This window comes from uncultured Chitinophaga sp., from assembly GCF_902168175.1.
Classification (GTDB): Bacteria; Bacteroidota; Bacteroidia; order Chitinophagales; family Chitinophagaceae; genus Chitinophaga.
Map to the genome: position 1 here is coordinate 1 of NZ_CABHOU010000038.1, position 57,671 is coordinate 57,671.

General features: G+C 48.2%; 45 protein-coding genes and 1 riboswitch (1 of these 46 running past the window's edge). Of the genes, 27 read left to right on the forward strand and 18 right to left on the reverse strand.

Annotated features, from left to right (window positions below; translation table 11 throughout):
• Positions 1–716: 716 nt before the first annotated feature.
• Positions 717–2,054 carry an ROK family protein gene (locus QZT80_RS07680; protein ID WP_295120060.1) on the forward strand — a complete coding sequence of 446 codons (1,338 nt, stop codon included), beginning with the start codon at positions 717–719 and terminating at the stop codon, positions 2,052–2,054.
• 218 nt (positions 2,055–2,272) lie between these two features.
• Here the strand turns inward: QZT80_RS07680 and QZT80_RS07685 are convergent, their stop codons facing one another.
• The gene (locus tag QZT80_RS07685) at positions 2,273–4,024 is read right to left on the reverse strand and encodes an ABC transporter ATP-binding protein (protein ID WP_295120063.1); all 1,752 of its coding nucleotides are present in this window, start codon (positions 4,022–4,024) and stop codon (positions 2,273–2,275) included.
• A gap of 120 nt (positions 4,025–4,144) precedes the next feature.
• On the opposite strand from QZT80_RS07685, the gene QZT80_RS07690 reads away from it, so the two are divergent.
• A complete protein-coding gene (locus QZT80_RS07690; RefSeq protein ID WP_295120066.1) occupies positions 4,145–4,867 on the forward strand; it encodes a TVP38/TMEM64 family protein in 723 nt (240 codons plus the stop codon).
• Positions 4,868–5,300: 433 nt separating this feature from the next.
• Here QZT80_RS07690 and QZT80_RS07695 read toward each other — a convergent pair whose 3' ends face one another.
• Complete coding sequence (locus QZT80_RS07695) at positions 5,301–6,104, reverse strand: lipopolysaccharide kinase InaA family protein (protein ID WP_295120069.1); 804 nt, start codon at positions 6,102–6,104, stop codon at positions 5,301–5,303.
• 265 nt (positions 6,105–6,369) lie between these two features.
• On the opposite strand from QZT80_RS07695, the gene QZT80_RS07700 reads away from it, so the two are divergent.
• On the forward strand, positions 6,370–6,501 hold the full coding sequence (locus QZT80_RS07700) for a hypothetical protein (RefSeq protein ID WP_295120072.1): 132 nt from the start codon (positions 6,370–6,372) through the stop codon (positions 6,499–6,501).
• A gap of 57 nt (positions 6,502–6,558) precedes the next feature.
• On the opposite strand, the gene QZT80_RS07705 is transcribed toward QZT80_RS07700, so the two are convergent.
• Positions 6,559–9,054: a phosphocholine-specific phospholipase C gene (locus tag QZT80_RS07705; RefSeq protein ID WP_295120075.1), complete on the reverse strand. Its 2,496-nt coding sequence runs from the start codon at positions 9,052–9,054 to the stop codon at positions 6,559–6,561.
• A gap of 465 nt (positions 9,055–9,519) precedes the next feature.
• On the opposite strand from QZT80_RS07705, the gene QZT80_RS07710 reads away from it, so the two are divergent.
• The 4 genes from QZT80_RS07710 (at position 9,520) to QZT80_RS07725 (ending at position 12,861) form a co-directional block, all read left to right on the forward strand.
• On the forward strand, positions 9,520–10,455 hold the full coding sequence (locus QZT80_RS07710; protein WP_295120078.1) for a winged helix-turn-helix domain-containing protein: 936 nt from the start codon (positions 9,520–9,522) through the stop codon (positions 10,453–10,455).
• Positions 10,456–10,722: 267 nt separating this feature from the next.
• Positions 10,723–11,151 carry a DoxX family protein gene (locus QZT80_RS07715; protein ID WP_295120080.1) on the forward strand — a complete coding sequence of 143 codons (429 nt, stop codon included), beginning with the start codon at positions 10,723–10,725 and terminating at the stop codon, positions 11,149–11,151.
• An 86-nt stretch (positions 11,152–11,237) separates the two neighbouring features.
• On the forward strand, positions 11,238–12,260 hold the full coding sequence (locus tag QZT80_RS07720; protein ID WP_295120084.1) for an LLM class flavin-dependent oxidoreductase: 1,023 nt from the start codon (positions 11,238–11,240) through the stop codon (positions 12,258–12,260).
• Positions 12,261–12,450: 190 nt separating this feature from the next.
• Positions 12,451–12,861 (forward strand): hypothetical protein, encoded by a 411-nt coding sequence (locus tag QZT80_RS07725; RefSeq protein WP_295120087.1) that lies wholly within the window; start codon positions 12,451–12,453, stop codon positions 12,859–12,861.
• 171 nt (positions 12,862–13,032) lie between these two features.
• On the opposite strand, the gene QZT80_RS07730 is transcribed toward QZT80_RS07725, so the two are convergent.
• The 4 genes from QZT80_RS07730 to QZT80_RS07745 are packed head-to-tail and all read right to left on the reverse strand — an operon-like array spanning position 13,033 to position 16,454.
• Entirely contained in the window at positions 13,033–13,827 is a 795-nt protein-coding gene (locus QZT80_RS07730) for an SDR family NAD(P)-dependent oxidoreductase (RefSeq protein ID WP_295120090.1), read from the reverse strand.
• A 52-nt stretch (positions 13,828–13,879) separates the two neighbouring features.
• Complete coding sequence (locus QZT80_RS07735) at positions 13,880–14,461, reverse strand: TetR/AcrR family transcriptional regulator (RefSeq protein ID WP_295120092.1); 582 nt, start codon at positions 14,459–14,461, stop codon at positions 13,880–13,882.
• 40 nt (positions 14,462–14,501) lie between these two features.
• On the reverse strand, positions 14,502–15,413 hold the full coding sequence (locus QZT80_RS07740; protein WP_295120095.1) for a helix-turn-helix transcriptional regulator: 912 nt from the start codon (positions 15,411–15,413) through the stop codon (positions 14,502–14,504).
• 27 nt (positions 15,414–15,440) lie between these two features.
• Positions 15,441–16,454 (reverse strand): aldo/keto reductase, encoded by a 1,014-nt coding sequence (locus QZT80_RS07745; RefSeq protein WP_295120098.1) that lies wholly within the window; start codon positions 16,452–16,454, stop codon positions 15,441–15,443.
• 469 nt (positions 16,455–16,923) lie between these two features.
• On the opposite strand from QZT80_RS07745, the gene QZT80_RS07750 reads away from it, so the two are divergent.
• The 8 genes from QZT80_RS07750 to QZT80_RS07785 all read left to right on the forward strand — a co-directional run bounded on the left by QZT80_RS07750 (position 16,924) and on the right by QZT80_RS07785 (position 30,237).
• Positions 16,924–17,139, forward strand: a complete 216-nt coding sequence (locus QZT80_RS07750) for a hypothetical protein (protein ID WP_295120100.1) — start codon at positions 16,924–16,926, stop codon at positions 17,137–17,139.
• A 122-nt stretch (positions 17,140–17,261) separates the two neighbouring features.
• The gene (locus tag QZT80_RS07755) at positions 17,262–17,822 is read left to right on the forward strand and encodes an RNA polymerase sigma factor (protein ID WP_295120102.1); all 561 of its coding nucleotides are present in this window, start codon (positions 17,262–17,264) and stop codon (positions 17,820–17,822) included.
• A gap of 82 nt (positions 17,823–17,904) precedes the next feature.
• Positions 17,905–19,086, forward strand: a complete 1,182-nt coding sequence (locus tag QZT80_RS07760; protein ID WP_295120105.1) for a FecR family protein — start codon at positions 17,905–17,907, stop codon at positions 19,084–19,086.
• Positions 19,087–19,380: 294 nt separating this feature from the next.
• Positions 19,381–22,728, forward strand: coding sequence for a TonB-dependent receptor (locus QZT80_RS07765; protein WP_295120108.1), 3,348 nt, complete (start codon positions 19,381–19,383; stop codon positions 22,726–22,728).
• A 17-nt stretch (positions 22,729–22,745) separates the two neighbouring features.
• Entirely contained in the window at positions 22,746–24,425 is a 1,680-nt protein-coding gene (locus QZT80_RS07770; protein WP_295120111.1) for a RagB/SusD family nutrient uptake outer membrane protein, read from the forward strand.
• 34 nt (positions 24,426–24,459) lie between these two features.
• Complete coding sequence (locus QZT80_RS07775; RefSeq protein WP_295120114.1) at positions 24,460–27,285, forward strand: SusC/RagA family TonB-linked outer membrane protein; 2,826 nt, start codon at positions 24,460–24,462, stop codon at positions 27,283–27,285.
• A gap of 11 nt (positions 27,286–27,296) precedes the next feature.
• On the forward strand, positions 27,297–28,958 hold the full coding sequence (locus QZT80_RS07780) for a RagB/SusD family nutrient uptake outer membrane protein (RefSeq protein WP_295120117.1): 1,662 nt from the start codon (positions 27,297–27,299) through the stop codon (positions 28,956–28,958).
• 58 nt (positions 28,959–29,016) lie between these two features.
• Entirely contained in the window at positions 29,017–30,237 is a 1,221-nt protein-coding gene (locus tag QZT80_RS07785) for an alpha/beta hydrolase-fold protein (RefSeq protein WP_295120119.1), read from the forward strand.
• On the opposite strand, the gene QZT80_RS07790 is transcribed toward QZT80_RS07785, so the two are convergent.
• From QZT80_RS07790 to QZT80_RS07800, 3 genes are all read right to left on the reverse strand, one after another.
• Positions 30,238–30,816, reverse strand: coding sequence for a YdeI family protein (locus QZT80_RS07790; protein WP_295120122.1), 579 nt, complete (start codon positions 30,814–30,816; stop codon positions 30,238–30,240).
• A 20-nt stretch (positions 30,817–30,836) separates the two neighbouring features.
• Positions 30,837–31,262 (reverse strand): VOC family protein, encoded by a 426-nt coding sequence (locus QZT80_RS07795; protein ID WP_295120125.1) that lies wholly within the window; start codon positions 31,260–31,262, stop codon positions 30,837–30,839.
• Positions 31,263–31,338: 76 nt separating this feature from the next.
• Positions 31,339–32,037, reverse strand: a complete 699-nt coding sequence (locus tag QZT80_RS07800) for a YafY family protein (protein ID WP_295120128.1) — start codon at positions 32,035–32,037, stop codon at positions 31,339–31,341.
• Positions 32,038–32,128: 91 nt separating this feature from the next.
• Positions 32,129–32,338: riboswitch (cobalamin riboswitch) on the forward strand.
• 114 nt (positions 32,339–32,452) lie between these two features.
• Between QZT80_RS07800 and QZT80_RS07805 the strand changes: the two genes are divergently transcribed.
• From QZT80_RS07805 to QZT80_RS07830, 6 genes are all read left to right on the forward strand, one after another.
• Complete coding sequence (locus tag QZT80_RS07805; RefSeq protein ID WP_295120131.1) at positions 32,453–34,522, forward strand: TonB-dependent receptor; 2,070 nt, start codon at positions 32,453–32,455, stop codon at positions 34,520–34,522.
• Positions 34,519–35,661 (forward strand): YncE family protein, encoded by a 1,143-nt coding sequence (locus QZT80_RS07810; protein WP_295120134.1) that lies wholly within the window; start codon positions 34,519–34,521, stop codon positions 35,659–35,661. The genes QZT80_RS07805 and QZT80_RS07810 overlap by 4 nt, the downstream gene beginning before the upstream one ends.
• A gap of 33 nt (positions 35,662–35,694) precedes the next feature.
• Complete coding sequence (locus QZT80_RS07815) at positions 35,695–37,164, forward strand: PKD-like domain-containing protein (RefSeq protein WP_295120137.1); 1,470 nt, start codon at positions 35,695–35,697, stop codon at positions 37,162–37,164.
• A gap of 49 nt (positions 37,165–37,213) precedes the next feature.
• Positions 37,214–38,143: a DUF4465 domain-containing protein gene (locus QZT80_RS07820; protein ID WP_295120140.1), complete on the forward strand. Its 930-nt coding sequence runs from the start codon at positions 37,214–37,216 to the stop codon at positions 38,141–38,143.
• Between the two features lie 51 nt (positions 38,144–38,194).
• On the forward strand, positions 38,195–39,721 hold the full coding sequence (locus QZT80_RS07825; RefSeq protein WP_295120143.1) for a hypothetical protein: 1,527 nt from the start codon (positions 38,195–38,197) through the stop codon (positions 39,719–39,721).
• A gap of 141 nt (positions 39,722–39,862) precedes the next feature.
• Entirely contained in the window at positions 39,863–41,206 is a 1,344-nt protein-coding gene (locus QZT80_RS07830; RefSeq protein WP_295120146.1) for a DUF5074 domain-containing protein, read from the forward strand.
• A 449-nt stretch (positions 41,207–41,655) separates the two neighbouring features.
• On the opposite strand, the gene QZT80_RS07835 is transcribed toward QZT80_RS07830, so the two are convergent.
• The 7 genes from QZT80_RS07835 to QZT80_RS07865 all read right to left on the reverse strand — a co-directional run bounded on the left by QZT80_RS07835 (position 41,656) and on the right by QZT80_RS07865 (position 47,976).
• Positions 41,656–42,162 carry a MepB family protein gene (locus QZT80_RS07835; protein ID WP_295120149.1) on the reverse strand — a complete coding sequence of 169 codons (507 nt, stop codon included), beginning with the start codon at positions 42,160–42,162 and terminating at the stop codon, positions 41,656–41,658.
• Positions 42,163–42,198: 36 nt separating this feature from the next.
• Positions 42,199–42,717, reverse strand: coding sequence for a DinB family protein (locus tag QZT80_RS07840; protein ID WP_295120153.1), 519 nt, complete (start codon positions 42,715–42,717; stop codon positions 42,199–42,201).
• 9 nt (positions 42,718–42,726) lie between these two features.
• Positions 42,727–43,113 carry a VOC family protein gene (locus QZT80_RS07845; protein ID WP_295120155.1) on the reverse strand — a complete coding sequence of 129 codons (387 nt, stop codon included), beginning with the start codon at positions 43,111–43,113 and terminating at the stop codon, positions 42,727–42,729.
• A 291-nt stretch (positions 43,114–43,404) separates the two neighbouring features.
• Positions 43,405–44,319 (reverse strand): helix-turn-helix transcriptional regulator, encoded by a 915-nt coding sequence (locus tag QZT80_RS07850; protein WP_295120158.1) that lies wholly within the window; start codon positions 44,317–44,319, stop codon positions 43,405–43,407.
• A 59-nt stretch (positions 44,320–44,378) separates the two neighbouring features.
• Positions 44,379–45,203: an SDR family NAD(P)-dependent oxidoreductase gene (locus QZT80_RS07855; protein WP_295120161.1), complete on the reverse strand. Its 825-nt coding sequence runs from the start codon at positions 45,201–45,203 to the stop codon at positions 44,379–44,381.
• A 195-nt stretch (positions 45,204–45,398) separates the two neighbouring features.
• Complete coding sequence (locus tag QZT80_RS07860) at positions 45,399–46,916, reverse strand: sulfatase (RefSeq protein ID WP_295120164.1); 1,518 nt, start codon at positions 46,914–46,916, stop codon at positions 45,399–45,401.
• 43 nt (positions 46,917–46,959) lie between these two features.
• Positions 46,960–47,976, reverse strand: a complete 1,017-nt coding sequence (locus QZT80_RS07865; protein ID WP_295120167.1) for a metallophosphoesterase — start codon at positions 47,974–47,976, stop codon at positions 46,960–46,962.
• A 299-nt stretch (positions 47,977–48,275) separates the two neighbouring features.
• Here QZT80_RS07865 and QZT80_RS07870 point away from each other — a divergent pair, with 299 nt between their 5' ends.
• The 5 genes from QZT80_RS07870 to QZT80_RS07890 are packed head-to-tail and all read left to right on the forward strand — an operon-like array spanning position 48,276 to position 56,014.
• Positions 48,276–51,470 (forward strand): TonB-dependent receptor, encoded by a 3,195-nt coding sequence (locus tag QZT80_RS07870; protein WP_295120170.1) that lies wholly within the window; start codon positions 48,276–48,278, stop codon positions 51,468–51,470.
• Positions 51,471–51,490: 20 nt separating this feature from the next.
• Positions 51,491–53,257 carry a RagB/SusD family nutrient uptake outer membrane protein gene (locus QZT80_RS07875; RefSeq protein WP_295120173.1) on the forward strand — a complete coding sequence of 589 codons (1,767 nt, stop codon included), beginning with the start codon at positions 51,491–51,493 and terminating at the stop codon, positions 53,255–53,257.
• A 6-nt stretch (positions 53,258–53,263) separates the two neighbouring features.
• Positions 53,264–54,418 carry a zinc-binding dehydrogenase gene (locus QZT80_RS07880; RefSeq protein WP_295120176.1) on the forward strand — a complete coding sequence of 385 codons (1,155 nt, stop codon included), beginning with the start codon at positions 53,264–53,266 and terminating at the stop codon, positions 54,416–54,418.
• 2 nt (positions 54,419–54,420) lie between these two features.
• Positions 54,421–55,326, forward strand: coding sequence for a metallophosphoesterase (locus QZT80_RS07885; RefSeq protein WP_295120179.1), 906 nt, complete (start codon positions 54,421–54,423; stop codon positions 55,324–55,326).
• 13 nt (positions 55,327–55,339) lie between these two features.
• Positions 55,340–56,014 carry a phosphonatase-like hydrolase gene (locus QZT80_RS07890; protein ID WP_295120182.1) on the forward strand — a complete coding sequence of 225 codons (675 nt, stop codon included), beginning with the start codon at positions 55,340–55,342 and terminating at the stop codon, positions 56,012–56,014.
• Between the two features lie 68 nt (positions 56,015–56,082).
• On the opposite strand, the gene QZT80_RS07895 is transcribed toward QZT80_RS07890, so the two are convergent.
• Entirely contained in the window at positions 56,083–56,688 is a 606-nt protein-coding gene (locus tag QZT80_RS07895) for an XRE family transcriptional regulator (protein ID WP_295120185.1), read from the reverse strand.
• 165 nt (positions 56,689–56,853) lie between these two features.
• Here QZT80_RS07895 and QZT80_RS07900 point away from each other — a divergent pair, with 165 nt between their 5' ends.
• Positions 56,854–57,671, forward strand: the 5' portion of a protein-coding gene (locus QZT80_RS07900) for an MFS transporter (RefSeq protein WP_295120188.1). 451 nt of this gene lie beyond the right edge of the window; 818 of the gene's 1,269 nt are visible here — the first part of the coding sequence; it begins with the start codon at positions 56,854–56,856; the stop codon falls past the right edge of the window.

Sequence of the window (57,671 nt, forward strand, 5' to 3'; positions counted from 1 at the left end):
AGAGCTGTCAACCCACAACAGGACAATCAGCAACAACTGTAAACCGCTTCCAGAACAACTAGAGATCTTTGTAAACCAAATTCAGTATTTTCTAACAATGGGTGTAAACCTAGAGCAGGACAAGACCGTTCAGCCCGTTGGGTCAGATCCTTTGACGATCCTTTATAGATGTCCCATATATGAGCCATATATGAGTCATATATAAGCCATAGATGTCCCATATCTTAAAAGGGTTGGGATATCTATGACTTAATCTCGGATCTGATATTGCTAACCGGGCAAGTATCCTTAAAGGATGTAGCCAGTATGCAGGGAGTATGGTGAGCGTATGGAGAAGCGGAACGTAAGCGGAGGGTTAAACATGTTCTAGTACTTGCGGGTGTGATTGCGACAGGTTTTTGTCCAAGGTTGTTACTGCCGCTGAAGGGTGTGACACAACGGCGGCCGGATAGAACTACCGCTGTTCGCCCCCAAATCCTATTCCTGGCAGAAAGAAAGTTAAGGGAAAGTTAAGTCGCCTATAATGCTATTTATAAGGGTACTGATGTAAAATTGCCACAAATGCATGACTTCTACGCGAAAATGTGCTAATTATAGCTATCTATTTAAATTTCTTTTAGACTTCTTGTATAATTTAAAGAAGTTTTTCTATTTTAGATCCAGCTTACAGGCCTAACCTGGTTTATGAGAAATGTGTTGCGATAACTGATACTTAGGTGTACGAACACCAACCGGTTGCTCCGGTAAGAGATAAACATAACTTGTTAGCGAACTTTGTAGATAACGTGATTGCATTTGATGAGAGCCCGGTTTTGCGGGCAGGCCAAACAACTTCTAAATCCAGTATTACTTTGTCCGACAGGCAGATACTATATAAAAAATCTCTGATCAAACACCTGTACTTCAGTAAGGAACTGTCGTGCGCGGATTTGAGCCTGCTTACGGACAAAAGTCTTCCGCATACTTCGAAGGCTTTGTACGAACTGGTAGAGCGGGGCGATGTGCTGGAATCGGGGTATGCAAGTTCCACCGGTGGCCGCCGTCCGCAAATGTATTCGCTGAAGGCGGATATCATGTATATTATTTCAGTGGCCATGGACCAATACGTTACCCGTATCGGTATTGTGGATATGCACAACCAGTTTATTGGCGGGCAGCAACAGTTTGCGCTGGATCTTTCTGCTAACCCGAACGCTTTGCAGGATTTGGGAGAGTACCTGGTGGCTTTTATACGCGAATCGGGTATTTCTAAAGATAAGATAGCAGGGATCGGTATTGGTATGCCGGGTTTTGTGGATGTAACGAAAGGTGTGAACTACTCGTTCCTCGATTCAGGAAAGGCCAGCATTACAGAGTACCTGGAAATGCTAACGGGCGTGCCGGTGTTGATAGATAACGACTCGAGCCTGATTGCGCTGGCGGAACTGAAGCTCGGCGCGGCCAGGAACAGGCAAAACGCGATGGTCATTAATATCGGCTGGGGCATTGGTCTTGGTATGGTGTTAAACGGCAGCCTGTTCAGGGGCGAAAGCGGTTTTGCAGGTGAGTTTAGTCACATTCCACTGTTCACTAATAATAAGATGTGTGGTTGTGGAAAGATGGGCTGCCTGGAAACAGAAACCTCCCTGTCGGTAATTGCCGAAAAAGCAGTGGCAGGTATGCAGGAAGGCCGTACCACGATGATAAAAGATTTATCGCTGAACAATCTCGAGGAAGCATTTATAAAGATCATGAACGCTGCGGTAAAGGGTGATAAGTATGCGGTAGAGTTGTTGTCGCAGGCGGCGTACCATATTGGTCGCGGGGTAGCGATACTTATACATATCATGAACCCGGGTTTAATAGTGCTGAGCGGTCGCGGGGCTTTAGCTGGCCGACTGTGGATGGCGCCCATACAACAGGCCCTTAACGAACACTGTATACCACGGATAGCCGAGAATATTGAGATCACTATTTCCCCGCTTGGCTATGAAGCGGAAAGGTTAGGCGCCGCCGCCCTGGTTATGGAACATTTTGATGAGAAAAAATTTTTGAGGAAAACACAACATCACTAGGATTATACTCGTATAAAAAACTCAGGAGGCCGGAGGGAGCGCACCCTGACAGGCATTTCTTTTACTACACCATATCAGGAAAAGCAATAGTCGAAGATTAACACTTCTATAGATCGACTTGGAAAACAGTGAGGGCTGCCTATGGGCGGCCCATTTTTTTGCACGAGGGGCAGGTATTGTATCGCAAAAGGCCTGCAGCGATGCAGGCCTTTCTTCTTTTAAACCATTTCTCGCCGTTCGCCCACCTGCTGCCGCCACATGGCATAGTACAATCCCTTTTGTTCCAGTAATGCATCATGATGCCCCGTTTCCGATATACGTCCTTTTTCGAGTACGTAAATCACATCGGCGTGCATAATGGTGGAAAGCCGGTGTGCGATCAGGATGGTAATCCGTTCGCGGCTGGCCGACACTTCGCGGATGGTGGCGGTAATGTCTTCTTCCGTTAGAGAGTCGAGGGCCGAAGTGGCTTCGTCGAATATGAGCAGCCTGGGATTACGGAGTAATGCCCTGGCGATGGAAATACGTTGTTTTTCGCCGCCGGAGAGTTTCATGCCGCCTTCGCCCAGTATCGTGTCAAGGCCTTTGGCTGAGCGGGAGAGAAGTCCGGCACAGGATGCCTTGTTCAGGGCGTCCATAATTTCCGCTTCAGTGGCATCAGCTTTTACGAATAACATGTTCTCTTTGATAGTTCCGGCGAACAGTTGTGTATCCTGCGTAACAAACCCTATTTGCCTGCGCAGTTCATTGTATCGTATATCGGTAGCCGGTACATCATTGAACAGTATGTGGCCCGATACCGGTGGGTACAGTCCGACCAGCAATTTTACCAGTGTGGATTTACCTGAGCCCGAAGGCCCCACAAAAGCGATTGTTTGTCCGGAGTTGACGTTGAACGATACCCCGTCGATCGCATTGATATGTGCCGTTTTGTGCCGGAACAGTACGTCCTCAAAACGGATGCTTCTCAATGGTCCTGTTTCTACCGGGGTGTCCGGCCTTTGTTCTATCGGCTTTTGCATCAGCTGGTCGAAGTTGTGAATAGAAGCTTCTACCTCGCGGTAACTGAGGATAATATTACCCAAATCCTGGAGGGGACCGAAGATAGCGGTAGAGATGAATTGCATGGCAATCAGTTCACCCGTGGTAAGCACATGGCGGAAAATAAGCCATAACAGGATGAAGAGGATCGACTGGCGAAGCAGGTTAAGCGTGGTGCCCTGTAAAAATGAGAGTGTTCGTACCCGTTTGGTCTTCATCATCTCCAGGTCGTATATCCGCTGGGTTTGTATCTTTAAACGGCGTATTTCGGGGAAGGTGAGGCCCAGGCTTTTTACGAGTTCTATATTACGGAGCGACTCCGTTATCACCCCCGACATCTTATTTGTTTCTTTATTGATCGTGCGCTGTACGGTCTTTATCTTTTTACTTAATAAACCGGTGAGAGAGCCCAGTACCAGTATACCCACCACGAATACCGGCACCAGTAACCAGTTTTTAGTGATCGAATACCATATCAGAAAGCCCATGCCTACTACAGACGAAAACAATACGTTAATGAAAGAGTTGATGAAACGTTCTGTGTCTATTTTCACTTTTTGCAGGATAGATAAAGTTTCCCCGCTGCGCTGCTCCTCAAATTCCTGGAACGAGAGGCGAAGGGTTTGTTTTAGGCCATCGTTAAATATCTGCATGCCGAAGGTTTGTACTGCCTGCCGCGTCACGAAATCCTGGAACGCCCGTGCTATACGGGCCAGTATGGCAACGCCTACCGCAATGCCCAGCCAGTACAGTACACCGTTCACCATTTCCTGCTGATTAGTGCTAACAGGTTTAGTGGCATAATCGTCGATGATCTTTCCGAAAATGATGGGGTCTACAAGACTTAACAGCTGCGCAGTGCCTGCCAGCAATAGCGCCAGTATTACCCGCCATCTTTGTTCTTTGAAATATTTCCACAGTGTATTCATACGGGGCTTCGTTTTTTTATCCTTTACCGGCGGGCTGTACTGCACAACTTTCGGGCCGGGGCGTGTATAAAAGTAAGAAATGCGCCGGGCTCATGGTATATAAATTGTTATAGCAAAAGGATGAGTAAGGAAATGACCAAAGTAACCGATCAACCGCAAAGCAGGCTACCGTTCTTTATTGCAGCTGGTGTGTTAGGCACGCTGGCCGGTTTATATTTCCTGATCCCAGCTTTCCAGGACTGGGTAAAGGAGGCTTTTGACGTACTTACAAGCCGGGATAAAGAGCGTATACAGGACTGGGTGGCGGAATTTGGCATCGGTGGCCCCATTGTACTGGTGATGGTGATGGTGGTGCAAATGTTCCTGATCGTCATACCCAATATACTGGTCATGATAATCGCTATTACGGCTTACGGTCCTGTGTGGGGTTCTTTGATCTCTTTAACAGGCGTTTTCTGTTCTTCTTCTCTGGGGTATGTAATGGGCCGTTACCTTGGTCCCGGGGTAATTCGTAAACTGATCAGTGCAAAGGCACAGGAAAAAATAGCGCTTTACCTCAAACTTTACGGTATACCAGCTATTATTATTACCCGCCTTGCCTCTATCTCTAACGATGCGCTGGGTATTGTGGCGGGTTTCCTGCGGATGCAGTACAAGCGATTTATACTGGCCACCATGGCCGGCATAACGCCGCTGGTGATACTGCTGGCCATTTTTGGTAATGGTGGCCGTATAGAGCGGGCGCTGTTATGGATAGCCGGCATTTCGGTGGTACTACTGGTGGTGTATATCATCTTCAAAAATAAACTGGAGAAGAAGAAAGCTGCAGCTGCGTTAAAGTAGTCCTGATACCCCCTGAGATAAAATAAGATGGGTTGCCTGCTCCCCGAAAATCCAACGTATTAACTATGAAGACTCTGCCGTAGTATACTGACTAATTTTTTTCCGCGATATGGTCCCCGGGTAATAAATTTGCCGTTATATGTGTTTGAGAATTGTTCGTATACACATCCTTTCAAAGAGTTAGTGCCCGGCGTTGCAGTAGCCCGTCCTCTTTTTTTAAGGAACCGTTATCATGTGAAGTCCGGCGGCAGTGTGCTGCGTTACCTTTATTTTATTCCTTTTGTTTGATACGGTCAGTGGTATGTAATGTATACCGCCGGCTATAAAAGAACGCGTGTCCCATTACCGTTAACTCTTTTTTATTAGGTGTAATACAGGGAGGGAACCCCCGGTTTAATTGACTATTTATTTGACGCGTTCATGAGCGGGATATTTATCCTGCTTTTTTTTGCTCCATACTTAAATGTTGCACTGGCGGCAGAGATAGGAAACGGCGGAAGAAGTGTTTAAGCTGCCCCTTCCGGTAGCGGAACAACATACGTTTTTTACGATAGTTGAGCATGGTGGTAAGCGTAAGCAACTCGTTCTCACCGGTTGCCCTGGCGTATTGCTGGCAGTAGAAGGCCAGCATAGGCAGTGGTAAATCGAGCCTGCGCATATTTTTCATCCTGTAAGCGAAGGAACTGTGGCCAAACTTCATGCGGTTGTTATCCACCAGCGAAAAGCTGTAAGCGCCTGTTTCATCCTGTTTGTAAAGAATGTTACCTACCGAAAAGTCTTTGTGATAAATGTCCTGCGCATGTAAATGGGCGGTAAAGCTGGCCAGTCCGTCCAGTACCTGGCGCGACTCCTCGCGTGGCAGGTCCAGTATGTTTTTTAAGGGGAGGGAGTCGGTGTAGGTGCAGATGAAATAACTTTCTTTCATCAGTCCATTATCCACACATTCTATATAAGCTACCGGTTCCGGCGTTTGAAAACCTTTGTTGATAAGTTTACCCGCGTAGTTAAAGGCCCGTTTAGCCTTAGAGGGTAGTAAGTTCGCGTAAAAGAAGCGGTTAAAAAGATAGATCTGCTGGTACGATTTGATCACCAGTTTGATATTCTTTTCTACGTCTACACGAATAATATTACGGGCCTTGTGTACTACAACACCCATAGAATTGAACCTGCCGGGAATATCCTCAATATAATCCCTTAAAAACTCATACTGAGGAGCCATTTCTACATGAATACTCATTGCCTGCGCGCTTTAAATAATCCAATTGACCGTTCCATCCGGAACAGCTTACCAAGTAAACATAGTGACGACAGTGTAGGCTAAGTATTAGTGTAGTTCAATTGCAGGTCAACTAAAAAAGCGAATGCTTTGTACCACAAAACTCCATAGAAATTCTGAAACGCACAAATTTATATAATGTACATATGCGGAAGTTGGCGTAATCATCGCAGTTATTGCCGTATTGGTTTTATTTTAGCGGGTCTTCGCCAATCGCGGGGAGCTGATGGCTGCTTTCCTGAAAGGTACCGGGCAATACCGCCCCGGCAGCCGGGTAGATGCTGCGTTATTCTCACAGTTATTCATTAACCCTGATACGTTTTTATATGAAAGAGAGAAAGAAATGAAAATACAGTAGATAGCGTGGGGCTGTTACCTCACCTCTCCTGATCGTCATTTCTTTCTCCTGGTTATTTTATGCGCCCATCAATGGGTCTGTAAAGCTATCTTTCCCCGTTTCCACGTGTCCCGCGAAACGTTGTTCATAATCACCCGCACCTTTTACACGGATGCTGATATCGTACCAACCAAAGCTTTTGGCTAATGAGAGGTTGATGGTTTCGTCGCCCTGTATGCTGCGCGATACCTGTTTCTGACCGTACGCATTATCTGCTATCGTGATCGTGGCTGCACCGTCCGATTTTAGTTTTACCAGCAGGTTACCATTTGGGGCATATTCACAACGCACCCACAACTGCGGATCTTTTGCACTGCCCTTAAACTCGCGGAAGAAGCCATTAGGGCCGTTCAGGCGCAGGTGATAACGCCCACGCTCAAAACCTTTGCCTGCCCAGCCGTAATCCAGTTCGCCGCCCGGTACTACCGCAAACGACCAGTTACGGCAAACGTCCGTTCTTCCATTTTCATCCGTAAAAGCACCCGGTGTATATACCGTAAAAGGCGATCCGGCTGATCTTTCGCCAAACAGTTTATTCCCGGCTTCCATCTTTATTTCGAATAACTGCTGTTCCCTGTTCCACTGGCCGTGTGCGTATAACTCGTAAGGCAACGCAGCAGCCGGGCGTACACCTTTTTCCTGTTTAGCAGCAATGTTCATCGGGTTCCTGATTGCGCTGCTGATTTCCGCCGCGCCCAGTTCCTTGAAGCCCGTTGGTTCTGCTTTAAACTTCGCGTTGTAGATGTCCTGCACGAACTTATCCCGGTTAAGGAAAGGCAGCTTTTCCGGGCTGTTGCCATCAAAAGGCGTGAAGGCCGAGGTGAGGTCACCGCTAATCGCCCTGCGCCACTTGCTGATGTTATCCAGGCGTATGTTTTTGTTGTACTTTTTGTTGATGAATGTTTCCAGGAATTGAAGCGTAGAGGTATGTTCAAACACTTCTGAACACACCCTGCCGCCGCGGCTCCATGGCGAGGCAATAAGCATCGGCACCCGGAAGCCCAGTCCTATAGGCGCTTCACGTGCCTGTTTTTCCGCTACGCCCTGTTTCAGTTCATTGGCCAGCCTTACATGCTCCACCTCTGTATCAATCCCCGGCGATACCTTGCCTGTGCCAGGTTTATTGTTGTCGGGAATAGAGAACGGAGGCACGTGATCATAGTAGCCATCGTTTTCATCGTAAGTAACAATGAAAATCGTTTTCTTCCATACCTCCGGATTCTTCGTCAGCACATCCAGAACTTCCGACACGTACCAGGCGCCGTACCATGGAGCGCTGGGATGGTCGGAGAAGTTCTGCGGCCCTGCCAGCCACGACACGGCAGGCAGTTTGCCCTCATTCACATCTTTGCGGAACTGGTGCAGTATATCGCCCGAAGGCACGGTTACTTCTCTTTCCTTATTGCCATCTTTATATTGCATTTTCGTTACGGAACGAAAACCCGGATCGCCGTTATTTACCACGAAAGCCTGCATGTGAAGCTGCTTTTCCTTGTCCGATAACTTATCGTATTCCCCTTTGTTCCATTTGGCCAGTTCTGTACGCGCATTATCCAGCGCCTGCTGCTTTTTTACAACAGCGGCCCGGTTTTTAGCCGCTGTTTCTTCGGAAGAAGGGCTTTCTTCCTGCAGTTGGTTGATCTCGCCAGGCAGAGTATCCACCAGCTTTTGCAGTCCCGCTACATAACGTTCGCTGAACTTCACGTTGTAAGGAGCGAAGAACTCGAGCAGGTTACAGCCGAAGTTGGCGAGCCATGATTTCTCTTCACCTTTCCAACCGCCACCGCAACTGATCTCGTTCTGGTAAAACCGCCAGTTGATCCCATTTTTCTCCAGCAATTCGGGGAAGGTACCCCAGTCCAGTTTGCCGAAGCTGAAGTCGTCGTTACGGATATGCGCTTTCTCAATACCATCCCAGTTATGCGTGATTTTCCCCGTCCAGAAAAAAGAACGGTTGGGCGTGGTGCTGGTCATGGCAGAGCAGAAGTTTTGGTCGCACACCGTAAAAGCATCGGCCATGGCGTAGTTGAATGGCAGGTCCTCCCGTGTATAATATCCCAATGTAAGCGGCATGCCGGCGTACAGTTTATTACCCGGTCTTTTGGCGATGAGCCAGTTGTCATATTTACCCTCATTGTACGCATCCACCTGGCTGGCCCTGGAGTGTGGTAAAGAGCCCATCCACGTGATCTTCGTGTCTTTCATGTCCAGGCGGAAAGGCGCATACGTTTCCCCCTTTTCGTTGGTTTGCAGCCACACCGGCTTTTTATCCGGCAGCGAAATAGCCCGGGGATCGTTAAAACCCCGTACACCCTGCAGCGTACCGAAGCAATGATCAAACGAGCGGTTCTCCTGCATCAGTATCACCACGTGTTCCGCATCGAGGAAAGTGCTGCCAGGCGCAGGATCAATAGCAAAAGCCCGTTGAATGGAAGAGGGTAAGATCGTGGAAAGTCCGGCCGCGCCGGAAAGTAGCATGGATTTCTTCAGGAACTCCCTTCGGTTATCACTCATATGACGTGTTTTTCTTGGATTTGACCTTGGTAAGTTAGTGAAATAACATTGGTAGAGAAATGGGGGAGAGGGGGCGAATGGATGGGCGGTTGCCAGGCCGGTTTTAGTGGTGCGTTAATGGCTGAGTTTACGGAATGATAATATTGGATTGTTTAGTAAAGGGCCTTTGGTTTTGGTCTTGATAATATCTTTTTGGGTTTGTCCACAGGTGGAGAGAAAAACAGACATTAAGGGCAAATGTATATACGCTTAGGTGTTTCATAGATTATTATTTAATTTTGGTATTAGCTGTAGGGTTCCAATAGCGGTTAATGTAGCTTCCTGTTTCATCTTTTTGCGAACACTAACACTTTTTTTGTTTTTCATATCCTGGCAATTTTGAATCAGCGAAATTACTTTGATATCTTTCGTCCGGGGAACCAGGATTGTAAATAATGATGTAAACTTCGTACATAATATCGTTACATGATGTTTGTCAAAATAAATCTCCTGTTTTGGAAATATAAATACCTGTACGGATTGGTACTACTCATGTTTATCTCTCTGATCTGCGTGGCTTTCGGTATGTCGGGCAGTGAGGACTTTGATATAGCCCGGAGGGAAGTTTTACTCCGCCGGATCGGGCATGAAATACTATTACAGTCTGGCGACAGTACATCACAGGTACTTCCGGTAAAAAAGATAGCTGAAAATGAATACCAGGTCAGTTTTGAGAATCCCTTTACCTTTCAACCCGACCTTTTGGTGAATACTACCCAGCGTTTGTTAGCCAAAGACCCGCTCTCAAGTGATTATGTTGTTAATGTACTGAACTGTAACGATGCCAGCGTAGCTTATGGATATGCTATATCAAAAAATAAGAAAGATGATATTGTTGCCTGTGTAGGAAGAACTCAACCTATAGCATGTTACATGATCAACATTAAATTTAAACCAACGGGTTTAACTTCAGCTAAGAATGGATATTTCCTGGGCGGGCTGTCATTTTTGGCATTTGTTGGATTTGTTTTTTTGAGAGCTGTTAAGCCACGAAGGACCTTAACCGGCATACCTGCCTTAGCTGACGCCGATGCACCCGAGATACCTGACAGTCGGCATTCTGATATGCTCACCTTGGGGTCAATGTTGTTCGACACGGAGAACCGTAAGCTCCTGATAGATGGAAAGACCATCGACCTGACCAGAACTGAAACCCGTGTACTACGCATGTTTGCGTTGTCTCCTAACGAGACTATAGAGCGAAGCCGGCTACAAAAAGAGATATGGGAAGATGAAGGTGTTATAGTAGGCCGCAGTCTTGATATGTTCATATCAAAACTTAGAAAAAAGCTTGAATTTGATCCGAATATCAAAATTGTTGTTATACGCGGCAAAGGATATAAGCTTGAAATCAGCGCTTAAGAAGATCATCCCGCTCCAATTAAAGATTGCTACCCTTCCCGGACGTTTAACGGCCTGTTTACGTTGGAGGATGGTGTTTTTTCATCCCGCAAGGGGATAGATCCCAATAGTTTTGGTATTGCTCCATTTTGTCCTTTTTCGTTCCAATAAGCCGGGTTATACCGGAGAAACATCCCCCCGCCGCATTCAGCCCCTCACATTGCCGCATTCACACCCCGCCTGACACGTATAACCATCCTAAGTTTGTACTACCAAAAACGACATAATATGAAACCGAAAACATTAAACATCCTCTACTGGTCTTTTACTATTTTCTTTGCCCTGTTGCTGATCATGGACGGCATAGGCGGACTTTCCGGCTCAGAAGATGGTAAAGTAGCCATGCGGCAGCTGGGATATCCTGAGTATATCATGCCCATTACAGGCGTTGCGAAATTACTGGCGGCTATCGCCATCCTCCAAAACAAGTTCATCACCATCAAGGAATGGGCTTTTGCGGGACTGACTTTCAACTTCATCATGGCTGCTGTATCCTGGGCCATCGTGGGACAGCCACTGTTCTTCGTACTGTTCCCCCTGATCGTACTGGCCATTATGCTGGTGCCGTATTTCCTGTGGAAGAAAGTGATGGCGCTGAAGGCAGCCGGCGTATTACCGAATAGCACACAGCCCTTCCGGGCGGCCTACAGCGCTTAGCGGTATCCTTTTGTATACTGCTTACATTATGGAACCAGCTATACATTGTTCTATCTTTGCATTCTTATCAATTAAAGGAATGTTTTATGGAGATAGGAATAGACAGTTTTGCCGCTGAAATGGCTGGCAGTACCGGATCGGCAAAGAACAATGCTACCGCAATGGGCCAGTTGCTTGACCGTATGCAATACGCCGACGAAGTTGGACTGGATGTATTTGGCATCGGAGAACACCACCGCAAGGATTTTCTCGACTCTGCCCCCACACATATATTGGCTGCTGCCGCATCGCGCACGAAACGCATCAAACTGGCCAGTGCGGTTACGGTATTGAGTGCAGCCGATCCGGTAAGGGTATTCCAGAGTTTTGCCACGCTCGACCTTATTTCACAGGGAAGGGCGGAGATGGTGGTAGGTCGTGGTTCGTTTACCGACGCCTTCCCCCTGTTTGGTTTGAACCTGGAGGATTACGATGAATTGTTCACCGAAAAGCTGGACCTGCTGCTGCAATTGCAACAGCATGAGTTTGTAACCTGGCAAGGCAAGTTCAGGCCTGCTTTACGCAACCAGCCGGTATACCCCCGTCCTTTGCAGGACACTTTGCCCATATGGATAGGCGTGGGCGGTACGCCTGCCTCTTTCATTCGTGCCGGTACGCTTGGCCTGCCTTTGATGGTAGCTGTCATTGGCGGCGAAACACATCATTTCCGGCCGCTGGTAGACTTGTACAGGGAGGCTGGTAAAAGAGCAGGGCATGCCCCGGAAAAACTGACCGTAGGACTGCACTCCCTGGGTTATGTGAGCGCTACCGATGAGGAAGCATTCGAAGAGTTTTATCCCGGTTATGCTGCCGCCATGACGAAGATCGGCAGGGAACGCGGCTGGCCTCCGATGACGAAAGCACGTTTTGAAGCACAGGCGGGGCCATCTGGCGCACTACTGGTGGGCGGCCCGGAAGAAATAGCGAAAAAGATACAGCGGCATAGCGAAGCACTGGGTGGTATTTCCCGGCTCACTTTCCAGATGGACACCGCCGGGTTGCCACATGAAAAGCTGATGCAGTCTATTGAGCTGATGGGCACGAAGCTGTCGCCACTGGTAAACCTTTAATTGTACTGATCCAATTCATGCAGGGTTAGCTTGCAAGCCCCAGGGACTAAATCGATCAGGAACAGTTTCGTAAATTATTAAGGGAGGATGACTGATAAAACATGCAGCAAAAAAAATCTGTTAACTGATAGGTGTGGCCACCATGGTATGGTATTTGCGCTCAGCCGCCCTAACGTTAACTAATACACTTATGAGAGTAAACATCCTTGCATTATTTATTCTGCTCGCCACGACTTTGCTGATCAGTTGTTCTAAAGGGGGCGAAAGCTCGCCCAACTACACCTACACCTACAAACTGGCCGGCCCTGCTGCTACGGTGGTGCAGGTACAGTATACGCCTACCATGACCGATCCCAATATGACGGAAGTGCCTGACGATCTTGAGTATGAAGAACAGGTAACGCCGCCATGGGAAAAGACGGTAACCCTTCATAAAAACATTGCAGGGGCAGGCTTCTCCGCCAGTGTCAGCAACGGCGTACCCGGAGCAAAATATACCATCTCGATCCTGAGCAAAGACGGTAACGTTTTGAAGACGGGGGATTTCACATTGGATGAATATGGAGATGGCGCGCTGCTGCTGAATTATTATCGGAATTGAATGATAAAAAAAGGCTCGTAAAACGAGTCTTTTTTTTACGCGTTATCTTATCTGTTTCGACTTATCCGGAAACGCCGGTGTCTTCCCGATGTGGTGCCGCAACACTTATGCCCGACTGAAAAAAGACGCCCGCAGATATTCTGCGGGCGTCTTTTTTCAGTCAGTTCCCGACTACAACACCGTATTCAACACGCCTCCATCAACCCTGAGCGCAGCCCCATTAATCGCGGCGGCCAACGGACTACACAAATAAGCGGTAATACCGGATATTTCTTCCGGGGCAATAAACCGCTGCAGCAGCGAATGTGGATTGGTGCCTTGCAGGATCGCGGTCTTCATATCATCCTCACTGGTATTGTTAGCCTGGGCAATATGTTTCACCGTAGTGGCCACTCCGTCGGAATAAGTGGGGCCGCCAAGTATAGTGTTGACAGTAACGGCAGTTCCCTTGGTAAGTTTCGATAATCCGTTGCCCAGTGAAAGCATGGCCGTTTTGGTGATGCCGTAGTGTATCATGTTGCCTGGCACATTAACGCCCGACTCGCTGCTGATAAAAATGACCCGGCCCCAGTTGCGGTTGAGCATTTTAGGCAATAATGCACGCGACAGCCGTACGCCACTCATTACATTCACGTCGAACATGGCCTGCCACTCACTATCTTCAATGCTTTCAAAGTCTTTAAGGGCGAAGATGCCTACGTTGTTTACCAGGATGTCAATTTCCGGGAGTTGGGCCAGCAGTTTGTTCACCTCCGCTTCTTTACCAAAGTCGGCTGCAATGCCGGACACGCTTGCGCCGGGAATGTTTTGCATAAGTTGCCCGATAGCAGCATCTATTTTCTGCTGTGTTCTTCCATTGATAATCACATGTGCGCCTTCTTTCAATAGCTGTGTCGCTATTGCAAAACCTATACCCTGCGTGGCGCCACTTATAAAGGCGGTTTTTCCCTTTAACTGTAAATCCATATCTGTTATTTTATTATTGTATTGATCGTTACAAAAATTGACGAAAAAAAGGTCAGTTGAGGACTGACAGTTGTAGTTCAATTAATTTTTGCAGGCTTTGCGCACGGGGATACATGCGCCTGGTCACGTTCAAACCGTTCCACACGGTGATAAGGTAACGCGCCAGTAAGTCAGCCGGGGCGGGATTAGTAATTTCTCCGCTTTCCTTTCCTTTCTGTATGGCCCAGGCAAACATCTTTTCTACTTCTTTTAAGATAGTCACCGCTTCCTGTTCCAGTTCTTCATCCTGGAAAGTCATTTCTACCACGGTATTGGCAATAATACAGCCCTTCAGATGCTCTTGCTCGCTCGCGCTGGCCAGCGACCTGAAAAAGGATTTGATCTCATCAACAGGAGATTTGCTTTTATGTAAAATTGCTTTGAAGTCCATGAATGCCTGCCTGCGCTGCTGTAAAGCCTTGCTGAACAGTTCTTTTTTTCCGCCTTTAAACGTATTGTAGAAGCTGCCGCTGCCCATGCTCATGGCTTTCAATAAGTCGTCGAGCGATGTGGCGGCGAATCCTTTTTGCCAGAATACCTGCTGCGCTTTCTCTAAAACACGTTCCTGGTCGAATGTTGATGGTCTTCCTTTCATATTTTGTAGTAATCATTACAAAAATAAGGAAAGTAAGTGTTTAATTAAAAAGTTTTCTGTAAGCCAGGGGTGTATGCTGTGTTTTGTTCTTAAAAAGTTTGTTAAATGACTGTGGATAATCGAAGCCGAACAGGTAAGCGATTTCTGCAACCGTCAGGCTGGTGGTGGTCAGTAATTCTTTGGATTTCTCGATCAGCCGGTCCTGGATGTGTTGTTGCGTACTTTTGCCGGTTAAAGAACGCAACATGCTGCTCAGGTAATTGGGAGAGAGGTGTAACTGGTCAGAGAAATACTGTACGGAGGGCAGAGCTTCCTGGTGGGTATGTTGCGCCGCGAAACTGGCGGATAACAGTTCTTCGAACTTCGTCAGCAGGTCGGAGTTCCATGTTTTACGGGTGAGGAACTGCCTGTTGTAAAACCGGTCGGAATAACTCAGGATGAGGTCAATATAAGAAAGGATGACCCCTTCGCTGTAAGTGTCGATACCTTTCTCTAATTCCAGGCGCAGCATGTCCATAATGCTAACAATGGTGTCTTCTTCTTTTTCAGAAAGATGAAGGGCTTCATTGGCCGCGTAACTAAAGAACTCGCAGCCTTTTATCCGGGTAGCCACTGCATGTTTCCTGATAAAATCGGGATGAAATACCAGGCACCAGCCCAAGGGTTTATGTCCTTCGGGTATATTGGAAATTATCTGTTTGGGAGCGATGAACGACATAACGCCTTCATCGAAATCGTAATGGCTCTGCCCGTACTTAACTTTTTGAGCTACATTTTTCTTGATAGAGATGCAGTACAGGTCTAAAACGACGCTGCGATATCGCTCGTCCGCATCGTACACAATGTCTTCAAAATTAAACACACTCACGAGTGGATGATGTGGTTTAGGCAAAGACAGTATCCGGTGCTGATCGGAAACTGTCTTTACATGATATGGAACTTCTTTCTTCATCCTGTATGGTTGATACAAAAGTAAGATTTACTGGTCAATGCTGTTCATAGAGGCGCTGTCGTAGCGGTCGCCCAGGAATGTGCCCAGCGGGATAATAGATTCCAGCCTGTTCATATCGTCTGCAGATAAGCTGATGGATGCGGCTGCTATGTTCTGCTCCAGGTACTTCACCCGTTTGGTGCCTGGGATAGGTGCGTGCCCTTTAGCTAAAACCCATGCGATAGCCAGCTGAGAGGGCTGTATACTTTTTTCTTCCGCCATAGCGGTAATGGCACCGGCCAGTTCCAGGTTCTTCACAAACTGCTCGCCCTGAAAGCGCGGCATCGAGTTCCTGAAATCATCGGCAGGCAAGTCTTCCGGTGTACGGATGTTGCCGGTCAGGTAACCACGGCCCAGCGGGGAGTAGGCTACCAGGCCAATGCCCAATTCCTGCAGCGTGTTAACGATGCCTGCCTGCTCAATACTTCTCTCAAAAAGGGAATACTCTGATTGTACAGCCGTTAAAGGATGAACCGCATGCCCCCTGCGGATGGTATCGCTCGACACCTCTGATAAGCCGATATAGCCCACTTTGCCTTCTTTAACGAGGTCGGCCATAGCGCCCACCGTTTCCTCTACCGGTACCCGTGCATCGAGGCGGTGCAGGTAGTAAAGGTCGATATAATCTGTACCCAGGGCGCGGAGCGACTTCTCTACGGCTTTCCTTACATAGTCTTTGCTGCCGTTGATCTGCCAGGTAGGCTGGTTGTCGTCGTTGATCTCGTACCCGAACTTGGTGGCGATGATATAGTCATTCCGGTTGCCCTGTATAGCTTTGGCTATCAGTTCTTCATTCAGGAACGGGCCGTATATATCGGCGGTATCTAAAAAGTTGCAACCCAGTTCCTTTGCCCGGTGGATGGTGTTGATAGCGTCTGCTTCGCTGGTGCGGCCATACATATCGCTGCCTCCGGCAAATACGGTCATACCCATACAGCCTAATCCTAAAACCGGTACTTCTAATCCCTGGCTGCCGAGTTTCTTTTGTTTGATATTGCTCATTTGCTAATTGTTTGTAGTGCAAATGTCCGAAGGAGCGGCGGGGGAAAAGTATCCATATCTACGGGATGTGTATCCGAAACGGGGGAGATGTTGCCATGGCTGTGGCCATATATGCTCAAGCTGGCGAACTGCTGGAACCGGGGCTGGTTGTGGGAAATGGAAATGAATCCCTGACGTGCCTGCCCACCGCAACAATGCCTGCCAGCTAAAAAAGGAAAGATGCCTTACAAACGGCAGGGAAATCATGTGTTTATTATAAATGGTAACGGAGGCTTTAAGTTTCCCTTATCATCTTTATCCCTCTGTTATGTAATAGGAAAAAGCTGTTTCTTTTTTCTTTTCTGATCGATATTCAGAAATTAACTATCGTAATTTCTGCTTCCGGCGAAAAGCCTGGCTTATTACGCCCTACTTCAGGGGCGATGTTAGCAATGGTTATATCAGGAAAGGAAATTCGCTAGGCGAAGAGGTGGTGATCGGCAAGGCTACCTTCGATTTCGCGGAAGAACAACGAACTTTTGACTGGGGGCTGCAACTGGGCGGGCAAAGAACGCTGGGTAAACGTTGGTTTGTGACCGCCGCCCTGGCATGGGGCCTCCGGCCGGTATTTCCTGATACCTTTAGGGGAACGGATTTCCGGATGTACAATATTTTCCTGTCAATAGGTGCGGGTATCAGGTTATGAGCGGGAGCTGGCAGACAGTTATCCCCCTTTCGAAGTAACTAGTAGAAAATCTAAATGCTTTTTTTTAGCTTTAACTACTGATACGAAACTGCATGACTTCCCGGCATCCCACAAATGAAAAAATGTTGCTGGCTAAAATAGCCGAAGGGGACAGCCGTGCTTTCAAAGAAATTTACGACAATTATTACCAACGTATCTACCACTTCGCCTTCCGCCTGTTACAATCCCGCGCGGTGGCACAGGAGGTGTTGCAGGAAACGATGCTGAAGCTCTGGCAGTTGGGCGATCAGTTGTATAAGATAGATAATCTAGAAGCATACCTGCATAAAATCGTACGGCATCATGCGATCGACCTGCTCCGGAAGCGTGAACTCTCTGCCAGGGTAGAAGCCGAGATCAGCTACACGTCGGCGGAAGCACATAACGAAACAGAAGAACACATCCTGCTGAAAGAAACCCGTAGAATTCTGGAAGAAGGTATCCGTCAGTTGCCGAAGCAGCAGCACCTCGTGTACCAGCTTTGCCAGCAGCAGGGGTTGAAGTACGAAGAGGCGGCCGCCAGGCTCAATATTTCTCATGGAACGGTGCAAACGCACATGAAACTTGCCCTCAAATTCCTGCGCCGCTACATGCAGGAACATACGGATGTAGCCATTCTACTGGTCATCTGCCATCTTTTATAATTTTTTTTACGGCGCATTACCCCGATTGTGCCGCTCGTTCGTCTATTCTAATAGGCAGCTGATAAACGCTGGCTAATTCCTGATGAATAAAGACAGACTTAATTACCTGTTCCAACAATATCAGCGCCGCTCGCAGACCCCCGCCGAGCGCGAAGAATGGCTTGCTGCCCTGTCGGACCCCCGGCATGATTCCCTGCTGCATGAGATTATGGGGGAGGAATGGGGGAAGGCCGTGCCGGCTGCCGACGATATCAGTACTGAGGAAGCAGCTTTGCTGTACGAACGCGTAGTGAGTCAGCCACAACCGGCAAAGGTGCGCCGTTTATGGCCGCGCATCGCGGTAGCTGCCGCCGTACTGGCCTGTTTAGTGACTGGTGGTTATATCTACCGTGAAAGCAGGATGATGGAGCCCCAGGTTTCGCAGCCGGTTGTGCAGGACGTAGCACCGGGCGGCAACAAGGCCACGCTTACCCTGGCCAATGGGCAAAAGATCGTGTTGTCGGACGAAATAGATGGTGAAATTGCCAAACAGGCAGGGGTGCAGATCAGTAAGGCTAAAAACGGGGTGCTTGTATACACCGTGGCCGATAACGATAAAGTACCTGCCAATTCATTAAATACACTGTCTACCGCCAAAGGAGAAACTTATAAGATCATCCTGCCGGATAAAACGGAAGTATGGCTGAACGCCGCTTCCTCTTTAACCTATCCCGCACGATTTACGGGGGGCGACCGCCAGGTAACGCTTACCGGTGAAGGTTATTTCGAAGTGGCGAAAGATCAGCAGCATCCTTTTAAAGTAAATACGCCTAAGCAGCAGGTAACTGTACTGGGCACACATTTCAATATCAATGCCTATCCCAATGAACCCGCCACCCGTACCACACTGCTGGAAGGAAGCGTGAAAGTGAGTGCCGGTAATGCTGATGTGATCATCAAACCCGGCCAGCAATCCATGCTCCGGAACGGCAGTATGGGGGTGCAGGAGGCCGACCCCGACCAGGCTACGGCCTGGAAGGATGATAAGTTCGTGTTTGACGGGGATAATATCCAATATATCATGCGCATGGTGGAAAGGTGGTATAACGTAGAAGTAGTCTACGAAGGCGCGATATCTGACGAAAAGTTTTACGGGGGGATATCCCGCTATGAAAATGTATCTGAAATTCTCAAAATACTAGAGTCAACCAAAAGCATCAGTTTCACGATAGAAGGGAAAACAATATTTGTAAAAACAAACCTATCAGCTAACCGTATGAAATAACAATAAAAAAATCCAACGTTATGGCAACAGAAAATTCCATGTTAAGCAGTAGGAAATGAGCTTAAAAAAAGAAACCAGGAGTGCGGAAACACCCCTGGTCATCTTAGGTTCATGATCCATAGTACTATTAAATACCACGTTCATCGCAGTCCACCTTTGCTTCGACACGGGGGCGGCTGCAAAAACCAGACAAAACAAATGTATAGAATTTCTACCAAGGAACTCGGCAAGCGCTTGCCGATACATCCCTATTTTGCAAAATTCTTGTTGATGATGCGTCTCATTACAGTCATAATGTTAGCCACGCTAATGCAGGTCAGTGCAAAAACGGTTGCACAGAAGGTCAGTCTTAATGCCAGCAATGCTTCCCTGAAGGCGGTGCTGAAAGACATCGGGAAACAGTGCGGCTATAATTTTGTGATCACGGAGTCGAGTTTGAAGGAATCGAAACTGGTGAACATCCGTTTGAAAAACGTTGAGCTGAAAGACGCGCTCGATGAGATTTTTCGCGCGCAGGTGCTTACCTATAGTATCAACAAAACCACCATCATTGTAAAGGAAAAAGAAACGCCTGCCCCCCTGGATATACCACTGGTGGCGAATTTCTTATTAAATGAAGTGCGCGGCCGGGTAACAGATGATGCAGGCACGCCACTGCCCGGGGTAAGCGTAAAAATAAAGGGTACCACCGATGGTACGCAAACCAACGAACGCGGCGAGTTTTCCATTAATGCAGATCGCGGCGCCACAGTGGTGCTTTCTTATATAGGATTTGAATCTAAAGAAGTGATAGCGGCGGGTAATAACCTTAATGTCTCCCTGGTGGGCAAACAAAGCGCCATCGATATGGTAGTGGTAAACGGGTATACCTCGCAACGGCGCTCGGATGTAACGGCGGCTATCAGCACGGTTTCGGGGCGTGATATTTTAAAAGCGCCGGTAACCAACGTTACCAACGCACTGGCGGGGCTCGTACCGGGACTGGTGGTGCAGCAAACCACCGGCAGACCAGGGTTGAATACGGCAGCGCTGTATATCCGCGGACAGGTATCTTCCAACGCCACGGCACTGATTATCGTAGACGGGGTGGAACGTACCACGTTTGGAGATATCGATCCAAATGAGATCGAGAGTATCAACATTCTGAAAGATGCCTCTTCTACCGCGTTATATGGTTTAAAAGGAGCCAACGGTGTATTTGTGATCACGACAAAAAGAGGGAAAGAAGGCCCGGCCCGTGTGACGTTTACGAGCAATTTCGGCCTGCTGAGCCCTACCGAACGCCCCGACATTCTTTCCGCCTATGAAAGCGCCATGTTGCTGAACGAAGGGCAGATCAATACAGGCGAACCGCGTACGTTTACGGACGAAGACCTCGCAATATTTAAATCCGGTACGGGCGATAAGTTATTATACCCGAACGTGAACTGGTACGATGAACTGGTGAAGGACCATTGGTGGCAGAACCAGCAAAACCTGACGGTGTCCGGCGGTACGCAGAAGATTAAATACTTTACCTCTTTCGGGCATCAGTTTGAAAATGGGAACTTTAAGGAGTTCAGGACGCCGTTGGACTATTCCACCACGCCCAGCTACCAGCGTTACAATTTTCGCGCAAGAGTGAGCATGGATATAACCAATTCTACCAACTTTGAAGTAAACCTGGCGGGCCGTAACGAGCATCGTTATTCGCCTACCGGCTTCACCGAATACAACGATCCGGGAGGAGCAGTGACCAACGGGATAGAAGGTGTGGTAGGCCGTGCGTTGAAAATACCTGCCTGGGGCCAGCCGTTTTTTAAAGAATACATCAATTCAAGCGATCCGGCAACTATCGGTTTGGACGGTACTTATAACCATATCGTGAACTATAACCTCACCGGGGTAAACTCAGTTAACCCGTATGCACTGCTGACGTACGGCGGTTATGCATTTACCGATAACAATGTAGCGGAATCGGTGTTTACGCTCAGCCAGAAGCTGGACGTGATTACCCAGGGCTTATCGGTAAAAGCCCAGTTCGGGTACGATGCCACGCAAATGTCGGGCAAGCTGCAACGCGGCAGCATCGGCTATTTTAACCTCGACAGGAATACGAAGGAGTTAACGCCGGTGGCAGGTTCTTACAACGACTTCTTTGGTGCGCCGGCTTATACCCGCAGCGGTTTCACGAAAACCAACCTGCAGGTATTTATAAATTACGCCCGTGCATTCGAAAAGCATAATGTAAGCGCCAACCTGATCGGGCAAAGGGAGCTACAGGGCGCCACTGCCGCCGCTGCGCCGTTCGCGAACCAGGGTATTATTTCCCAGCTTACTTACAATTACGCCAACCGCTATTTTTTAACGGCAAGCGCTACCTATAACGGATCGGAGAACTATGCGAAAGGTTATCGTTATGGCTTTTTCCCGTCGGCCTCACTGGGCTATAACCTGGCCAACGAATCGTTCATGAAACAATATGAATGGATCAATATGCTGAAAGTACGCGGTTCAGTGGGCAGGGTAGGTATTCCGAGCCCGGGTACCGGCCGTTTTTACTACCAGAACAAATTTGGTGCGGGATCTACGGTGCCTTTCGGTAACCCAAACAGTAACTTCGCCGCCCCAACTTATATCCAAACACAATACGGCAACCCATTCGTAACATTCGAAGTATCATTAAAGAAAAATATCGGGATAGATGTATTGTTGTTTAACGATAAGCTGAGTATAACTGCAGATGTATTTAACGATACGCGTTCAGACATCCTTGCCACCCGCTCAGCTACCAGCTTCGCGACCTATGGAGCTACGGTGCCGAGTACCAACTACGGTATGAACAGTAACCGCGGCTACGAACTGTCGGTGATGTACCGTAACCGCGCGAATGATTTCACCTATTCGGTAACGGGTAACCTGAGTTATGCGCATAACGAACGCCGGATACTGGATGAGGCGCCGGGACTTGCCACCAATCTGAAAGCCACCGGTACACCGCTGGGTACTTACTTCGGCTATCATGTACTGGGTTTTTATGCCGACCAGAATGATATTGACAAAAGTCCGGTGAATAAGGTAACCGCATACCCCTCGATCCCTGGCGACTTTAAATACCAGGATGTTAATGGCGATGGCATTATCAATAACCAGGACGTAATGCCGATCGGGCATCCTAATATTCCGGAGTATAATGCGAGTGTAAATCTGCAGGCTGGTTATAAAGGTTTCCAGTTATCGGTGTTGTTCAATGGCGTGACGAACGTGAGTTCAAACGTAATTTTCCAGAGCGGCACATTAGGGCAATATTATGCACCGATGTTAGACAGGTGGACGCCCGATAATCCCAATGCCACAAGGCCGGCGAGCCGTCCGGGTTTAAATGCTAACCCGAACGAGAGCCTGAACGATTTCATGCTGCAGGATGCATCTTATATCAAACTACGCAACGTGCAACTCAGCTATTCATTGCCGCGGCGTTGGTTAAGCCGGTTACGCCTGACCAATCTTACGCTGGTGGCCAGCGGTCAGAATTTAATCACCTGGACTAAGTTCTACGGCCTCGATCCGGAAAATACGATGACGGGCAATGCGTACGCACCCGCCACCACCACTATTCCTACAACCAAAGTGCTGAACTTCGGTCTGAACCTTTCTTTATAACCAACGATCTACAAGCCATGAAAAAATTCATATACCTGTTTAGTTTGGTTATGACGATAACCATGCTCTCCTGCCAGAAAGATTTCTTACAAAGGGATGTGGGTATCCAGACCGACCTGGAAGAAGTATTTAAAGATCCGCTGCAGGCATCACGTTACGGTGACTTTACCTATACGTTCTCTATTAATGATTACGGCCGCTTAAGCGGTTACAAAGGTATGACGTCACAGTTTACCGATGAATCGATCGCGAATAACGCACAGGCAGAGGTAGCGACCATGAACTCGGGGCAGTGGCTGGATGGCGGTGCGGCCGATGTAAGCGGGATTTATACACAAATGTACCGGGGCATCCGCAATGCGAACATCATGTTACAGTTCATGGAGAAAACGCCATGGACGCCGGAATATAATCCGAATTTTATTAAGGGCGAGCAGTTGTACCTGCGCGCATACTTCTACTTCGAACTGCTGCGGCGTTTTGGTGGCGTGGTATTGCTGGACCAGGCGCTGGACTTTACAGAGGCGTCTAAAGACCTGCCGCGCAGCACCTACGAAGAAACCATGGCGCAGATATTGGCCGATGTGGAGCAGGCAATTACCCTGTTGCCATTAACCAACAACGACTGGCCTAATCCTGCCGCCCAGGCAAACAGGGCTACTGGTGCAGCAGCCATGGCTTTGAAAGCGCGGTTGCTGATGTTCGATGCCAGTCCGCTGAATAACGCCGGCAACGATGCCGCTAAATGGCAGAAGGCCGCTGCGGCGTCCAAAGCCATTATCGACCTGGGTAAGTATTCGCTGGAGCCTACTTATGCTAATGTGTTAACCGTAGCCAATTCTGTGGAATACATCCGCATATGGCCACGCGGCGGCCGTGGGTTTATCGGCACTTATCTCAGCGATTTCCTGATCCCCACGAGCATGGGCGGTGCGCAATCGAACCTGTCGCCGGTGCAAAACCATGTAGACCTGTATGAGATGAAAAACGGCAAACCCATTACCGATGCCACCTCCGGTTACGATCCGCAAAGCCCTTACCTCAACCGCGATCCGCGTTTCTATGTGAATATTTTGTACAATAACGTAACCTGGCAGGGACGCGCGATAGAAACCTGGCAAACAGAGCCGAACGCGCAGGGTGTAATTACCTATGGCAGGGATCACGGTACTGCCATCAGTGTAACTAAAACCAGCTATTACCTCAAACGCCTTTGGCCCGAAGCATCCCGCTCCGGCTCAACAGCCAATGCTTTACTGAATTATGTTTTTTATCGATATGCGGAAGTATTGCTCAATTACGCGGAAGCAGTGAACGAAGCATCCGGCCCCAATGAGGAAGTGTACAAATCGGTGAATGCTGTCCGTAAAAGGGCGGTAATGCCTGAGTTGCCAGAAGGATTGTCGCAGGAAGAAATGCGGGCGCGTATACGAAACGAACGTGCAGTTGAATTTGCCTTTGAAGATATGCGCTGGTGGGACATCCTCCGGTGGAAGAAAGGTGCAGAAATCGTTGCCCGTCCAATGAAAGGCATGAAGGTGATCAAAAACGCCAATGGAACTTTTACTTACAACGTAGTAGACCTGCCCGTATTTCAGAAAGTGTTTACAGACAGGATGTACCTGTACCCGATACCACGCGCTGAGATGAACAAGACCTCGGGCGCACTGATTCAGAACACGGGGTGGGAGGAGTAAACCATTTGTACACATTCAATTAATCAGCATCAACATGACTAAATATATAAAACTGACGGGCCTGACCATGGCGGTGATTTGCATGCTCTGCATGGTTTCATTCGCTCAGAACGCTGCACCGGAGGATACTGCCAAGAATAACAAAGAACGCCTGGCTGCGGATATGGGCGCCGAAGAAGTATTTATTCCATTCGCTTCCCGCACCAGGGCCGAACTTAATTATGCGGTGAGCGCCCTGCGGGCCGATCAGTTAGCGAAAATTCCGACGAGCAATATGTCGGGCTTATTGATCGGCAGACTGAGCGGATTGTGGGTTAACTGGACGGGCAACCAGCCTGGCGGCGGCAACCTCACGCACCAGGTAAGGGGTAGGTCTTCGTACGCAGGCGGCAGTACGCCAATGGTACTGGTAGATGGTGTGGTAAGGGATTTTGAAGATATGGATATCAATGAGATCGAAAGTGTGTCGGTGTTGAAAGATGCCGGCGCACTGAACTGGTACGGCCTTAGCGGCGGTAACGGCGCTATACTGGTTACGACCAAACATGGTAAAGCCAACACCCGCCATATTACGGTGGATGCACAGGGCGGGTTTCAGTCGGCCAGCAACCTGGTTAAGCCGCTGAATTCTTACGAATTTGCTACATTGTACAACCAGGCGCTTACCAACGTTGGTCAGGCACCGGCGTACGATGCTACAGCATTAGCCGCTTATAAAGATCGCACTGATCTTTACCTGTACCCGGATAATAATTACCAGGACCGGTTCCTGAATAAATCGGCCCCCACGCAGCGTTATGCGGTGTCGTTCAGCGGCGGTAGCCAGCGGATACGATATTTTACCACGATCAGTTATTTCAATCAGAAAGGGCTGTTCAGACACACGAAGAACGATAACTATAATTCGAACTACGGTTATCAGCGTTACAACTTTCGCATCAACCTGGATTATGATGTCACTGAATCACTCAGCTTTACATTATTGTCTGGCCTGAGAAGTGAGGTGCGTAATGATGTGGGCGATGGCGCCTCCGCAGTATTCAATAATATTTCTAACCTGCCACCGAATGCGTTCCCCATATTGAATGAGGACGGTACTTATGGTGGAACTTCCATCTACCAGAATAACCCCTTGGGACAATTGCAGGCTACCGGTTTTTCCCGCACCACTACGAATGTTTTGCTGGCAAGCATTATGGGTAAGCAGAAACTCGAATTTATCACGAAAGGTCTATCTGCCAATATCTTTTTTTCTTATGATGGATATGGTAACTACGGTGACGGCCTGACGCAAAACTATGCAGTGGTGAATAAATCCGTAACGCCGGCGCAAACCTATCGTACGCCCGCTGCTATTGCTTACCGCACTGCAGCTTTTCAAACCAATACAAAAAACAATGAATTGTGGATGGGGTTTGACTACGACCGCGCGTTTTCCGGTAACCACAAAGTGGTAGCGTCTGTACGTGTCCAACAGTATATTAGTGCTGCCGTAGACCGGCTGGATTATCGCGAGCGCATGCTCGTTGGCCGTGCGGATTACAGCTACCAACAAAGGTATATGCTTGGTTTCACAGGCAGCTACAGTGGTTCGGAAAACTTTGCCCCGGGGCACCGCTTTGGGTTCTTTCCCGCCGTATCGGCTGGCTGGCTGGCATCTGACGAAAACTTCCTGAAAGATTTCAAAACCATCGGTTACCTGAAAGTGCGTGCATCTGCAGGCCGCTCCGGTAATATCGGGCCCACTTATGATGCAAATGGTAACATAGTGCGTTTGCCCTATCGTACGCAGTTCACCAGGGGTGCCGGACCGTTGCTGGGATCATCCTTTTCTACTTCTACCACCGCATACCTCGTGGCGCCGGCAGGCAACATGGCCACTACCTGGGAAAAAATCGACCGCTTAAATGTGGGGGCTGATATCTCTTTGTTTAAAAATACTTTGTCGCTGTCGGCCGATTACTTTAATGAAACGCGTCACGATATCCTCGGCCCACCAAATTTGCCGGGTATCCTTGGTATGTCTATTGCCCAGGTGAATTCTGGTAAGGTGAGCAGTCAGGGCGCTGATTTTACGGTCTTGTATAACAAACAGTGGGGGGATGTGAACATCGCATTGAATACTAATCTTACTTATGCAAAAAACACCGTGCTGGTACGTGCCGTAACAAACGGGCTGGATGGTCAGTCGCAGGAAGGCCGGTATGTGAACAGTGGGCACTATTACATTGCAGAAGGCATCTTCCAGAACCAGGCGGAAATAGATGCAAGCCCGAAGCAAACACTTTCTGGTCTTGTAGTGCCGGGTGATATCAGGTACAAAGATGTTAACAATGATAAAGTGATAGATGCGAAGGATGATGTGGCCACCGACTATACCGACATTCCAAAGATGTATTACGGTTTTGGGTTGAATATCCGGTATAAGCAGTTTGATCTTGGTACCCAGTTCCAGGGTGTGGAAGGGCGCACGGTTAATCTCAATGGCCAGTTGCGTGCCGGTCCCAATGGTTTTAACAGGTTGATGCTGGATAGCTGGACGCCCGCCACTGCCACCAACGCTAAATACCCGCGTGTGGGTTTAACCGATAACGGCAACAACACCGCGAATTCTACCTTCTGGCTGCGGTCGGGCGACTTCCTGAAAATGCGCACGGCAGAACTTGGGTATAGTACTTCTGAGGGTTTCAACCAGCGCTATCGTTTCAAGGGCGCCAGGTTTTTTCTGAGTGGCTATAACCTGTTAACGTTCTCAAAGCTCAACGACCTTGGCATCGATCCTGAAACGCCCAACGCTGGCAGAGGCACGAGCTTCCCGTATGTAAAAACCTATTCGATAGGTATTACCGTTAAAATATAAACTACCCGACGATGAACAAAAGCTATTTGAAAATATATAGTACGTTGCTGCTGTTGCTCCTGTTGGGTGGCGCATGCAAAAAAGACTTCTTCGCCCCTGAGTACAGCGAAGGCCCTATTTCTGAAGATGCCATCTGGACTACCGACCGGCGTGTACGTGAATACCTGAACAACGGTTATACGTACATGTTGTCGCGTTACAATATAGACAACGGTGGTGCCCTGCTGGCAAGTGGAAGTGATGAAGCCGTAAACTCTAACCTGAACAGCAATGTTAACTATTTCAACAACGGTACCTGGGGCAGCCTGAAAACGTTCGATGAGCAGTATACAAACCTGTATACTGGTCTTTGGGTGGTGAACACCTTTTTGCAAAAGTCGCCTACCGCGGTAGTATACCCCGCCAGCGACCTGGCCGGGTTAAGAGGAGAAGCTTTCTTTATGCGGGCGATGCTGCATTTTGAGCTGTTTAAAAGATATGGCGGTATTGTACTGGCGACGAAGCCGTTCTCCCCTGCAGACGATTTAAATATTCCACGTAATACAGTAGATGAAGTGGTGAAGCACATCGTTACCGATTGTGACTCTGCAATCGCGCAAATCGGCCCTGCCTGGACCAAAGACTGGGACGCCGCTAACTGGGGGCGGGCTACCAAAGCTGCCGGTATGGCATTGAAAGCGAAGGTGCTGCTGTACTATGCGAGTCCCCTGCATAATGGCACTAACGATTTAACAAGATGGCAGGATGCCGCGAATGCCGCCAAAGCGTTAATGGACCAGAATAAACATGGCCTGTTACCCAAAGCCGAATTTCCGTCACTCTGGGATTATACGGCAACGGCCACTACTTATAACAAAGAGGTCATATTCGCCACCTCTGCAAGCAATACCAATACGATTGAAGCTAATAACGCGCCGGTAGGTTTTACAGGCGGGCTGGGCAGAACGAATCCAACACAGGATTTGGTAGATGCATTTGAAATGGCCAGTGGGTTGCCTATCAGCGATCCCGCTTCCGGTTACAACCCGCAAAACCCTTACGCTGCCCGCGATCCGAGGCTTAACCAGTTTGTGGTGTACAATGGCGCTACGTTCAAAACGGGCAGTCTGACCCGCGCGGTGGAAACGTTCGATGGCGGACTGGATAATGTGCCAACAAACGTTAACAGTACGAAGTCCGGATATTACATGCGTAAATTCCTGAGCAGCAATGCTACCTACAACGTAACCAGCATTACGAATGTGCGCAGGCCCTGGGTATTGTTCCGTTACGCCGATATCCTGCTGATGCATGCCGAGGCACTGAACGAGGCAGTTGGGGCTAATGCGGATGTGTATGCCGATATGAACGCCGTTCGTAACCGTGCAGGCATGCCTTCGTTGCCAGACGGCTTAACGCAGGAGCAAATGCGCGAAAGGATCAAAAACGAACGACGTGTGGAGCTTTGTTTCGAAGAACAACGCTTCTTCGACGTACGCCGCTGGAAGGAGGGTGATACTTATTTCGATGCGGCCGTACACGGGATGCGGATTACTAAATCCGGCACTACACTCACTTACACGCCATTTGTAATTGAAACGAGAGTGTTCGCTGCAAAGAATTACTTTTATCCTATCCAGCAGAGCGAGATCAATAGGGCGAAGAAGCTTGGCCAGAACCCTGGTTATGAATAACATTAAATATACTGCCCGGCGGCAGCGATGCTGCCGGGTTTCAAAACTATAACTGAGCATGTCGATAAAATTGAAACTGGCGGCCTTGGGCCTGTTGTTTTGTAGCATGAACGCGTTCGCCCAGAAAACGGATAAGTTCATGAACGAGATCGTGAACTACGACGAGGCGGCCGTGCCGTCGTATGTATTGCCAGCGCTATTAAAAACCTTGAAAGGACGGCTGGTAAATAATTCTTCCGCTTGGGAAAAACAACGCCGGCCGGAGATTATAGGGCTTTTTGAAGAGAACGTGTACGGCCGTACGCCAAAGAAATTTGACAGCGTACGCTACCGGGTCACCAATGATGTGCCCCGGGCCATGGAAGGCCGCGCGCATCTGAAAGAAGTAGCGATCACCCTGTGGAATAAAGGGAAGTCGGTAACGGTACCTGTAGTGCTGTTCACACCGAACAACCGTAAGAAGCCTGTGCCCGTATTCCTGCTGATCAACAATCGTCCTAAAAGAAATACCGATCCGACACGCGCTGTAAAAAGCACCTTCTGGCCTGCAGAAATGGTGATCGACAGCGGTTATGCTATCGCAGCTTTTAACATCAACGATGCGGCACCCGATAAAAAGGATACTTATCAGCATGGGGTGCTGGACCAGCTATTTCCCGAAATGCTGCAAAAGCCCGATGGCATGAAAGCAATTGGTACCTGGGCATGGACGGCCAGCAGGGTATTAGACTATTTCGAAACAAACCCGGATATAAATGCGAAGAAAGTGGCGGTTGTAGGGCACTCCCGTGGCGGTAAAACTGCTTTGTGGGCGGGCGCGCAGGACACCCGTTTTGCAATGGTGGTGAGCAGTTGCTCAGGCAGTTCAGGCGCTTCGCTGGCAAGGCGTAAGTACGGCGAAACTGTGAGCCTGATCAATAAACAGTTTGGCTATTGGTTTAACGATAACTATAAGAACTACAGCAACGATGTAAACGCATTACCTGTAGATCAGCATATGTTGATAGGGTTAATAGCACCCAGACCAGTGTATACAACAAATGCAGTGGAAGACAGATGGGCTGATCCGGTGGGGTCTTATCTCTCTGTTGTAAACGCATTGCCTGCATACCGTTTGTATAACCCACAACTGACTTTGCCCGTGACGTTCCCTGCCACGAACAAGCCCATCATGCAATCGGTGATCGGGTATCATTTCCGGGAAGGCAAGCATGATCTGAATTTGTATGACTGGGCAGAGGTACTTCGCTTTGCGGGCATGCAGGCAGGATGGAAGTAGTCAACTAAATCGCGCTGGCTTTTGCCCCTGCTGCGCAGCCGTTACCACTTCAAGTAGACGTTTCGCCCTGGTTTCAGGACGTTGCGCCAGCACGATCAATTGTAGTAGTTGTTTCTTGTTGCTTCGTGCCAGGCCTTCGAAATAGGCTGCAGTTGCTTTGTCTTTCTTAAGTTCAGTAGCAAGGTCGGTCGGGATGATCAGTGCTTCTACATCGTCGAGTATCGACCAGTACCCGTTCGACTTTGCTACTGTAATACTGTCTAACCCAGGCTGCGCCATACGGCCATCTTTTATAAACTGTTTCACTCTTTCCTTATTGATTTTACTCCAAACGCTTTTGGGTTTGCGGCGGCTGAACGACTGCAGGAAATAATGCTCATTCAACGGCCGGGCAGTTCCATCTATCCATCCATAACACAGTGCTTCCAGCACCGCTTCGTTTTGACTGAGGGTGAAAGTGGGTGCGTTTTTCCTGGATACAGCTACCCACACTGTTGCTGTTGACTCATGATGTTTGCTGAGCCAGTTCCGCCATTCGGCGGCACTGCTCAGTTTTAATATATGGGTGGTGGCGATCATGATGATTGTTGTTTAAGGTATTATTGAATAGCACTTACTATTTCGAGGTAATGAGGGTTGTACATGATACCCAGCAAATTGCCGAACGGATCAATAACAGAGGCGGTCACGAAGTTGCTGTTCGCACGTTGGGTAATTGGTTCGAATTCGGTGGCGCCCAGCGATAACAGCCTGGTGTACACGGCTTCAATATCATCTACATGCCAGTAGGCAATAGGGCCTCCGGCTTCGCCTAACGGACGTGGAGCATATTGTGCGTCGATAATACCCAGCTCGTGCTGGTAATCGCCTATACGAAACTCCACATAAGCGGGGTTGCCTGTTTTGGGAAAGGCGAAGTAAGCTTCGGTACCGAGGAATTGCGCGTACCAGTCGCGTGCTGCTGCAAGATCTGTTGCGTAGAAAGTAAGGGTTGCGAGGCCGCGGAGTGTGTTGGGTGTTGCCATGATGATATTGTTTTAAGTGATTGATAAAACAAAGGTCGGCAGGCAGGGTGACAGCCTTGTGTCAGGGGTGTCAGAATTATTTCCAGGTTTTTTTAAAGTAGGCTTCCAGGGTCAATTCATGGGGTTTAAACTTATCTTCTGATACAATTACCTGCCGGATGCGGTCGAGGCGGAAGTTGCGGAAGTCGTTGCGAAGCCGGCACCAGGCTACTAACAGCCAGTTGTCTTGTGTGCTGAGGATGGCGAACGGCTCTACTGTACGGCTTTCGGTTTTGTCTTCACCCGGTTTCTGGTAGGAGAGCTGTACCAAATTAAAGCCGGTGAGTGCCTGCTGCAGGATGGCGAGGTGATTACTGGTATGCACAGCAGCACTGCTCTCGCTTACGGCTGTGCGGGACGATAACATTTCAGCCTGTTCCCTGGCAGTATGCCGTAACACGGCTTTTATTTTATCGATGGCATCCGTATATGCCTTTACGAAAGAGGCATCTTTATTTTTCAATACGAATTGCTGAGCGGTGATCAGGGCGTTTGCCTCTGTTTCTGTAAAACTGATAGGAGGGATGCGGTACCCTTCCATCAGGTAATATCCTTTGCCTTCCTCGGTGAGTATAGGCACGCCGGATTGTTCCAGTGCGCGGATGTCTCGGTAAACGGTGCGTACGCTGATGCCGAATTTTTCGGCCAGTGCGGTGGCCGTCACCATCCGTTTGGCCTGTAGCTGGTTAAGTATGGCGGTGAGGCGCGATAAACGTGATGTATCGTTTGCGGGCATGCTGCAGAATTGAGTCCTTCGAAAGATAATAAATTAACCCTTCTAAATTATCCGCATTAAACCCGGCTTCTCCAAATCAATAATTTTATCGTACTTTCACGCCGCAATTGGTTTTTAACATAGGTTTCACAATGTTAAAATTAATAGGGAATCAGGTGTAAATCCTGAGCAGACCCGCTACTGTAAGTTCTATAACAACACTTAGACATTCTGCAAAGCCACTGTTTTTAGTGAATAAAAATGGGAAGGCCGTCTAAAGTGAGAATAAGTCAGGAGACCTGCCACTGCAAACATTTTCGAAAGCTTTCGAGGAAGAGGCTTTGAATACAACTTACACTGAAATCATTTCAGCGTCTATTTGTTTTCGTATGTCGTCCGGTAAAAAACCGGAGGGTATTTAATTATTGATATACATATGTCAAACGCATTAAAAACGTTGCTAATAACGTTTTGTGCATTCATTTGCACGCACCTGTACGCCCAGCAACCCAACCGCGATGCTGCGCGCGTGGATACGAGCCGTGTAAAGACGTTGCGCGGTGTCACTATTTTCACATCTGCCTATAAAGAAGTTATCCCTTCCCAAAAGCTTTCCGGCGATAACCTCAGGAGCTTAAACAGCTTCTCCGTAGCCGATGCTATTCGCTATTTCGCGGGCGTGCAGGTAAAAGACTATGGGGGCATTGGTGGCCTTAAAACCGTGGATATGCGCAGTATGGGCACTAACCATATGGGCGTGTTTTACGACGGTATACAGTTGGGTAATGCGCAAAACGGGCAGATCGATCTTGGTAAGTTCTCCATGGATAATATTGAATCGATCTCTGTATATAATGGGCAGAAGAGCGAGATATTTCAACCTGCCAGGGATTATGGGTCGTCGGGCACTATTTACCTGCGCAGTCGTAAGCCGGTGTTTGATTCTGCCAAAACAACCAATGTTAAAGCGGTGTTTAAAACGGGTTCCTTTGATTTGATCAATCCCTCGATATTACTCGAGCAAAAGCTCCCACAACATGTCAATTACTCCTTCAGCAGCGAGTACGTTAAGTCTTCCGGCCGCTCCCCGTTCCGCTATAAAAGAGTGTTTCATGAATCTGGCAGCATTGCCTGGGACACTACCGCCACCAGGCAAAACGGTGATATCGAAGGATTGCGGCTGGAAAGCGGCATCTATGGAAACGTAAACCGTGGTGTGTGGAATGCGAAGGCCTACTTCTATAACTCCGAAAGGGGCATACCCGGCGCTATCGTTAATAATGTCTGGAAACGTTCGCAAAGGCAATGGGACCGTAACTTCTTCGCCCAGGGATCTTTCCAGCAGAATGTGGTAAAAGGATACGATATACAGGTGAATGCCAAGTACGCCAACGATTACATGCGTTACCTGAACCCCGATACCACGTTGATGTATATAGACAATAATTTCAGTCAGCAGGAATGGTATGGTTCCGTGGCTAACAAATACAGCATATCAGATAAAATAGATATCAACCTGTCAACAGACTTCCAGTATAATGCACTGAACGCTAACCTCGATGGATTTGTGTTTCCTAAACGCTTTACTTCCCTGGTAGCATTGGCCGGGGCGGCGGATTTTGGGAAGATAAAGATGCAGGCCAGTGTGTTAGGCACGTTCATCAATGAGCATATCACCAGGGGCAATACTTCCATAGGCGATTCTGCTATTGCCGCACCTGCCAAAAATGAAATTACGCCGGCTGTTTTCTTCTCCTATAAACCTTTTGATAAAGCCGATTTCAACATAAGGGCCTTTTATAAGAATATCTTCCGTATGCCCACTTTTAATGATCTGTATTACACCGACATTGGCAACATCGCGCTTGAACCGGAGTATACACACCAGTACAATATAGGTTTCCTGTACCATAAAAGCCGCCCGGGTACGGTGTTGAGCGAGTTTCAACTGCAGTCAGATTTCTATTTTAACAAGGTGACGAATAAGATCGTTGCTGTGCCCAAAGGCACCGGCATGTACCGCTGGATGATGATGAATATCGGAGATGTAGAGATAAAGGGTGTGGATGTTGTGGCGGACCAGGCCTTTTCGCTGCCGGCCGATTTTTTACTCAACCTGAGAGTGACTTACACTTACCAGCAGGCGCAGGATTTTACCAAACGAAAGAACCCCGAGTTGCAAAAGATCACTTACGGCGGGCAAATTCCTTATATACCCTGGCACAGCGGTTCGGTAATATCCAGTTTGTTGTATAAAGCGTGGCGGTTGAACTACAGCTTCATCTATGTAGGGGAGCGGTACCATAACTCGGCCAACATCCCGGAGAATTACGAGCAGCCCTGGTATACCAGCGACTTGTCGGCATCAGGAGAGGTAAGGTTTAAAACGATACGTTTCAAACTGGCGGGCGAACTGAATAATGTATTTAACCAGGATTACGAAGTAGTAGTAAACTACCCCATGCCTAAACGAAATTATAAAATCATTTTATCTGTTGAACTATGAGAAAGTACGCATTATTCATTGTTTTGTTACTGGCGGCCTCCTGCAGGAAAGACGTGGCAGTGTTCATGAATGAGGACATTCGCGTAGATTCTGCCACGATAAACGGCTTCGCAGGTTTCTACCTGCTGAATGAAGGGAATATGGGCAGTAATAAAAGCACGCTCGACTTTTTTGATTATGCTACGGGCAGGTATCAGAGAAATATTTATGCCGCTACGAATCCAACCGTTCCCAAAGAACTGGGCGATGTGGGAAATGATATTGCTATTTACGGCAGCAGGCTCTATGCGGTGATCAATGCCTCTAACAAAGTAGATGTGATGGATGCCCGTACGGCCAAAAAGATCGGGCAGATCGAGATCCCTAACTGCCGTTACATCAAGTTTGATAAAGGGTTTGCCTATATCACTTCTTACGCAGGCCCCATCGAAGTAAATCCAAACTACACCCAAAAAGGATATGTGGCTAAAGTAGATACGGCTACGCTGGCCATCGTTGATAAATGTATCGTAGGCTTCCAGCCGGATAATCTTGAAATAACCGGCGGTAAGATTTATGTCGCTAACTCCGGTGGTTACATGGGGGCGGGCAGCACCGAAAAGTACGAACGCACCGTATCTGTAATCGATCTCGTCACTTTTAAAGAAGACAAACGGATTGATGTAGCCTATAACCTGCATCACATAAAGGCCGATAAACGCGGCGATTTGTGGGTAACCTCCAGGGGCGATTATAAGAAGTTGCCTTCCAGGCTTTATTTCATCGATAAAAACGAACAAAAGGTAACGGATACTTTGGATGTGGCCGTCAGCAATTACTTCCTCGATGGCGACTCATTATATGTATACAGTACGGAGTGGAGTTACATCACTTATTCCAATGTTATCACTTATGGTATTGTAAATACGCGCACCCGTGAAGTGGTTACCCGTTCATTTATTACAGATGGAACGGATAAGGAGATAGAGATCCCCTACGGCATCATGGTGAATCCTGTTACAAAAGACATCTACGTAACGGATGCCGGCAACTATGTATCGCCGGGCATATTGTACTGCTTTTCAAAAGAAGGTAAGAAGAAATGGAGCGTCCGGACTGGTGATATACCTGCGCATTTTGCACTATTACCGAAATTATAAACTAAAAAATAGGACAACCCGAAAACAAACCACATGAAGAAAATCGTTTTTCTAACACTGCTTACGGTCGTTAGTTTATTTACGGCCTCCTGCCGGAAAGAGCAGTACAATGCCCCGACGCTTTCAGGGATCGGAACAGATACCATCACTATGAACATCGGCGATGAAATAGTGCTGGCACCTAATATCACTAATACCAAAGGCAATAGTTACAGCTGGTGGGTGAATAATAAGCAGGTGGCAGCCAGTCAGCTCAATTACACCTTTGCTGCTACGGAACCGGGTAACTTCGATGTTACTTTAAAAGTGAACAACAAGGGTGGTAACGACGAGCAGTCGTACAAGATACTCGTGGAAAAGCCAATTGCGATCACTATTGCCGACCCGCTGGCGGTTTCGATGTGTAACGTACTGGAAATTGCGCCAGCTATTACAGGTCCTGATCGTACGGATTATGAGTACCAGTGGTCGATTGGTGATTCTGTTATCGGTAAAAAACGTAACCTGGAATTTATTGCGCCAGAAGCCGGTACCTACGAGCTTACGTTTCGTATTACCGCCGGTAAACAAAGCACCACTATCAACCGTTCGGTAACAGTAAAGGCGGAGCAGTATGTGAAAAATGCGTACACGCTGCTCGAATACCTGCCTTCACCGGCAAAAGGTCAGAATTGGTCAGTGATCGGTTATGCGGATAACTGGAGGTACGGCGCTGAATTCCCGCTTTCTTACAATGATTACCTGGCTAAGTCTTCTGAGTTAAGGAAGTTAAGCCCCAATAACGGACTTGTACTCGGCTCCTGGGGCGGGTCTGCCACCTTTAAGTTTGATCATACGGTGGTGAATGCACAGGGTAAACCCGATCTGGAAATGACAGCTGTTTATTCCCGCCTCGACGTGCCGGCTGTGTACGTGGCATATGACCGTAATAAAAATGGCCAGCCTGATGCAGACGAGTGGTATGAGATCAAAAATGAAGATTATGGGATAGAAGATATAGCCGAGTACCAGATAAGCTATGCCTATAGCCGGGTGGAATTCGACGCGAGGAGAATGTACCACTACTTTACCTGGAAAGATAACCAGGAGGAACCAGTTTCCGGTGAGGTGCAATATGTTAAGATCATGAGTACTGCTATGACTACGGCGAATGTTTTCTCTACCAAGGGGCTTTTTCCTGGTTATACAATGCCCGATACCGCAACCAAACAAATGGTGGTGATGAATGGCTGGCCAACTTCGTTTACCCGTAAAGGAAAACGAATCAGCAGGAATGTGAGCGGTGCTGTTCAGTTTCAGCAGAAGTTGAATATTGATATTGAGATGGCGGTAAATGCGAAAGGTGAGAGCGTGAGCCTGCCGGGTATCGATTTCATCAGGGTGCAGAAGGTGGTGTATCCTTTCCAGTTGGATACCGGTCTCGGGATCGTGAAAGACTGGAACATGGAGGAAGGTAGAATGTCGCAGGTGTTCGGAATCCTGGACAGGCATCTTAAAAACTAAAAAAGCCGGGTAACTCCAATATTTGTTTAACTCAAAAAAATGTAGACTCATGAAACACACACATTTTAGTAAATCGCTGGTGGTAGCGGTCATTTGTCTTGTTACAGCAACCTCCTGTTCAAAGCAAAATGACCTGCAGGACACAGCGCCAACGCTGGAAACCGGTGCATCAAATGGCCTGAACAAACTGCTGACGACCTACACTATCACTTTCGAGGGATTAAGTCGTAGTTATATGGCCGACTCTACCTCCTATGGTGATAACACCTACTCTTCCTGGGGTGGTACCCAGATAGCCCCATACGTACATTCGCCCAGCAACCTTCGCTTCGCTATCAAAGGCGCAGGCGGTGTTAACCCGGTGGAGTTCTGGGACGGTGGGTTTGTTGTTTCGGATTGGAACTATAAACAGAATATTCCAGGAAAATCGGGCGACTGGTGGTACTCGTACCTCAACCAGTGCAGTGTTTATTCGGGTACGCACGGTGCTAAGAATGGCGGTGCCGGCGGCAGCAGCAATTTCGCTGTAATGTTTGGTTACGTAGATTTCTTTAACAGCAGTTACGTTACACCTCCAACGCTGGATTTTACATCCGGTAGCGGCACTATAGAGGGCATGCAGGTATGTCTTTCCTCTTACACCTACGGCGTAATTATGAATGGGAATGGATTTGGCGCTGCAGGCGCTGCAACACCACTTTCAAACGTGGCCGGTGGAACCGGACATTTAACGTTACAGGCGTTCGGCTTCAATGGCAGCACACCTACCAACAGCGGTCTTCCCGTGGAGATTGATTTGGCAAGATACAGTGGCTACCTGCCCGTAGCCGGACCGTTAACCTCATGGACTTATTTTGACTTGTCGCTTTTAGGGAATGTTACCCGTGTTGAATTCAACATTGTTGGTAATGACTATGGCGACTACGGACTCAATACACCGGCATATGTGTGTATAGATGACGTTGAAGTAACCCTGTAATATATAATCGAATAGTGCCCGGCTTTTTTAAAATACAATTAATCCGATAAAATGAATCTCAGATATAAAATACTCGCTTCGCTTACCTGCGCTTCACTGTTGATCAGCAGTTGTGGAAAAAAGGATGCTGAACTCCCTGAACCGGCGCCTGTTATCGCCGGCCTTGAGTCTGATTATTATGTGGTGATAAAAGAAAATATACAGCTTAAACCCGCCCTCGAAAATCGTGTAGATTCCATCGTATGGTTAGTGAACGGTAAAAGAGTGGCCAATGCACTGGAATACACCTTCGAGGCGCCGGCTGATCCCGGGGCTTACAGCCTGATCGTGATGGCTTACAATGCCGGTAATATTTTCCAGAAGGTGATACAAATTACTACAGGCCGTTATTTAAACTGGTCGACCACCAGCAATACCATTTTAAAGATCGGGGCGTCCGCCAAATTTGCAGGCAAAACTGATCTGAAGTGGGAAGTGCTTTCCGCCCCGTCCGGATTATACAGGCTTACTGATACCACGGCTACGCAGACGGCGCTGTTTTCCGCAGTTACCAGGGGCAGCTACAAGCTAAAAGTATCCTCCGGTAATTTGGTAGATACATTGCTGGTTACCGTGCGTCAACCCGACCTGGCGCCGTCGCCTTACATTAAAAGTGTGTTCGATTACCTGCCGGCTCCGGGCCAGTTCGTAAACGAGTTGCCAAAGTATAATGCAGGTGATACCTACGAAACAATGGTAGCCAAAGCGGGTAAGGAACTGATTGGCGAAGAGGCAAATATGATCACCTTAGGTGGTTGGGGTGGTTATGTAGTGGTGGGCTTCGATCATACCGTGGTGAACGTACCAGGCAGGCGCGATTTCAGGATTCACGGCAACGCATTTGGCGCTAATGCCAATCCCCGCCCTAACGCACCTTTTGGGGGCAGTTGTGAGCCAGGTATCATTATGGTGGCCTACGATAAAAATAAAAACGGTAAACCGGATGAAGATGAGTGGTATGAAATAAAAGGCAGCGCTAACTTTTCTGCAGAAGCGGAGCCCTGGTACAGTGTAGCGGTTTCGGTTAAAAATGATGTGCGTACTTTCCGCAGCTACGAAATGACCTATCATCGTCCGGCAACAGAAACGCCATCGCCTGCACCTCAGGGCCATGTAAGCATTGGTAATTACATCCGCTGGGCCGACAACCAGGGACAGGAAGGTTACAAAGTGAAGAACACATTCCATACCCAGAGCTACTACCCGGGTTGGGTGAAAGAAGATAAGATTACTTACAAGGGTATCCGCCTCGCCACTAATGGTATTGAGGAGAGTGGGAGTGGAAGCTACTTTGTACTGTATGCGTTCAGGTATGGTTACGTAGATAACTATCCTAATCCGCATAACAACTCCGGTATCGATATCGACTGGGCTATTGATAAAAACGGTAAGAAGGCAAACCTGCCAGGCATCGACTTCGTAAAAGTTTATAATGGTATTGACCAGGAAAACGGCTGGCTGGGCGAAGCGTCCACCGAAGTGGGGCGAGGTGAAGACCTGCACCTGTTAGGGCTTAATATCGAAACCATCGTTCAATAGTTTTGACTTGTAACGCGGAAACGGCTGTTAGCAATACTTACAGGGTAATATTACCCCGTATGGTCAGCATGTTTATGATTATAGTATACACCATTGAAAATTAACAATACACTTAATAGAATTCAATTAGAGTCAAAATTTATGAAGAGACGTGTTTTAGCATTGGGGGCGTTCACCGCCATGGCAGTAGTATCCTGTTCTAAAAATGATACAGATGCACCTGTACCTGAGGTAGATATTGTAAATGTGCTTTCTGAAACAACGGTGGCACAGGAAGATACCTTGTTTTTTAAAGTGAAAGCGAGCCAGGGTAGTACCTTTGCATGGACTGTAGACGGTAAAGACGCAATTGTTAAAGATTCCATCTTTAAGTTTGTTACCAGCGAGTTGGGCGAACACACCATTACCGTAACCGCTTCCAGGAATGGGCAAACAGCTACTTCGCATGAAAAGATATTCGTGTATGGCAAGTACAAGTTCGGCACCTTCGTATTAAATGAAGGCAATATGACTACTGAAAATGGTAGTCTCACCTTCATTAGCCCGAAAGGTATCGTGACCGACAGCGCGTATTATAAAGCGAATGGTACGGAGCTTGGCAACGTTGCCCAGGACCTGTACATACAGAACAACAAGATCTACATCATTTCTCAAAACGGTAAAAAGAACGCCGTAGGCGCATCATTCACCAATGATGGCCTGCTGGTGGTAGCCAATGCCGAAACGCTGAAAAAAGAAGCAGCTTATAATGACGAACTGGCTACGCTGAGCTGGCCTACGCACGTGGCTGTATTGAACGAAGAAAATGTGATCATCCGCGACAATAAAGGGTTGCACCGCTTCAATACCACGACCAAAGTACTTACTTTCATCAAAGGTTCCAGGTCGGCCGCAAAGCTTACCATGGCTGTATCAAACAACAAGCTGTTTGCTGCCGCCGGTACTAAAGTGTTCGTGGTAGAGCCCAATAAAGATACACTGACGATAGCGCTGGATATCAAAGCGTCCGTAAGCGGAGTGGTAAAGGCCAGCGATGGTAACATATGGGTATCTAACACCGGTTCTCCTGCCAGGATCTCCAAGATCAATTACAGGGATTATTCTGTGATTAAAGCCAACGATATCACCGTAGGTAGTGTAAGCGCAGGTTTCGGTGCTACTCCGGGCATCACCGCAAAAGGCGATACCCTTTACTTCAGCGGCGCTGGTACCAAAATCTATCGCCATATTTTCAGCATCGGGGCCACGGAGTTTATGGTTGATGCTAAAACCATGGTGGAAAATGCGAACATTTTGTACAACAATATCGCCGTACACCCGGTTACAGGCGAGGTGTATTTAAACACGATCAAAGCCTACGGACTGGATTACCTGATCAATAATACCAGCGTTTTTAACTTCAGCAATGGCACTGCATTGACCGCTAACTATAAGAACTACACTAATTTCCCTGCAGGTACTTTCTTTACCTGCAATTTCAAATAGCGGAACGTAATTTTTGTTGGGGAGACTGCCTTTACGGGCAGTTTCCCCTTTTTATATCCGGCACCCTTAATGTTAACACCTGGTTTTTTGTGAAAACTTGTAACTTCAGTTAAATGCTTAATATTTAGGGAATATTCTAAACCGTTAATTCAAAGAAAGATCAGATGAAACACCTCAGATTGGCTTTGTTCGGATTGCTAATAAGGCCCCGGTGCATCAGGTTGTACACTGTTCGCCTCCTGGTCGCCATTACAAAAGGCGGTCCATAAAGCAGTAGTGTTCGTGTTGTTGGTTGTTTGCCTGTCCATTCAGCGTATTACGTCGCTTAAAGGTATAAAATATCAGGCAGGAAGCGTGCGGATAATGGTGGGTTTGCCGCAATGCCGGGGTAACAGATACTTACCGCGAGGGTGCCGGTTATAAAATAAGGTCTGCAAAAGGCAATAGGGTTAAGGGTGTAAAAACTTCAGCTTCACATCGTGCATATCCACCAGGGTATCTATCTTCAAAAAGAAGGTCGCCTGCCACGCCTGTGTGTTAACCGCCTGTTTATTCAACTCCACGTCCCATGGCGGGTATACCCTGATCCCCCGTTTCCCGTCTTTCCCATTATCTGTAAAAACTGCTCTAGCTGCTAATACTGATTTCGGGAAAATAAACTGTCCGAAGCGCGCCCCGTTTCTCGTCGTTATCACCAGGAAGTCGATATCGTCCGCAATATCAAAAGGAGCCGTGATACCCTGATCATTCCGTTTCCAGATCGTTACGAACAGTCCTGCTTTTGTAGGAGTAATCCTGGCTTCCCTATATTGGATTTGGTAATTGTTCAAAGTGAAATTACAGGCGCTGTATTCCTGGCTTTCCGTATGCAGCCGGAAATTGCTGAGCGGCCATCCGCATTTGTCATACACCAGTTCTTTCGCCAGCAATAAGTCTTGGGGCAGGGGAGATGTCATTACATGTTTTTATAGCGTACAAAGAAAAGGCATTTTTTAATGGGATAAAGTGGTATTTCCCAGCGCCGCATCAATATCCCGTTTTTGCCGCAAGTGATGCCGCATATGCATATCCGCGAACTGTAGCCATTCCTGCGCCGTAAAGTACCCCAGCCCGGGATGTTTTGTTTTGCCGGATGTACGGCCATCGAACTCCAGTTGCAGTACATCGTTTTTAATCGCGATCAGCGCTTTTGCCAGCTCCTCTTTGCTACCCGGTTGCGGCATGTTGATGTCGTTATAGGGGTTGGCCTGCGGTTCGTCCGGAAAGCTGTTGTTAGCAAAAATAGTAATAGCGTGGGGATGCATGTGTTCGTCTGCATTGCCCGCCGTAAGCGCCAACTGCATCTGCTCCGCGAAAAATCCCGTATCAATCACCAGGTGTTTGTATACCTGCCCCAGCGACCATGCGCCTGCGTGCGGGCGTTTACTGAGTTGTTCCATGCTGTAGTCAGGTAAAAAAGAGATCCAGAGATCAATGGTTTGGCAGAAACGGGAGAGTTGGGTGTTTTCCATAAATGAACTTTACATATGAAACACATTGAACTTATGGCCATCGGGGTCGGCAAATACAAAACCGTAATAGCCTTCTCCAAACACTTCTGGTTCGGAAACGATCGTGCCTCCGGCCTCCCGTATTTCTTTTTCCCAGCTATTCACCTCTTCTTTACTTTCTGCAGAAAGCGTGAAAATAATTTCATTCCCGGATATTGCATCAGCAATCGGACCCTTCATAGCTGGTTCCAATATATCCTTCAAAAAGAAATGAATGATAAAGTTATTGTCACCGAAGAAGAAGCTGGTCAACTGCTCCGATGCACCATTGTGTTTGAACCCAAGTTGCGTGTAGAAATTTGTTGTTCTGTCCAGGTCGCTGACACTGAAGTTAGCCCATATTCTTTTTGAGTGCATAACTAAGGATTTGATTGTAGTTCAAAGGTAGTTCATACATCCTGGTGCAGGGAGGCTTATTGCGAACTTTTCGGGGTTGTTTCCGTCAATCTGGTGGGGTTAGCTGCCACATATTGGCTTGCGTTGACGGGAATCGTTTATCAGCTCGTTGGCGAGATAATCGCTGTAGTAGCGGACCACACCGCCGTCATTGAAGCAACCGTCGTGCGCGGTCTTCACACCAGTAAGCCTTGTGTGCTGATGTGTGTGATTGGTGGCGACGTAGTCAAGGTCCCTGCGTGCAGAGCAACCTCAATTAAACGCCCCCCTAAACTCCCCTGGCGATACGTTCGCCTTTGTCTTAAAGAAACGGCTAAACGATTGCGAATGTTCAAAGCCTAATTGAAACGCCACTTCCGATATCGATAACGATGTGGTAGACAAAAGCTCTTTCGCCTTCTCCACAAGCTTTTCATGTATGTATTGCTGGGCATTTTGTCCGATCAGGGAACGGAGCATATCGCTCAGGTAACTGGGCGAGAGGTTAAGTTGCTGTGCCAGGTAGTGAACGGTGGGCAGGCCTTCTCTCAGGGAGTTGTCGTTAAAGTAGTTAACCAGCAGATCATCGAGCTTTTGCAATACATCGTTGTTAACGACTTTACGGGTGATAAACTGGCGTTTGTAGAAGCGGTTGGCGTAGTTGAGCAGGAGTTCGATGTGGGAGATCATCACGTCCTGGCTGAAGTCGTCAATGCGGCTGTTGAGTTCTGTTTCTATCATTTTGAAGATAGAAAAGATCGTGTTTTTTTCTTCTTCAGATACATACAGTGCTTCGTCGGCGGTGTAGGAGAAAAAGCCGTATTGTTTGATCTTTTTGGCGATAGGGTAATTCAGCAGGAAATCGGGATGTATCAGTAATATGTATTCAGAACAGGTGCCGGACTCCATATCGTTGGCATGGCCAATCACCTGGCCGGGTGCGGCGAACAGAAGTCCGCCTTCGTCGAAGTCGTAATAACCCTGCCCGTACTTTAATTTACCGCTGAACTTGGGTTTGTATGATATTTTGTAGTAGTTCAGCACATGTGTGCCGGATGGTGGCGTAACGGGCGTATGGGTAACGTTCAGCAGGCTTATCAGCGGGTGTTTCGGCTGAGGTAAACCCATGGTGCGGTGCACTTCTGTTAAAGAGCCGAGTCTATGCGGAACGTTTTCTTCTTTCTTCATATACATCACTTTAAAAAGCATGATAACCGACACAAAGATCGGTTATCATGCTGCAATTATCAATTTCCTTGTGCGGCGGCGGATATGTCGTTCCATGCCTCCCAGATGGAGAGGCGTTCGGCATACGCAGCCTTTACGTCCGGTAAGTTATGGCTGCCAAGGAAGAACCTTAATGGTGGCTCCTCCGCATCTACCACCTTAAAGAGAGCCTCAGGGGTCGCGGCCGGGTTGCCTCTTTCGAAGTGGCGTAAACTATCCATGAACTGCGCTTTAAAGTCGGTGTATACATCCATGCCTGTCGCGAACTTTAACGATTCCTGGCTGCCGAATTCGGTGGCATAGGCGCCGGGCTCGATGATCGTTACTTTGATACCAAAGGCTTTTACTTCTGCGGCGAGGCTTTCGTGAATGGCCTCGAAGGCCCACTTGGACGAAGCGTAATAACCGATTACCGGGAATGTTATATGGCCCAGGTTGCTGGAGGTGCCCATGATGTGGCCGCCGCCCTGCTGACGCAGTAAGGGCAGTGCGGCCTGTATAACAGCGAGCGGCCCGAAAATATTGGTGTCATACATCGCTTTTACTTCTTCGGCGCTGGCTTCTTCAATAGTCCCAACCAATGAATAACCAGCGTTGTTGAGTACGATGTCCAGTCGCCCGAAATGCGCGTGTGCCTGCGCTACCACTGCTTTCACCTGTGCGGTATCGGTTACGTCCAGCGCAAGTGTGAGTACATTGTCGCCGTACTTCTCTTTAAAATCGGCAATGCTGGCTATGTTACGTGCAGTGGCTGCTACCTTGTCGCCACGTTTGAGTGCGGCTTCTGCCCATATTCTTCCAAATCCTCTTGAGGTTCCTGTAATGAACCAGATTTTATTTTCCATGATTGTTGTGTTTTACATTTGAACACAACAAAGGTCGGTGGATGGAGCGGGTTGCCTGTAACTGTATTGAGGTGTTTTGTAGCTGAAATGAGGTATTTGTATGTAAAGAACCGGGCTGTAGTTCAGGGCGGGTATCAAAGCAGATCGAACTAAAAGGATAACAGGGAACTTTACCGCCCCTGTTATCACAGTTACTTACAACTCATCCGGATACGGAATGGCTTTGGCAGTAGCTTTTACGGCAGGCATTTGTGCCTGGTAACCGCGTAGTGCCCGGGCGAGTGCTTTCGACATCTCGTTGGTAACCCTTGGATGATCGGCCGAAACATCCTTTGTTTCTCCGATATCATTAGCCAGGTCATACAATTCTTTCTTCCCGGTTTTCTGATCATACACCAGCTTCCAGTTGCCTTTGCGCGCAGCGCTGCGGAAATTAATGCCCTGATCATCGCTGCCTATCCATTTGTTCGGGAAGTGCCATACCAGTAGACGGGTAGTGTCGGCAACAGCGTTGCCCTTCAGCAGGGAGGTAAAGTCTCTGCCGTCTACTTTTTGCACCGTGTTTAACCGTTTTTTGCCCGCCATATGCAAAATGGTGGGAAAGAAGTCTTCTATGATCACGTATTGAGAGGTAACAGTTGCAGGTTGTACTACGCCGGGCCATTTAACGATCATCGGTTCGCGGATGCCGCCTTCATATACCGACCCTTTGCCGGCGCGCAGCGGACTGTTTTGGGTAAAGGCTTGGCCGGCACGCGGACTGCCGCAGTAGCCGCCATTATCGCTCATAAAAAGTATGACGGTATTGTTCACCAGGTTTTTTTGTTCAAGGTAGTCCATCAAATCGCCCAGGCTTTTATCCATGCCTTCGACCATGGCGGCGTATTGGGCTTCCGGTTCTGGTAAGCCCATTTTGCGGTAACGTTCAATAAAACGTTCGTCTGCTGCGAACGGTACATGTACCGCGTAATGTGCCATGTAAAGGAAGAATGGTTGATTCGAGGCGATGGGCTTTTCCAATGCTGAAAGTGCTTCTTGGGTCAATGCTTCTGTCAGGAAAACCGGTTTGCCATGATAAGGCTGCAGGCCTGGTACGCCCCATGGGGGTGTTGGCCCATCGCCATTATTTCCGTAGTTTTTCTCACCAAGGTAACTGCCCGGCCCTCCTGCTGCATGGCCGGCAATATTGATCATAAAGCCTGTTTTTAAAGGATCTTCCGCCGGTGTTTCCATGGCACCGAAATGCGCTTTGCCACAATGGATCGTATAATATCCGGCGGTTTTCAACAACTGTGGTAAAGGGGTGGCATAAACAGATTTTTCAATTCCTTTTACAGGTGATAAGCCGTTCACATTCCAGTCGGGTGGTACCAGCAGGGAATCGTTCGCATCAACCGTCGCATTCTTACGCAGCGTCCAGTTGGTAACCCGGTGCCGCGCGGCGTTCATGCCGGTCATCAGGCTAACCCGGCTGGGCGAGCAAACAGGTGTGGCGTAGGCATTGGTGAACTTCATGCCCTCACGCGCCAGGCGCTCCATATTGGGTGTGCGGTAACGGCGGTTAAAAGCCGTGGTGTCTTTCCAGAAAGGCACGGAACAATCCTGCCAGCCCATATCATCTACCATAAATAAGATGATATTTGGCTGCTTTTGTGCAACAGCGTTGTTGGCCCAAAACAAAAGCAATAACGGTAGGAGGCGTAATGTTTTCATTTAATTAATTTGAACAGATCACAATAAGCTTATGCCGGCCTGGTTATTTACGTTGCCTCTTCATCCGCTGCTGAACCGATAATTTGTAAGGACGGATGAACGGTACAATTTCTTCTCCGGTCCGTAAGGGCTGTTTATCAGTAAAGCCTAATGCAGCAGGCGATTTACCCACCCATTCGCTTTTACGTGATTCCAGACGGATGGTAAAGTTGTCCGGATCGATCGTGAGTACAGTGAACAATGGATCTTTATACGGGCATGTGCTGGATATCCAGGGGTGAGCAGCATGAATTTCCGGGGTATAGCTGTTGTGTTTAAACTGCTCACCTACCCAAAAGTAAGAAGCCGAATTAATGGTAAGATAGGGGATATCATCTACATACTGAAGACTGTCTACATGCGTATGACCATTGATCGCCATGATCACACGATGGCGTGCAGCAGTAATCTGTTGCTGGATGTCTGTAGCATTGTCTACTGCATAAAAACCGGTTAACGGCTGGTGCGATATAATAATAACAGGCAGCGTGCCGTCATTCAGTTCTTTCGCCAGCCAGGCTGCCTGCTCCTTGCCTATATAAGCAGGGTAACCACCTTTATGCGTGGGCGAACCGTGTTCATTGCCATTGAGTACGATCATCCTGATACCGTTCACCGTTTGCGCATAATAAGGCGCCGGCATTCCCCAGGTGGTTACGCATTGCGCATGTGTGTGCCGCAGATCGGTATCGTGGTTGCCTATTACGTGGAGACGTGTAGCGTGGCACGTATTAAACAGGCCGATCACATCCTTGTTCTTTTCATTTGGATAGGCGAAGTCGCCAAGCTGCATCACCGCATCTGGTTTACGGCGTTTTACAAAGTCCACAAATGCCTGCAGCCGCTCGCGGCCGTCGTGCATAATGTCGTGGTGCAGGTCGGTAATGAGCGCCATACTCACACGGTCGTGTCCTTTAAAGGCAGCCCGTGCGGCGGCAGGGATGGCGAGGGCCAGACAAGCGGCGGCGGATTGACTGATAAACGTTCGGCGATCCAGGCCGGGGGAGTCTTTTTCGTGCATATATGCTTCAGCTTTTTTTATTGATTTTTTTTCCTGACAGGAAATTATTGCTGTTCAGGCATCAAAGTTTCTGTATCTACCTCTTAATTGTATGATTCACAATATCTAATACGTAGAAAGTTACTTTATTCCAGGAATTTACCCCAAAAAATAGATGTTATGTTTCTGTTACGGAAATATTATTTCTTGATAATAAAGTTACCAAAGTTATAATTTCTTGAAAGGAAATAATAATTTCGTTTCAGGAAATATTTATCTACAACAATTCTTTTATTTTCCTAACCTAAAGCAAAACATCTATGAAGAAGAACAACATCAGCCGAATTAGCAGCGAGTACGCGCGCTGGCTACGGCTTTGCTGTACGCTGCTCCTCCTGATCGCCGGAAGCATGCATGTACATGCATTTCAAACAGTGAACATCCTGGTAAAAGGAAAAGTAACAGATGACCAAAATCAACCCTTATTAGGTGCCACCTTACGCGTAAAAGGTGGCACAACCGGCGGCAGCACGGATGCGTCTGGCCGTTTCTCCTTTAGTGTGCCGGAGAACAGCGTTATTGAAATTACCTTTATGGGTTACGACACCCGGCAGTTTATTGCCAAAAAAGATGTGGATGTAAACATCCGCATGGAACCCTCCGACCAAAGCCTGGAAGGGGTAGTAGTAGTGGGTTATGGTACCCAGAAAAAAGCGAGTTTAACCGGTGCGGTAGACCAGGTGTCTGCTAAAATGCTGGAAAACCGCCCGATTACGCGTTTGTCGCAGGGCCTGCAGGGTGTTGTGGCTGGTTTGAACATCACAACTAACACTGGCGGCGGTGCGCCGGCTGCTACGCAGGGAATCAACGTACGCGGCTTTACTGGCATGGGGTCTACCGGTTCTCCGCTGGTAGTAATTGATGGAGTGCAGGGTGGCGACATCAACTCTATTAATCCTGCAGACGTAGAAAGTATTTCCGTAATTAAAGATGCGGCATCGGCTGCTATTTACGGTTCCAGTGCCCCTTACGGTGTAATTCTCATTACAACGAAAAAGGGCAAAGCCGGCAGTGCGCCGGCAGTTACGTATAATAATGTGCTGTCGTGGGCGCAACCCATCAACCTGCCCAAAATGCTGAATTCAGTAGAGTTTGCGGAAATGTATAACCAGGCTTACGCTAATGCGGGCCGTGGGGCTGCATTTACGGACGAAACCATTCAGCGTATGAAAGATTACCAGTCTGGTAAAATTAATACGGAAACGGTTACAGCGGCAAACGGCTCAGATACCTGGGGTAGCTGGTTTGAGGGTAATGCTAACCACGACTGGTTTAAAGTGTACTTCAAAGACTTTTCGCCCAGCCAGCAACACAACCTCGGCATTTCGGGCGGTGGTAACAAATCGAACTATTACGTGGGTATGGGTTATAACGACCGCCAGGGGATGTACAATTTTGGCGACGACTCGTACAAACGTTATAACATTCGCGCAAACGTAGATGCTGCGGTTACAAACTGGATGTCGGTGGGCTTCCGTACCAGCCTGGCCAGGGCATTGGGCAACACGCCTAATACCTATTCGGGTAAAACGGGTGGTAACTATATGCACCAGATCGCGCGTAAGTTCCCGAACGTAGCATTGTTCAATCCGGATGGTGGCTATTCTGATCCCAGCGATGTGTTATTACACCAGGGTGGCAGAAGCAAAAGCACACGTAACGATGCGGTGGTAACGGGCGAAATCTCTATTAAACCGCTGAAGGGCTGGAACATTACCGGTAACTTTACGTTCGATGGTATTTATTCTGACGCCTCCAACCACACTAAAATCCTGTATACGACGGCACCAAGTGGAGCATTACTTCCTGTGAGTGGTACTTCTCCAAACTCATTCAGCCGCAGCAGTACCAAAACAGAGCATACCATCCTCAATTTGTACTCTTCCTATGAAAAGGCGTTCGGCGCGCATAACTTCAAAATACTGGGTGGTTTAATGCGTGAGTTAACGGACTACACTACGTTTTCTGCCGGTAACAACAGCCTTTATTCTGACAACATTCCATCGCTGAATACAACGTTCGGTACTGCGCCGAGCATAGGCGATCAGATGCGCCAGTTAGCCATACAAGGTTACTTCGGCCGTTTCAACTATAATTATAAAGACAAGTATCTGCTGGAAGTAAGCGGTCGTTACGACGGTACTTCACGCTTCCTGTCCGACTACCGTATGAAGTTCTATCCCGGTGCATCTGCCGGCTGGAATTTAGATCGTGAGTCTTTCTGGGCGCCGCTGGCAAGCACGGTGAACAGGTTTAAGATCCGCGCTAACTATGGTAGCCTCGGCGATCAGGGCTTCCTGGGCGACCCGTCTGTAGGTACTTATTATCCTTTCTACCCAAGCCTTGGTACGGCAGCGCCTACCAGTAACTCGTGGTTGTTTGGCGGTACGCAACAGGCTTCTGTAAGTATGCCGGGCCTGGTTAACACCGCTCTTACATGGGTAACTACTACCTCTTATGGTGTAGGTGTAGACGCGGGTTTACTGAAAGACAAATTGTCGCTTAGCTTCGATTATTATGTACGTCGTGCCGACGACTTCTCTGGTCCGGCGATGGTACTGCCCGGCGTACTCGGTGCTGGTGTTCCTGCCGCCAACAATGCGGGCATGGAAACAAGAGGTTTCGAACTTACCGCTATGTGGCGCGACCAGATCGGTGATGTTAGCTACTCCGTTCGCGGCGTACTCTCTGACTACAAAGGAAAAGTAACGAAGTACAATAACGCCACACGTTCCCTCGATAACTGGTATGTAGGTGAGGTAATGGGCAACATCTGGGGATATTCTTCAGACGGTTTGCTGTCTGACGCCAATGCGAAAGACGCCATACCGGCTGTATTCTGGACAGGCAGATGGCAGGCAGGTGACGTGCGTTATGCCGACCTGGATAAAAGCGGCCGTATCGATTATGGTAAATGGACTGCCGACAGCTCTGGCGACTACCGCGTAATTGGTAACAGCACACCGCGTTATGCTTACAGCTTTACGTTCGATGTAGGCTGGAAAGGTTTTGACCTGTCGATGTTCATGCAGGGTATTGGTAAGCGCGATTATGGTTTCGGCAGCGGTTCTAACTACTTCTGGGGCATCATGAGCAGTGAGTGGCAGAGTTCTCCGTTTTCTGTACACAGAGATACCTGGTCGCCTGAAAAAACATCCGGTTATTTCCCGCGTATTTACATGAATTCGGAAGTGGATAAAAATCACCAGGTGCAAACAAGGTATTTGCAGAATGCATCTTACCTGCGCATCAAAAACCTGCAACTTGGCTATACACTGCCAGAAAGAATTGCAGGCAAAGCGTTCATGAAAAAACTTCGTGTATATGGCGCAGTAGAGAACCTGGCCACGTTTACGAAGCTGATTAAAACCATGGACCCGGAACTGTCGCTTGGCGATGCTAAAATTTACCCGCTGCAACGTACTTATACCTGCGGTGTAAATGTCACTTTCTAACCAGTTGTTAAAATGATTTTATGAGGAAACTTACGAATAAACTTTTCATGCTGGCTGCAGGCGCTATGTCGTTGCTCGCAGCCTGCAGCGAAGACTATCTGGACAGGGCGCCGCTATCTAATGTAAGCGACGGTGAATTCTGGAAGTCTACCAGCGATCTGCAACTCTATTGTAATAACTTTTATAATACATTTCCATCTTATACCGGTTTCGGTTCGCTCGGCATCTATAGTTTAGATGCAGACCAGGGCAGCGATAATGCGGTGATCGGCGATGGTTATAATACCGCTATGAATGGAGAAAGGGTAATACCTGCTTCCGGCGGCGGCTGGAGCTGGGGTACGCTCAAGAACGTGAACTATTTCATGACGCACTACCAAACGGTAAACGCTTCCTGGGATGTAGTGAAACCTTATGTGGGCGAAGCGCTTTTCTTCCGGGCACAGTTTTATTTCGGTATGATGAAAACCTTCGGCGATCTGCCATGGATCACAAAACCGATAGTGGACTTAAACGATCCTGCATTGTTTGATGCAAGGTTAAGCCGTAAAATGATCACCGATTCGATCATCAGGGACCTGGACAGCGCTATTGCCTATCTGCCCTCAAAATCGAAACAGGCTGCCTCGCGTGTACATAAAGAGCTGGCGATGTTATTGCAGTCGCGTATTGCTTTGTACGAAGGTACCTGGGAAAAATACCATGCGGGCACGCCGTTCGGTGTTACCGGTTCCGACGGATCGGCATTGTTGCAAAAGGCGGCTACCGCTGCTGAAGCAGTGATGACTTCCGGTGTATTCTCACTGGATAATACCGTGCCGTCTGAAACCAACTACTGGAGCCTGTTTAACCAAACAGATTACAGTGGCAGTAAGGAAATCATGTTATGGAGGCAGTATAAGATCGGTGTGATCGTGCACAACTGGCACCGCTATTCGATAGGCGGTTCAGCACGTGGTATTACTAAAGATCTTGTAGATTACTACCTTTGTAAAGATGGGCAGCCGATTGCAGTGAGCCCGTTATACCGCGGCGACGATTCTATCGTACGAGTAGTGGCCGACCGCGATCCCAGGCTGAACCAAACAGTGTACGTGGCCGATGGTAAACACATCACCACAAATAACAAACCTAATGGTGCGGCACCCACTATCTTTACAGTGCCACAACTTACGGGCGGTGGTACGGAAAGTAATCCAACAGGTTACCAGATTTACAAAGGCCATAACCCGGACTACAACCAGCAGTATGCTGCCGAAGTAGGTACCACTGCACTCATTTTGTTCCGTTATGCAGAAGCGCTGCTTAACTTTGCAGAAGCGAAGGCTGAATTGGGAACACTTACACAGGCCGATGTAGACCTCACCATCAACAAACTGCGCAGCCGCGTAGGTATGCCTAACCTGGTAATCGGTGCTATTGTTACGGACCCTAACTGGGAGTTCCCTACACTTACGCCAATTATTAACGAGGTGCGCAGGGAAAGAAGGGTGGAACTCGCCTGCGAAGGTTTCCGGAGAGATGATATTTACCGCTGGGCTGCTGCCGATGAATTACTCGTTGGCTGGAAACCACTGGGTGCGAAAAAGAATCAATTTACAACACTCGTAAATGCCACTGCGCTGGCTAAATACCAGGTAAATGCAGATGGTTACATCGAGCCATATAAAATCATCGCTAATTTGTCCACGGGCTTTAAATTCAATGTGAACAGGGATTACCTGTCGCCGATGCCGCAGGACCAGTTGCGCCTCAATACTAACCTAAAACCTAACCCAGGGTGGTAAAATAGAATGAAAGACAACAACGAAGCGTTACCGCAATTGAATGAATTGGAGATCTATGTTGAAGCATCCACGTCCCGCGAAGGTGAAATAGCCTTATTTAAGGGACCAGGGCAGGACTTTGAACTTAAAATGTTCAAGGTCCGCCCCCTGCGTCCTGGCGAAGTGCTGGTAAAGAATGTGTATACCACTATTTGCGGCAGCGACCTGCACACTTATTGCGGTTTGAGGAACGAGCCATGTCCGACCGTATTGGGGCACGAAATTGTAGGCGAGGTGCTGGAAATTGCACCCGGTCACCCTGGTATCGATTTACGCGGCCGGCAGTTGGAGGTGGGCGATCGTATTACCTGGACGGTTTTTTCCAGTGATCCGAACTCGGTAAACTCCCTGCGCGGTATGCCACAGAAAGGTGATAAGCTTTACAAGTACGGTCACGTTCAGGCTTCTGGCCATGAGGTGTTCCATGGCGGGCTGGCTACGTACTGCATACTTCAGCCGGATACGGGCATCATTAAACTGGCAGATACGATGCCTTTGCCCGTAGCAGCTACGCTTAACTGTTCGGTATCTACGGTGGCAGGTGCTTTGCGCATGGCGGGCAATATCAAAGGCAAAACGGTGCTGATCACCGGGATGGGCCACCTTGGTATTACCTGTGCCGCTATGTGCCGCGAAGCTGGTGCTACCTGGATTGGCGGGGCAGACGTGTCGGCAAAACGACTGAACGATGCGTTGAGTTTTGGAGCAGACGAGGTGTTTGATATGAACGCAGATACGGACGTGTTGTTACGTTCCATCATAGCCTCCACCGGTGGTAAGGGCGCTGACGTAGTATTTGATATGAGCGGTGCGCCGGATGCCATGGAATTCGGGATTGCCGGTCTTGGTATTGGCGGCTGCGCCATTTGGGTAGGAGCGGTGTTCAATACACGGCCGCTGCAAATCGACCCGGAGCGCATCATCCGTAGTCTCATTACCATCAGGGGCATTCATAACTACAACTACGAGGACTTCCAATACGCGTTCGATTTTATGGATCGTAACTGGCAAAAGTATCCTTTTATCGAAGTCGTGGAAAAAGAGTTTTCGCTGGACGAAGTGGAACATGCATTTGTATACGCGGTAGCGCATAAACCGTTGAGGGTAGGTATTAAATTCTAAAAATGAAAAGAAGGAACTTTCTGAGAAATATTCCCCTGGTAGCCGGCATAGCCGCTACCGGGGGAGTTTCGCAGGCGCTGGCAGCGCCTGTGGAAAAAGCAGGCAAAAAACCTGCATTAACTATCGGTCATATAACAGACGTTCATATACGCCCTGAGGAAAATGTGCCCGAACGGTACAAAAAATGCCTGGAGGAAGTAAAACGCCATAAGGTCGATTTTTTCCTGAATACCGGCGATTCTATTCATGCGGCCGATTACGGCCATATCACACGCGAGCGGGTGCTCGAACAGTGGGCGGCCTGGGACGATTGTATGAAAATGCTGCAATCGTACGATGTATACACCTGCATTGGTAACCACGATCCATGGTGGGCAGCGCCGTCTAAAGAAGATGAAATGTACGGTGTGGCTTATGCGGTAAAACGTGCCGGTATGCCCGCCAGGTATTACAGCTTCAGTAAAAAGAACTGGCATTTTTTCGTGCTTGATGGCAATAACCCTGGTGTGTCGCTGGACGCTCCGCAAATGGAGTGGCTCAAAGCCGGACTGGCAGCCGTTCCTGCCGGGCATCATGTTCTGCTGATGTCGCACTACCCGATACTTACTGTTACAGGAGCTTTGGTAGGCGGTCAGCACAAAGATCATAAGGAATTAAAGAACCTGTTCTATCAACATAAAGATAAAGTGAGGGTGTGCCTCAGCGGCCACCAGCATTTGCTGGATAACTGCGTGTACAATGGCGTGCATTATCTTTGCAACGGAGCCATGAGTGGTTTTTGGTGGGAGAAGGGCGATGAGAAGTCGGCAGGCCCCTGTTATGTACAGGAAACGCCGCCGGGTTACGCCATCCTGAAACTATATGACGACGGCACGATAGAAAATACGTATTACCCGCATCAACATTAAATTAGAAAGTATAATGATAAAAATGGTAGTGTTTGACATGGCTGGCACCACGGTAGACGAAGACAATGTGGTGTATAAAACCGTACGGCAGGCAATCAATGAGAAAGGATTTGATCTTACACTGGAGCAGGTGCTGGCAAACGGTGCCGGAAAGGAGAAGTTACAGGCCATAAAGAGTGTGATGGAAGTGCATTTGGGTAATACGGATGAAGAGCTGGCCAATGCCATTTTTGAACGTTTTAAAGTGATGCTGGAAAGTGCTTACAATGAACTGCAGGTGAAGGAACAGCCTGCCGCAAAAGAAACATTTTTCGCCCTGCGCAAGCGGGGTATTCATGTGGTGCTGAATACCGGCTACCAGGGTTCGGTCGCTGAAGGGCTTGTACGTAAATTGGGCTGGGTACCGGGGTCTGATTATGATGCGCTGATCACTGCCAGCGATGTAACGCGTAATCGCCCGCACCCCGATATGATACTGCTGGCCATGGAGCGCTTTGGTATCAGCGATCCGAAAACCGTGATAAAAGTAGGTGATTCAACGATTGATGTGGAGGAAGGGAAAAATGCCGGATGTGGCCTGTCTATTGGTATAACAACCGGTGCGCATACCCGCGGGCAATTAGAAACTGCTTCTCCCGATTTTATTATCAATAGCCTGGGTGAGTTGCTGCCGGTGCTTGGACTGTAAAGCGGCTGGAAAGTAAAGAGGCCGCGCAGCTTTATCTGCAGCGCGGCTTCTTTATTATCTTAGCAAAGTTATTTGCGCAGCTCGCCGAAGAAGTACATCACCAGCAGGCGAACGGTGGTGTTAAGGTGATTAATGGGTACGTGCCCGATGCTGCCATCGAAGAACAATGCATCGCCCTCCGAGAGATCGAACGTTTTGTCTTCTAACTGGTATTGGAGGTCGCCTGTTAACACGTAAATGAATTCGTAAGCTGCAGTAGTTACCTGCGACCGTTGTGAACCGGGACTCAGCGTTAGCAGTGATATTTGAAAAGCACCGCCGTCGAAACTCGATTCGAGTATGGATTCATACTGGAAACCGATAGCACCTTCTTCTTTCTCATAAGATGAATAGTTATTTTTTGGAAGGAAGAGGTACCCGGGAAAATCGTTTTCGGCGCTTAACTCGGCAAAAAACACTTCGGCACTAATACCCAGCTTTTGTATGATGGTAAACAGCGTGGGAATGGTCGGAAGCATACGGCCATTTTCAATTTTAGATAACAAGGCTGACTTAATGCCCGTAACCGCGGAAAGGTCCAGCAGCTTAAGGCCTTTGTCTTTGCGGTACTTGCGGATGAGTCCTCCTATTCTATGGTAGACAAGCTGTCCGCCGCCAACTGATTCCTGGTTCATGAACTTAACGATTATTTAAAAATACTAAGGCGAAGTTAATTATTAAGAAAGTTATTTTCGTTATTGGAAATAATTTCCTGCTTTTTGTTTTACTGATGAGGCGAAACTAGTAACTATTCTTCACCCGGCCTTGTAATGGAGGGGCTATTCAATTAACTACACCGAATGTTTACGGAAACTGCACAAAAGAGTGTGATGGCACAACGTTGGAAGATGTTACTGCTCACGATGTTCTGCTATTTGTTTTTCTACACCGGCCGTCATAATTTTGGCTGGGCGGCGCACCAGTTGGCCGATACGCTGAAAATATCATACGAACGAATTGGCTGGATCAGCTTTGCCATGCTGGTAGGCTATGCCCTGGGCCAGTTGATCAATGGCAACCTCGCTGATCGTTTAAGCCCGAAACATATGATCGCCGCAGGTGGGCTTTTGTCGGTAGCGGCCAACATTGCCATCAGTTTCTCCTCTTCCTTTACCATGATACTGGTCCTCTGGAGTTTGAACGGTTATTTCCAGTCGATGGCCTGGGCTTCGGGCAGCCGTATTATTGCTAACTGGTGGATGGCGAATGACCGGGGGCTTGCCTTCGGTTTATATACCATGGCTGCGGGTTTGTCGTCGGTGATTACCTATCTTTTTTCTATTATGCTGGTGAATGAAAGCTGGCGTAACCTTTTCAGGATACCCGTATTGTTCCTGGCCGTTGCAGTAGTCATTTTTTTCATCTTCGTGAAAAATGCACCGGAAGAAACAACTGCCGGACAAACCGGGGCCGCTGTTGAACCTGGCTGGAAGCAAGCTTACCGGGAGGTATTATCCAATCGTAAATTTCTCGTGGTGTGCCTCTCTCTTGGTTTTCAGAGCATGGCGCGATATGCGTTGATTTTCTGGTTGCCTGTCTATTTTTTAAGTTCAGAATTTAGTGATGCACCTTCCAAATTATGGATTACCCTTTTGCTGCCCATAGGTATGGCTGCCGG

Bases quoted from the DNA above. Each gene is read 5' to 3' on its own strand.
- QZT80_RS07685 (WP_295120063.1), bottom strand. From the start codon at position 4,024: ATGAATACACTGTGGAAATATTTCAAAGAACAAAGATGGCGGGTAATA.
- QZT80_RS07690 (WP_295120066.1), top strand. From the start codon at position 4,145: ATGAGTAAGGAAATGACCAAAGTAACCGATCAACCGCAAAGCAGGCTA.
- QZT80_RS07695 (WP_295120069.1), bottom strand. From the start codon at position 6,104: ATGAGTATTCATGTAGAAATGGCTCCTCAGTATGAGTTTTTAAGGGAT.
- QZT80_RS07700 (WP_295120072.1), top strand. From the start codon at position 6,370: ATGGCTGCTTTCCTGAAAGGTACCGGGCAATACCGCCCCGGCAGCCGG.
- QZT80_RS07705 (WP_295120075.1), bottom strand. From the start codon at position 9,054: ATGAGTGATAACCGAAGGGAGTTCCTGAAGAAATCCATGCTACTTTCC.
- QZT80_RS07710 (WP_295120078.1), top strand. From the start codon at position 9,520: ATGATGTTTGTCAAAATAAATCTCCTGTTTTGGAAATATAAATACCTG.
- QZT80_RS07715 (WP_295120080.1), top strand. From the start codon at position 10,723: ATGAAACCGAAAACATTAAACATCCTCTACTGGTCTTTTACTATTTTC.
- QZT80_RS07720 (WP_295120084.1), top strand. From the start codon at position 11,238: ATGGAGATAGGAATAGACAGTTTTGCCGCTGAAATGGCTGGCAGTACC.
- QZT80_RS07725 (WP_295120087.1), top strand. From the start codon at position 12,451: ATGAGAGTAAACATCCTTGCATTATTTATTCTGCTCGCCACGACTTTG.
- QZT80_RS07730 (WP_295120090.1), bottom strand. From the start codon at position 13,827: ATGGATTTACAGTTAAAGGGAAAAACCGCCTTTATAAGTGGCGCCACG.
- QZT80_RS07735 (WP_295120092.1), bottom strand. From the start codon at position 14,461: ATGAAAGGAAGACCATCAACATTCGACCAGGAACGTGTTTTAGAGAAA.
- QZT80_RS07740 (WP_295120095.1), bottom strand. From the start codon at position 15,413: ATGAAGAAAGAAGTTCCATATCATGTAAAGACAGTTTCCGATCAGCAC.
- QZT80_RS07745 (WP_295120098.1), bottom strand. From the start codon at position 16,454: ATGAGCAATATCAAACAAAAGAAACTCGGCAGCCAGGGATTAGAAGTA.
- QZT80_RS07755 (WP_295120102.1), top strand. From the start codon at position 17,262: ATGTTGCTGGCTAAAATAGCCGAAGGGGACAGCCGTGCTTTCAAAGAA.
- QZT80_RS07760 (WP_295120105.1), top strand. From the start codon at position 17,905: ATGAATAAAGACAGACTTAATTACCTGTTCCAACAATATCAGCGCCGC.
- QZT80_RS07765 (WP_295120108.1), top strand. From the start codon at position 19,381: ATGTTAGCCACGCTAATGCAGGTCAGTGCAAAAACGGTTGCACAGAAG.
- QZT80_RS07770 (WP_295120111.1), top strand. From the start codon at position 22,746: ATGAAAAAATTCATATACCTGTTTAGTTTGGTTATGACGATAACCATG.
- QZT80_RS07775 (WP_295120114.1), top strand. From the start codon at position 24,460: ATGACTAAATATATAAAACTGACGGGCCTGACCATGGCGGTGATTTGC.
- QZT80_RS07780 (WP_295120117.1), top strand. From the start codon at position 27,297: ATGAACAAAAGCTATTTGAAAATATATAGTACGTTGCTGCTGTTGCTC.
- QZT80_RS07785 (WP_295120119.1), top strand. From the start codon at position 29,017: ATGTCGATAAAATTGAAACTGGCGGCCTTGGGCCTGTTGTTTTGTAGC.
- QZT80_RS07790 (WP_295120122.1), bottom strand. From the start codon at position 30,816: ATGATCGCCACCACCCATATATTAAAACTGAGCAGTGCCGCCGAATGG.
- QZT80_RS07795 (WP_295120125.1), bottom strand. From the start codon at position 31,262: ATGGCAACACCCAACACACTCCGCGGCCTCGCAACCCTTACTTTCTAC.
- QZT80_RS07800 (WP_295120128.1), bottom strand. From the start codon at position 32,037: ATGCCCGCAAACGATACATCACGTTTATCGCGCCTCACCGCCATACTT.
- QZT80_RS07805 (WP_295120131.1), top strand. From the start codon at position 32,453: ATGTCAAACGCATTAAAAACGTTGCTAATAACGTTTTGTGCATTCATT.
- QZT80_RS07810 (WP_295120134.1), top strand. From the start codon at position 34,519: ATGAGAAAGTACGCATTATTCATTGTTTTGTTACTGGCGGCCTCCTGC.
- QZT80_RS07815 (WP_295120137.1), top strand. From the start codon at position 35,695: ATGAAGAAAATCGTTTTTCTAACACTGCTTACGGTCGTTAGTTTATTT.
- QZT80_RS07820 (WP_295120140.1), top strand. From the start codon at position 37,214: ATGAAACACACACATTTTAGTAAATCGCTGGTGGTAGCGGTCATTTGT.
- QZT80_RS07825 (WP_295120143.1), top strand. From the start codon at position 38,195: ATGAATCTCAGATATAAAATACTCGCTTCGCTTACCTGCGCTTCACTG.
- QZT80_RS07830 (WP_295120146.1), top strand. From the start codon at position 39,863: ATGAAGAGACGTGTTTTAGCATTGGGGGCGTTCACCGCCATGGCAGTA.
- QZT80_RS07835 (WP_295120149.1), bottom strand. From the start codon at position 42,162: ATGACATCTCCCCTGCCCCAAGACTTATTGCTGGCGAAAGAACTGGTG.
- QZT80_RS07840 (WP_295120153.1), bottom strand. From the start codon at position 42,717: ATGGAAAACACCCAACTCTCCCGTTTCTGCCAAACCATTGATCTCTGG.
- QZT80_RS07845 (WP_295120155.1), bottom strand. From the start codon at position 43,113: ATGCACTCAAAAAGAATATGGGCTAACTTCAGTGTCAGCGACCTGGAC.
- QZT80_RS07850 (WP_295120158.1), bottom strand. From the start codon at position 44,319: ATGAAGAAAGAAGAAAACGTTCCGCATAGACTCGGCTCTTTAACAGAA.
- QZT80_RS07855 (WP_295120161.1), bottom strand. From the start codon at position 45,203: ATGGAAAATAAAATCTGGTTCATTACAGGAACCTCAAGAGGATTTGGA.
- QZT80_RS07860 (WP_295120164.1), bottom strand. From the start codon at position 46,916: ATGAAAACATTACGCCTCCTACCGTTATTGCTTTTGTTTTGGGCCAAC.
- QZT80_RS07865 (WP_295120167.1), bottom strand. From the start codon at position 47,976: ATGCACGAAAAAGACTCCCCCGGCCTGGATCGCCGAACGTTTATCAGT.
- QZT80_RS07870 (WP_295120170.1), top strand. From the start codon at position 48,276: ATGAAGAAGAACAACATCAGCCGAATTAGCAGCGAGTACGCGCGCTGG.
- QZT80_RS07875 (WP_295120173.1), top strand. From the start codon at position 51,491: ATGAGGAAACTTACGAATAAACTTTTCATGCTGGCTGCAGGCGCTATG.
- QZT80_RS07880 (WP_295120176.1), top strand. From the start codon at position 53,264: ATGAAAGACAACAACGAAGCGTTACCGCAATTGAATGAATTGGAGATC.
- QZT80_RS07885 (WP_295120179.1), top strand. From the start codon at position 54,421: ATGAAAAGAAGGAACTTTCTGAGAAATATTCCCCTGGTAGCCGGCATA.
- QZT80_RS07890 (WP_295120182.1), top strand. From the start codon at position 55,340: ATGATAAAAATGGTAGTGTTTGACATGGCTGGCACCACGGTAGACGAA.
- QZT80_RS07895 (WP_295120185.1), bottom strand. From the start codon at position 56,688: ATGAACCAGGAATCAGTTGGCGGCGGACAGCTTGTCTACCATAGAATA.